Raw genomic sequence first — 55,439 nt, forward strand, 5'->3', positions numbered from 1 at the left:
AAGCAGTCGGTTCGGATTTCGTTTCCGGCCCCCTGTCGGAGCGGGGTTTGTTTCGCGCCTTCCGGCGTGATCACTACTTTAGCGGATTTTCCCCGAGGCTCCTAATCGGAGTCCCGAGTCCGTTCCGTTCCGTATTCCGGCATGCCGAAATACTTCCCGTTCAGGGACCGTGCAGTGGTGATTGCCGCCGGTGCGGCTCGAAGTGCTGTCCCGGCGTCCTCTCGGACCCCGCGGCAACTCGGAGAACTCTACACGAGGTTCAGGGGTGCTTGCGCCGCCGCTTCGAGGCACGGGCCGCCGGGTTTCCGGTGCGTGCCGTGCGACGGCGCTCGTGGCGGGTGCGGGCCTCCTCGTACTCGGCCCGGTGGAGCTTCTCGCCCGGTGCCTCGACGAGGGTGCGGCAGAAGTAGGCGAGCAGTGTGCCGATGAAGCCGATCATCAGGAGGCTGCGCATCGAGCGCTCGGCCGCCGCATCCGTGGCTGCCGCGGCAGGGCGGCGCACAAAGCCGTCCCAGGCGCGGCGGAACGCGATCGCACTGCATACGGCGAAGGCCACGACGACCATGGCGTTGACCAGGCCACCGACCTTCGCGATGGCCAGGCCCTCGTAGCCGAGACGCAGGACGAGCGCTCCCGCCGCGGCCGCGGCCAGCGAGCCTGCGGCGACGCCGGCCCGCCGCAGGGCATAGCCGCCGCCGTGGTCGACCCACGTGGTGCCGAAGAACCGGATGGGCTCCGGCCGAGGGGCGGTCGCCGCCTGGTGCTCATCGCTCATGCGTCGATTATCGCCACCTGGCGCGGCTCATCCCGGGAGGTGGTCCTACGGCCTCGACCGAGGCTCACGCCTCACGTCATCGGACGTCAGCCGGAACAGCGCGTCGCCACGAAGTCGCTGCTGCCCGTCTTCACATACGCGTCGGAGACGTACTGGCCCGGCGCGATGCAGTCCCAGATGTCGGTGGTGCCGCACGGGCCGGAGACCGTCTCACCCCGGCTCTGGCAGCGGATCGACACGCTGGAGCCCTGCGGGAGGACCTTGATGAGCTCGCTGTCGCTGCTCGGGCCCCGGCGGACGTTGACCTGGTGGCCGGGAGCAATCGGGTAGTACGTCATGGTGTTTCCCCCCGTGAAGTGAATGACATGCGCAGGCTAGCAACGCCCGGCACGCCTACCTGGTCCCGCCTGCCCCATCGATTAGGCTCCGCAGGCGCCGGAAGCGGCCGACTGACACAGCCGATTGACACGGGTGACACGGGGGTGGGGAGCATGCCGCCGCTGCGCAGTGCCGGGACGGGACCGGAAGCGGACGATCCGGAGTATGCGGGTCAGTACCGGCTGGAGGAGCGTCTCGGTTCCGGCGGCATGGGCGTGGTGCACCTGGCGCGCTCCGCTTCGGGGCTGCGGCTCGCGGTGAAGGTGGTGCATGCCGAGTACGCGGCGGACCCCGAGTTCAGGGCGCGTTTCCGGCAGGAGGTCGCGGCGGCGCGGCGGGTGAGCGGTGCGTTCACGGCGTCGGTGGTCGACGCCGACCCGGACAGCGGGCGGCCCTGGATGGCCACCCTCTACATTCCCGGGCCGACGCTCTCGGAGCGGGTGAAGCGGAATGGGCCGCTGGGCCCGGACGAACTGCGGCGGCTGGCTGCGGGGCTGGCGGAGGCGCTGCGGGACATTCACCGGGCCGGGGTGGTGCACCGGGATCTGAAGCCGAGCAATGTGCTGCTCGCCGAGGACGGTCCGAAGGTCATCGACTTCGGCATTTCCCGGCCGTACGACAGTGAGCTGCGCACCGAGACCGGGAAATTGATCGGCACGCCGCCGTTCATGGCACCGGAGCAGTTCCAGCGGCCGCGTGAGGTGGGGCCTGCGGCGGATGTGTTCGCGCTGGCCTCGTTGCTGGTGCACGCGGCGACGGGGCGGGGGCCGTTCGAGTCGGAGAGTCCGTACATCGTCGCGTACCAGGTCGTGCACGACGAGCCGGATCTGACGGGCGTCCCGGAGGACCTCGTACCGCTGGTCCGCGCCTGCCTGGCGAAGGAGCCCGCGGACCGGCCGACCCCTGACGTGATCATGGGCATGGTGCCGTTCTCCCTGCCGTCCGGACCTCTGGGGAAGGACAAGTCGCGGCCGGCCTCACCCTCGCCCTCGCCCCTGCGCGAGGCCGGCCGCGCACGCCACGCCCCTCTCGTACCCTCCGGTGATCCCACCCCCGGCTCCTCCCCCGCATCCCCGCGCCGCCTCCGGCTTCCCCGTGCCCGTTGGCTCGCCGTGGCCGCCGCGGTCGTCGTGGCTCTGGGGGCGGGCGGCACGTGGGCGGTGGACCAGGTCGACGGGCTGGGCCGGCAGCCCCTGCAGACGCGGCCCAATCCCGCCGTGTCCTCCTGGCAGCCGTGGGAGACGTCCGTACCGGCGGACGCGGCGGGGGACGGCGAGGTGCGGGCCGGCTTCTGCACCTACTCGTCGGGTGCCCTGTACTGCTCCGCGCGCGGTGTGCACGCGGCGCGTATAGATGGCGTCAGCGGCAAGGTGGTGTGGCGGCGGACGGCCACCGCCCAGCGGCCCGGCGGCGGAGCCCCGAGCGCGCCCTTCGTCTCCGGCGGGCTGATTCACGCGCTCTCACCGGACAAACGGGAACTGTCGGCGCTCGACCGCGCCACCGGCAGGCCGCGCTGGACGCGCGATGTGTCCGGGTTCGGTGGGCGGATCTATCACGCGGGCGACACCGTGCTGCTGGTCGCCGCGGACGGCACGGTCACCGCTGTCGACGGCGCTACGAACCAGGAGCGGTGGCGGCACGCACTGCCCGGTGGCATCAAGCCTGTCTTCTCCTTCTACGGCAGCGGGCCCGTGTACGCCCTCGCGCCCTCCGCCGACGGTCGGCGGACCACTGTTGTCGCCATCGACGCCGTACAGGGCACGACGCTGTGGCAGTGGACGGCGGAGGGAAATCTGGCCACTGTCGGCAACGGTCCGCAGGACACCCTCTATCTCACGGAGAGCGACTCCCGTACGCGCGTCTCGGCGGTCGTCCGGTATGCCCCGGGCATCGGGCGGGAGCGCCGGGTGCCGCTCTCCACGCCCCTTGAGGCGACGAGCGTCGTGGCCAACGGCGACTCGGTCTATCTGCTGTCCTCCGACGGCGGGCTCACCGCGCTGAACACCGCCAGGTCCGTGGCCGACTGGCGGCTGGACACGTCCGTGGCCAACGCCTCGGCCCTCGTCGCCAGTGAGAACCGGCTGTACTTCTCGGCCGCCGACGGCCGGCTGCTGGCCGTGGACGCGGCGCGGGGCGCGCTGCTCGGGCAGACGTCGCCCCGCCTGGCGCGGGCCGGGCGGGGCTTGCTGGAGCTGCTTCCGGCACCGCTGGTGGCGGACGGGAAGGTGTTCGGGGCGGCGCCGGACGGGACGGTGTTCGCGGTGAACGGACTCAACCCGGCCGGTTGGCGGTAGGGCGCCGGCTCAGCCGAGCCTGCTGACGTCGCGGACCGCACCCTTGTCCGCGCTGGTGGCCATGGCCGCGTAGGCCCGCAGCGCCGCCGAGACCTTGCGCTCGCGGTTCTTCGGGGCGTACGTACCGCCGAGCGCCTCCCGCCGGGCCGTCAGTTCCTCCTCGGGCACCAGCAGTTCGATCGACCGGTTCGGGATGTCGATGCGGATGCGGTCGCCGTCCTCGACGAGTGCGATCGTGCCGCCGGAGGCCGCCTCGGGCGAGGCGTGGCCGATGGACAGGCCCGACGTGCCGCCGGAGAAGCGGCCGTCGGTGACGAGGGCGCAGGCCTTGCCCAGGCCGCGGCCCTTGAGGAAGGACGTCGGGTAGAGCATCTCCTGCATGCCGGGGCCGCCGCGCGGGCCCTCGTAGCGGATGACGACGACGTCGCCCTCCTTGACGCCCTTGGAGAGGATCTTCTCGACGGCCTCGTCCTGCGACTCGCAGACGACGGCCGGGCCCTCGAAGGTCCAGACCGACTCGTCGACACCGGCGGTCTTCACGACACAGCCGTCGACCGCGAGGTTGCCCTTGAGGACGGCCAGTCCGCCGTCCTTGGAGTAGGCGTGCTCGACGGAGCGGATGCAGCCGCCGGCGGCGTCCACGTCGAGGGACTCCCAGCGCTCGGACTGCGAGAAGGCGGTCGCGGACCGGACGCAGCCGGGCGCCGCGTGCCAGAGCTCGACGGCCTCGGCGGACGGCGAGCCGCCGCGCACGTCCCAGGTCTTGAGCCACTCGGCGATCGAGGAGGAGTGGACGGTGTGGACGTCCTCGTTGAGGAGCCCGCCGCGGTGGAGCGCACCCAGGATGGCGGGGATGCCGCCGGCGCGGTGCACGTCCTCCATGTAGTACGTGCCGCCGGGGGCGACGTTGGGGGCGACCTTGGCGAGGCAGGGGACGCGGCGCGAGACGGCGTCGATGTCCTTCAGGTCGTAGTCGAGCCCGGCCTCCTGGGCGGCGGCGAGCAGATGCAGGATGGTGTTGGTGGAGCCGCCCATGGCGATGTCGAGGGCCATGGCGTTGTCGAAGGCGGCGCGGGTGGCGATGTTGCGCGGCAGGACGGACTCGTCGTCCTGCTCGTAGTAACGCTTGGTGATCTCCACGACCGTGCGGCCGGCGTTCTCGTACAGGGCCTTGCGGGCGGTGTGGGTGGCGAGCACCGAGCCGTTGCCGGGCAGGGACAGGCCGATCGCCTCGGTGAGGCAGTTCATCGAGTTGGCGGTGAACATGCCGGAACACGACCCGCAGGTCGGGCAGGCGTTCTCCTCGATGCGCAGGACGTCCTCGTCGGAGACGTTCTCGTCGACGGCGTCGACGATGGCGTTGATCAGGTCCAGCTTGCGGACGGTGCCGTCCACGAGCGTGGCCTGGCCGGCCTCCATCGGGCCGCCGGAGACGAAGACGACCGGGATGTTCAGGCGCAGGGCGGCCATGAGCATGCCCGGCGTGATCTTGTCGCAGTTGGAGATGCAGATCAGCGCGTCGGCGCAGTGCGCCTCGACCATGTACTCGACGGAGTCGGCGATCAGGTCGCGGGAGGGCAGCGAGTAGAGCATGCCGGCGTGGCCCATCGCGATGCCGTCGTCGACGGCGATGGTGTTGAACTCGCGCGGGATGCCGCCCGCCGCCTTGATCGCGTCGGAGACGATGCGGCCGACCGGCTGGAGGTGGGTGTGGCCGGGCACGAATTCGGTGAAGCTGTTGGCCACCGCGATGATCGGCTTGCCGAAGTCCTCGCGCTCTACGCCCGCGGCCCGCAGAAGGGCTCGGGCGCCCGCCATGTTGCGGCCGTGGGTGACAGTGCGGGACCTCAGCTCGGGCATCCTGCTCGACTCCTCGAATCATGGATTCTGGACTTTCGAGCGTACGCCGGTAATCCAAGATCTGGACAGGGTCTCCGCGATGTGAGACGCGTCCCAGGGGTGAGCGGGGGCTGCAGGGCTTGACTCAGGGCCGGGGCCCTGCCGGCCTGCCGGCCTGCCGGGGGCCGGGGGCCGGGGGCAGGCCCCGGGCCAGGGCCAGGCCCGGGGCCTGAGTTCAGGGCCAGGGCCCGGTCAGGTGGCGCTGCACCGCCGGTGCCACCATCGCGATGACCTGTTCGAGGTCGGCCGACGCCAGCGGCTCGATCTTGATGACGTGCCGCATCATGGCCGTGCCCACCAGCTGCGCCGCGGCCAGCTCCGAGCGCAACCGGGGGTCCGGCCCGCTCAGCCGGGCGGCTATGCGGGCCATCAGGCGGGTGCTGATCAGGTCGCGGAAGACCTTGGCGGCGGTCTCGTTGGCCACGGCCGAGCGGAGGATCGCGAGCAGCGGTTCGCGCGTGACGGGGTCCTCCCACACGCCGAGGACGAAGCGCGCCAGCCGCTCCCCCGCCCCTTCCGGGCTGCCGCCGGTGACGGCCTCCGAGGCGCTGAGGGCGGGCGTGAAGGCCACTTCGACGGCGGTGGCGAAGATCTGTTCCTTCGGGCCGAAGTAGTGGTGGACCAGAGCGGGGTCGACGCCCGCGCCCTTGGCTATGCCGCGGATGGACGCCTTGTCGTAGCCGTGCTCGGCGAATTCGGCGCGGGCGGCGGTGAGAATGCGCTCCCGGGCGCCGGGGCCGGCGCCCGCGTCCGTACGGGCGGGGCGGCCGCGCTTCTTCGCGGCCGGCGGGCGGCCGGAGGCGTCGGTCATGATCTCGGCACGCCCGTCGGGGAGGCGAGGTGCAGACGGGTGTAGGCCAGCGCCTCGGCCAGGTCGGCCTCCCGCTCGGCGGCCGACATGGCGCGGCGGGTGTTGACCTCGATCACGATGTGGCCGTCGAAGCCGTTGACGGCGAGGCGTTCCAGCAGCTCGGCGCAGGGCTGCTTGCCCCGGCCGGGGACGAGGTGCTCGTCCTTGGCGGAGCCGTTGCCGTCGGCGAGGTGGATGTGGGCGAGCCGGTCGCCCATCCGGTCGATCATCTGGAGGGCGTCCGTCCGGGCGGTCGCCGTGTGGGAGAGGTCGACGGTGAAGTGGCGGTAGTCCTCTTTGGTGACGTCCCAGTCGGGCGCGTAGGCGAGCATCTCGCGGTCGCGGTAGCGCCAGGGGTACATGTTCTCGACGGCGAACCGGACGTCGGTCTCGTCCGCCATGCGCCAGATCCCGCGGACGAAGTCCCGCGCGTACGACCGCTGCCACCGGAACGGCGGGTGCACCACGACCGTCGTGGCGCCCAGCTTCTCGGCGGCCGCGCGGGCGCGCTGGAGCTTGACCCAGGGGTCCGTCGACCAGACGCGCTGGGTGATCAGCAGACAAGGGGCGTGCACGGCCAGAATGGGCACCTGGTGGTAGTCGGACAGGCGGCGCAGCGCGTCGATGTCCTGGCTGACCGGGTCGGTCCACACCATGACCTCGACACCGTCGTAACCCAGGCGCGCGGCGATCTCGAAGGCCGTCGCCGTCGACTCGGGGTAGACCGATGCCGTTGACAGGGCGACCTTCGCATCCGGAATGCGCACCACTGGCTCTGTCACGAGGGACAGCGTATGCCCGCCCCTGCGGCAGCGGGCAGGTGGTCCCGCAAGCCGGGCGTACGCAGCCGGTCCGGCGGCGGGCCGGTCATGCGGCGCCGGGCAGGTGGTCCGCGGCGGGCCGTCACGCGATGCCGGGCGGACGGTCCGGCGACCGGGTACGCAGGGCTCGGCAGGTGATCCCGGCGGCGGGCCGTCACACCGCGCCGGGCACGTGATCCGCGGCGGGCCGTCACGCGATGCCGGGCACGTGGTCCCACGGCGGGGGCCGTCACGCCATGCCGGGCGGACGGTCCGGCGACCGGGTACGCAGGGCTCGGCAGGTGATCCCGGCGGCGGGCCGTCACACCGCGCCGGGTACGCGATCCGCGGCGGGCGGTCACGCGATGCCGGGCACGTGGTCGGCGACCGGGTACGCAGGGCTCGGCACGTGGTCCCCCGGCGGGCCGTCACACCGAGCCGAGCACGCGATCCGCGGCAGCCCGTCACACGGTGCCGGGCAGACGGTCCGGCGACCGGGTACGCACGGCTCAGCAGGTAGTCCCGCGGCGGGCGTCACACCTCCCCGGGCACGTAATCCCGTGGCAGCCCGTCACGCGATGCCCGGCGGATGGCCCGGCGACCGGTCACGCAGGACTCGGCAGGTGGTCCAGGCGTCGCAGGATGATGCCCTCGCGCAGTGCCCAGGGGCAGATCTCCACCTCGTCCAGGCCGAGCAGGTCCAGGGACGCCTCCGCGACGAGCGCGCCCGCGAGCAGCTGGCGGGCCCGGCCCTCCGAGACGCCGGGGAGCCCGGCGCGTTGTCCGGTGCTCATGCCGGCGAGCCGGGGCACCCACTCCTCGAGGGACTTGCGGTTCAGGGTGCGCTGGACGTAGAGGCCGTCGGCGGAGCGGGCGGCACCGGCGATCCTGGCGAGCTGCCGGAAGGTCTTGGAGGTGGCGACGGTGTGGTCGGGGGTGCCGAGGCGGGCGAACGGGCCGACGTTGCGGGCGATCTCCGCGCGGACGTGGCGGCGCAGCGCCCGTATGTCCGTGGGCTCGGGCGGATCGCCGGGGAGCCAGGCGGCGGTGAGGCGCCCGGCGCCGAGGGGGAGGGAGACGGCGGCGTCGGGCTCCTCGTCGAGGCCGTAGGCCATTTCCAGGGAGCCGCCGCCGATGTCGAGGACAAGGAGTTTTCCGGCCGACCAGCCGAACCAGCGGCGGGCGGCGAGGAAGGTGAGCCGGGCCTCCTCGGAGCCGGAGAGCACGGACAGGGTGACGCCGGTCTCCGCCCGGACCCGGGCGAGGACGGCGTCCGCGTTGGCGGCCTCGCGGACGGCGGAGGTGGCGAAGGGCAGGACCTCTTCGACGCCCTTGTCCTCGGCGGCCTGCAGCGCCTCGTGGACCACGGCGATCAGCCGCTCTATGCCGGCGTCGCTGATGGCGCCGTCCTCGTCGATCAGTTCGGCCAGGCGCAGCTCGGCCTTGTGGGAGTGAGCGGGCAGCGGGCGGGCACCGGGGTGCGCGTCCACCACCAGCAGGTGGACCGTGTTCGAACCCACGTCGAGGACACCGAGTCTCATGGCCTGAACGCTACTGCTGCCGCTCGGGGCACTTAGGCTTGAGGGGTGGCGAAGACGAAGAAGGCCAAACCGGACAAAGCGCGGAGCGCGGGCTCGACGGCCTCGAAGAACCAGACGAAGAGCTCCGGCAAGGCCGACAAGCTCGCCTCCAAGGTGGTCAAGGCCCCGAAGGCCGGCTCCCCGGGCACGGGCGCCGTTCCGGACGAGGTCGGGCTGGACTTCGCCCGCGCCTGGGTCGAGTTCCCGGACCCGGCGGACGAGGAGCAGGTCTTCCGCTGTGACCTGACCTGGCTGACCTCCCGCTGGACGTGTGTTTTCGGCAGCGGCTGCCAGGGCATCCAGGCGGGCCGCGCGGATGACGGCTGCTGCACGCTGGGGGCGCACTTCTCCGACGAGGACGACGAGAAGCGCGTCGCCGGGCACGTCGCCCGCCTGACGCCGGACATCTGGCAGTTCCACGACGTGGGCACGGAGTCCGGCTGGACGCAGCTCGACGAGGACGACGGCGAGCGGCAGACCCGCCGCTGGCAGGGCTCGTGCATCTTCCAGAACCGGCCCGGCTTCGCGGGCGGCGCCGGGTGCTCGCTGCACATCCTCGCCCTGCGGGAGGGCCGGGAGCCGCTGGAGACCAAGCCCGACGTGTGCTGGCAGCTGCCGGTGCGGCGTACGTACGACTGGATCGACCGGCCGGACGACACGCAGGTGCTGCAGGTCACGATCGGCGAGTACGACCGGCGCGGCTGGGGCGCGGGCGGTCACGACCTGCACTGGTGGTGCACGTCGGCGCGGTCCGCACACGGTGCCGGCGAGCCGGTGTACGTGTCGTACCGGGCGGAGCTGATCGAGCTGATGGGCAAGAAGGGGTACGCGCGGCTGGTGGAGCTGTGCGAGGAGCGCATGGCCTCGCTCCTGCCGATGGCTCCGCACCCGGCCGACGCCCGCTGATCCGGCCGTTCGGCCTGACGTTCAACCTGCGGTTCGGCCTGACTGATTCGGCCCGCGCGCCGGTCAGCCCGTGCAGGTCAGCCCATGCAGGTCAGCTCGTGCGGGTCGGTGCCGGGGCCGGCACCGGGGTGCTCGGGGGCGGGGTGCTCGGGTGGGCCGGGGGCGGTGAGGGCTGGGGGGCCGCGCCACATCCCTCGATCGTCACCACGCTGCCGCCGGGCGCGATGGCCACGCGCGCGCTCCAGCGCCCGGCAGGCTCCCGGGCATGGTCCACGTCGACCGTGACGGTCACGGACCGGCCCGGGTTCAGCACACCTCCCGGCTGGCTCAGCCGCAGCCAGGGCGCGTCCGCCGACATGGACCAGCTGACCGGCCCGTCGCCGCCTGCGGTGAGCGTGATGAGCGTGGCGGTTCCGCTGGGCTGTGCCTCGACCGTCAGGCGCCCGGGCCCCACGACCCGTCCGGGCGCGGCGGGCAGCGGGGCGGGTCCGGCCCCCGCCGCGGGCGTCGGCATCACGACGCGCGCCGCCGGCACGGGCCTGCCGTCCGGGCCGAGCACGGCGACGGACACCTCGGAGAACCGGTGGCCCACCGTCGCGGGCGTGCCGGTGCCGGTGCCGGTGCCGGTGGAGCTGCTGGTGCGGCCCGAGGGGCCGTACGGGGCCGCGTACGGGTCGTCGTACGCCCCCTGGCGCGAGCTGCCGCCGAGGCTGTCGGTCTCCGTGGCGGACACGGAGGCGGCGCCCTGTCCCTCGCCGAGCGGCCCGCCGCGGTAGGCGGCCCACAGGGCGAGCAGGGGCGCGGCCACGACGGTGGCGAGGACGGTGGTCGTCACGGCCCGGCTGCGCAGGCGGCTGCGGCGGGCGGCGCGGTCCCTGGGCGTCAGGGGGAAGCCACCGCGGTCGAAGCGGGGGGTGGGGCGGGCGGCGGCCGGGCGCCGGCGCTGGGGCCGTGGGCCCAGGGCGTGCTGCAGGGCGGCGTGCGCAGCCGCGCGGGGCGCTTCCAGTACGGGCAGGGCGGCCGAGGACGCGGCCGTGCCGGGCCAGGGCTCTCCGGCGTTGGCCCGCTCGGCGGTACGGCGGCAGTCGGCGCACTCGTCCACGTGTCGCACGAGCTCGCGCCGGAGCGCGGCGCCCAGCAGTACCTGCGTGTCCCCCACGAACCGGGAGACGACCGGGCAGCGGCCGGACTCCACGACGGCGAGCGCGGTGCGGGTGCGCTCGACCTCGCAGGCGGCGCTGGAGAGCAGGGTCCGCGCGGCGCCGTAGTCCAGGCGCAGCACGGCGGCGACCTCGTTCGGGGCGAGGCCGTGGCGGACGGCCAGTTCCAGTGCCTCGCGCTGCTCGGCCGTGGTGCCGGCGGCCTCGGGCCAGGCGAGGAGGGCCAGTTCCGCACGCGCCCGGGAGTCGGTGCCGGCGCCGGCTCCGGTGCCGCCGGGCCGGGTGCCCGTGCCCCGCTCGGCGAGCCTGCGCAGGCACTCCCAGCGGGCCAGGGCGTACAGCCAGGCACGGTGCGCCTCCTCTGCGGCGGGGGCGCGGTCGGTGCGGCGCTCGGCGAGGGCGATGGTCTCCCCGAGGGCGTCGACGGCGGCGTCGTGGTCGCACAGAACGGACAGGCAGTAGGTGAACAGGCCGTCCAGATGGGACTCGTAGCGCGCGGGCGGGCAGGGGCCGGTGGCCGGCCGCCCGTCGGCAGGGTTCTCTTCGACGGCGGAGTTCTCTTCGACGGCGGTCTTCTCTGCCGCGCTCTCTTCGGCGGCGGTCCCGGCACCGGGGTGCACGGGGTTCACGGAGTTCAGGGGGTGAACAGGGTTCTCGACGACCGGGGGCTGGGCCGCGCGCGGCGCACGGCGGGATGCGCGGTGCGCGCCGGTGGCATGCGTGGGGGGCTCGGGCCTGCTCGTCATCATCCCGGCGACGGTAGGCGGATGGTGCGCCCACGTCCGCCCCGCTCCCGCAGGTTTAACCCATACGGGTGACTCTCTCCCTCAAAAGGGGACAGGAGTCGCACATTCCGCACGCAAGGTGGTGGATGGCACGTACTGGCGAACGAGGACGGCCCGGCATCGTGCGCGGCACCGTGCCCGGCACCGGCCCGGCATCGTGCGCGGCACCGGCCCCGCACTGTGCCCGGCACCGTGCCCGGCGTTGTCAGTGGCCACCGCTACGGTGTTCCGCATGGCTGCCCGAACCTCCCGCTCGTCCGCCAAGGACCGGCCCTCCTATCGCTGCACCGAGTGCGGCTGGACCACTGCGAAGTGGCTCGGCCGCTGCCCGGAGTGCCAGGCGTGGGGCACGGTCGAGGAGTTCGGCGCACCCGCCGTCCGTACGACCGCGCCCGGCAGGGTGACGTCCGCCGCGGTGCCCATCGCGCAGGTGGACGGCCGCCAGGCCACCGCGCGCGGCACGGGCGTGCCCGAGCTGGACCGCGTCCTGGGCGGCGGGCTCGTGCCCGGCGCGGTGGTGCTGCTCGCGGGCGAGCCCGGCGTCGGGAAGTCGACCCTGCTGCTGGACGTGGCGGCCCGGGCCTCCTCGGAGGAGCACCGCACCCTCTACGTCACGGGTGAGGAGTCGGCGAGCCAGGTCCGCCTGCGCGCCGACCGGATCGGCGCGCTCTCCGACCACCTCTACCTGGCCGCCGAGACCGACCTGTCCGCCGTCCTGGGGCACCTGGACTCGGTGAAGCCGTCCCTGCTGGTCATGGACTCCGTCCAGACCGTGGCCTCCCCCGAGATCGACGGCGCGCCCGGCGGCATGGCCCAGGTGCGCGAGGTCGCCGGCGCCCTCATCCGGGCCTCCAAGGAGCGCGGCATGTCCACGCTGCTGGTCGGTCACGTCACCAAGGACGGCGCGATCGCGGGCCCCCGCCTGCTGGAGCACCTGGTCGACGTCGTCCTGAGCTTCGAGGGCGACCGGCACGCCCGCCTGCGCCTGGTGCGCGGGGTGAAGAACCGCTACGGGGCCACCGACGAGGTCGGCTGCTTCGAGCTGCACGACGAGGGCATCACCGGCCTGACCGACCCCAGCGGCCTCTTCCTCACCCGCCGCGCCGAGCCCGTGCCCGGCACGTGCCTGACGGTCACCCTGGAGGGCCGCCGCCCGCTGGTGGCCGAGGTCCAGGCGCTGACGGTCGACTCCCAGATCCCCTCGCCGCGCCGCACCACCTCCGGCCTGGAGACCTCCCGGGTGTCGATGATGCTCGCCGTGCTGGAACAGCGCGGCCGGATCAGCGCCCTCGGCAAGCGGGACATCTACAGCGCCACCGTGGGCGGGGTGAAGCTCTCCGAGCCCGCCGCCGACCTCGCCATCGCGCTCGCCCTGGCCAGCGCCGCCAGCGACACCCCGCTGCCGAAGAACCTGGTGGCCATCGGCGAGGTGGGCCTGGCGGGCGAGGTCAGAAGGGTCACCGGCGTGCAGCGGCGGCTGGCCGAGGCCGCCCGCCTCGGCTTCACCCACGCCCTCGTGCCGAACGACCCCGGCAAGATCCCCGACGGCATGCGGGTCCTGGAGGTCGCGGACATAGGCGACGCCCTCCGCGTGCTGCCCGGGCGCCCCCAGCGGGAGAAGCGGCAGAAGCGGGAGGAGGGCGGGCGGGCCGCGGTGGCCGGAGCCCGACCGGAGGAGAGCTGAGGACAGCCCCCTAATAGGCTGGGCGCCAGTAGACTTTGCCCTGGTCCCGCCCGTACGTACACACCGTCGTACGCGATGCACACGGCGTGCACGACGGCGTGCACGGCAGCAGGGCGGCCCGCGGCACCGTTGACCTTGCGACCGGAGGAGTGCAGTGGCAGCCAACGACCGGGCATCGGGCCCCGGCAAGGCCGGAGGCGGCTCCGGTGGCTCCGGCGTCGAGGGGCTGATGCGCGCTTCGCTGAGCGCCGTCGCGCCCGGCACGCCCCTGCGCGACGGCCTGGAGCGTGTCCTTCGCGGAAACACGGGCGGGCTCATCGTCCTCGGCATGGACAAGACCGTCGAGCAGATGTGCACCGGTGGATTCGTCCTGGACGTCGAGTTCACCGCCACCCGCCTGCGCGAGCTGTGCAAGCTGGACGGCGCGCTGATCATCGACAAGGACATCTCCAAGATCGTGCGGGCGGGTGTCCAGCTCTACCCGGACGCCTCCATCCCCACCGAGGAGACCGGCACCCGCCACCGCACCGCGCAGCGAGCCTCCATCCAGTCCGGCTTCCCCGTCGTCTCGGTCAGCCAGTCGATGCGGCTGATCGCGCTGTACGTGGGCGGGGAGCGCCGCGTCCTGGAGGAGTCGGGGGCGATCCTCTCCCGCGCCAACCAGGCGCTGGCCACCCTGGAGCGCTACAAGCTCCGCCTGGACGAGGTCGCCGGCACGCTCTCCGCGCTGGAGATCGAGGACCTGGTCACCGTCCGGGACGTCACGGCCGTCTCGCAGCGGCTGGAGATGGTGCGCCGCATCGCCACGGAGATCGCGGAGTACGTGGTCGAGCTGGGCACCGACGGCCGGCTGCTCTCGCTCCAGCTGGACGAGTTGATCGCCGGCGTGGAGCCCGAGCGCGAGCTGGTCGTGCGGGACTACGTCCCCGAGCCGACCGCCAAGCGCACGCGCACGGTCGCCGAGGCCCTCTCCGAGCTGGACTCCCTCACCCACGCCGAGCTGCTCGAACTGCCCATCGTGGCAAGGGCGCTGGGATACAGCGGCTCCCCGGAGACGCTGGACTCGGCGGTCTCGCCGCGCGGCTACCGCCTGCTGGCGAAGGTGCCCCGGCTGCCCGGCGCCATCATCGAGCGGCTCGTGGACCACTTCGGGGGGCTGCAGAAGCTCCTCGCTGCGAGCGTGGACGACCTGCAGACGGTCGACGGCGTCGGCGAGGCCCGCGCCCGTTCGGTCCGCGAGGGTCTCTCGCGGCTGGCGGAGTCCTCGATCCTCGAGCGGTACGTGTAGAAGCCGCGGATCAACCGCTGATAAGCCGCGGATACGAGTGAGGGCCCCGCATCGGCGGGGCCCTCACTCGTTCACGTCTTCACGCCCTCACGCCCACATGCCTTCACGCCTCGGGCGGCCGGGCGGTCTCAGGCAACCGAGCGGTCTCAGGCAGCCGAGCGCCTCAGGCGTTCTCCAGGACGAACTCCGTGCGCTCGGTGACGCCCGCCACCTTCACCTCGACCTTGTACGTCCCCGGCGCCGCGGCGGCGGCGGACGGCGTCGCACAGCGCGGGGCGCTGCGCTTGCGGTCCCACTCCAGCGTGCGCTTGGTCTCGCCCGAGCCCGGCACTTCGAAGAGCACGGGGCCCGTGCCGCGGGGGCAGTCGTCGGACGCCCACACGTGCTCTTCGCCCTTGCTGTCCGTGATCTTCAGCAGGGCGGCGGCGGTGCCGAAGTTGACCTTGCAGGCGCTGCCACCGGAGTTCTGCACGACGAGCTCGAACTTCGGCTTCTCGTCGGGCCGGTAGGAGGCCTTGACGCTGCGTACCGAAATCTTCACCGACCCTGACGTGCAGTCGGGCAGGCTCGATCCGGCCGGGACCGCCTTGCCGTCGCCGGTCACCGCCAGACCGGCGCCGCCGCCGAAGCCGCCCACGCTGCCCGCACCGCCGGAGCCGCCGCCCGTACCGGCGCCTCCACCGGAACCACCGCTCGTACCGCCGCCGGCGGCTCCACCGCTGCCGGCGCCGCCGCCGTTGCCGGAATCGTCACGTCCGCCGGGCCGTTGACTGTTGTGCGGCCCGGAAGGGGTCGGCCCGGGCGTGATCGTGGTGTCCGACGAACCCTTGCCGTCGGAGGCCTCGCTCTGGGAACCCTCGGAACCGTCACCACCCCCCAGCGCGAACAGCCACACCATCACCAGTACGAGAAGGCCGAGCAGGCCAAGCGCAACTGCCCTCCGCCGCCAGTAGATGGAGGAGGGAAGCGGCCCGATCGGATTGCGCAGAGATCCCACGCGAAGACTCTACGAGAGATCGGCCAGGGCACCAGCCAGTACCCGCCGTAGGAGTGCCTACTTTTCTCATGATCTGCCCGCTACCGGACCTCTTGGAGGGCATCGGCGCCGGTCGCGGGCAGCGTCAACAAGCGGTACGTGTACGGCGGTTTCAGGCCGAAAACGGGTGCGGCCACTCGGTCTTGTGCCCGAAGCCGCGGCCATTGTCGACGACGCGCAGCCAGTCCGGGCGCAGCTCCCACAATTCGGAACGCTCCATGGCCTGTCGGAGCCGGTCGGTGCCTTCCACGTACGGAAAGCGCGCGCTGTAGGCGTGCCAGGCCGTGGCACGGTCGGCGCCTTCCAGCAGGCGGCAGGTGCCGCGGCCCTGAATCCCGGTCAGGGCGGTCCAGTCCTGGCCGTCGCACTGCGCGGTGAAGGCGACGCGCGCATCGCCGGAGAGAAGGGCGCGGCCGTGCCGGGTGCCGGGGGATGCGACGAAGACCAGGCAGGGGCCTTGACCGCTGTCCGGTTGCCGGTCGGCGACGGCGTAGAACACGGCGCACGCCTGCGGGCCGCCCTCGTCCACGTACGCCAGGGTCAAGGTCGTGTGCGCGTCGAGGGCCGCCCTGATGGTGGGCGGGAACGTCTCCGTAGGAGTCATGTGTTCAGCGTAGGCAGAATCCGCCGCGCCCCGTCCGCGCCCCTCAGTTCCGGTGGCAGGCGAAGGTGCGGGCTCCGCCGGGGCCGCTCTCCACGATGGAGCTGGAGCACCCCTCCGGGCAGACCGGCGCGGCGGCCGCGGCGTTGCGGCAGCGCTCGGGCGGGTGGCGGCAGGCGGAGCAGTACCAGCCGGGTGCGAGTGCGGGCATGGGTGTCACGTCCCACCACAGGGGGTTCGCGCACGCGCGGCAACGGACGAGGGGCGGTACTTCGCGGCCGGTCTCCATTCCGGCCAGGGTCACGGAGGCCGCCGGTCGTGCGGGCCGGTTGGCGCGTCCGGTCACCCGAACGGGGCGGACCGGGGCCGGCATGGCCGACGCGGGCCCGGCGCGTTTCCCCGGCCCGGCGCGGGCATGCCAGGATCGGGGTGCCATGACTGCGATGCCTGCCACCACGCCCCAGACGTCCACCCTTCTGCACGCCCCGGTGATCGACTGGTTCGGCGTGCACGCCCGCGACCTGCCCTGGCGCCGCCCGGAGGCCGGGCCGTGGGGGGTGATGGTCAGCGAGTTCATGCTGCAGCAGACCCCGGTGAGCCGGGTACTGCCCGTGTACGAGCAGTGGCTGGCCCGCTGGCCGCGCCCCGCGGACCTCGCGGCCGAGCCGCCGGGCGAGGCGGTCCGCGCCTGGGGACGGCTGGGCTACCCCCGCCGCGCGCTGCGGCTGCACGCCGCCGCCTCGGCGATCACCGAGCGGCACGGCGGCGAGGTGCCGGACGACCACGCCAAGCTGCTGGCGCTGCCGGGCGTCGGCGAGTACACGGCTGCGGCCGTGGCGTCGTTCGCCTACGGGCAGCGGCACGCGGTCCTCGACACCAACGTCCGCCGCGTCTTCGCCCGCGCGCTGACCGGCGCCCAGTACCCCCCGAACGCCACGACGGCCGCCGAGCGCAGGCTCGCCCGGGCGCTGCTGCCCGAGGACGAGACGGCCGCCGCCCGCTGGGCCGCCGCCACGATGGAACTGGGCGCGCTGGTCTGCACGGCCCGTACGCCCGGCTGCGGCCGCTGCCCGATCGCCGCCGAGTGCGCCTGGCTGGCCGCCGGGTCGCCCGAGCACGACGGGCCGCCGCGCCGCGGCCAGACCTACGCGGGTACGGACCGCCAGGTGCGCGGCAAGCTGCTGGCGGTGCTGCGGGAGGCGGTCACGCCGGTGCCGCAGGCGGCGCTCGACGCGGTGTGGCACGAGCCGGTGCAGCGGGCCAGGGCGCTGGACGGGCTGGTGGCCGACGGCCTGGTCGAGCCGCTGGCGGGCGGCCTGTACCGGCTGCCGCTCACGTAGGCGTCCGGCACGCAGCCGTCACACAGCTCCGGCACAGCCACCGCACGGCCCGCGGACAGCCGTCGCGCAGCCCGGCGACAGCGACGGCACAGCCCGGGAACAGCCACCGCGCAGCCCGTTCAAAGGTTCGTCACACAAACCGTCGTTCGACGCTGCCCCGTGGTGCTGCGAAACGGACAGAGCCGCTCTTTCCCCGATCTATCCGCCGGGCTGTTACACAACCTATGGACAGCTGTGCACCTGCCGAAGGGCTGCTGCACATCACGTTGCAACAGCTCCTCCGTAGCGTCCTTTCCGTGCTGGAGGACCACCAGCGTGACGCGGGGACGCAAGTGGAATGGAGGCTGCGAGTATGGCCAGCAGCGGCAAGGTTCTGGACTTCGAAGAGTACGTGCGCAACCGTCAGGACGCCCTCCTGCGCAGCGCCCGGCGGCTCGTTCCGGACCCGATCGACGCGCAGGACCTCCTCCAGACCGCCCTCGTCCGCACGTACGGCCGCTGGGAAGGCATAGCGGACAAGTCGCTGGCCGACGCCTACCTGCGCCGCGTCATGATCAACACTCGTACGGAGTGGTGGCGCGCCCGCAAGCTCGACGAGGTGCCCACCGAGCAGCTCCCCGACGCCAGCGTCGAGGACGGCACCGAGCAGCACGCCGACCGCGCCCTGCTGATGGACATCCTCGGCGTTCTGGCGCCCAAGCAGCGCAGTGTGGTCGTGCTGCGACACTGGGAGCAGATGAGCACGGAGGAGACCGCGGAGGCGCTCGGCATGTCGACCGGCACGGTCAAGAGCACGCTGCACCGGGCCCTGGCCCGGCTCCGTCAGGAGCTGGAGAGCCGGGACCTGGACTTCCACGCCCTTGAGCGCGTCGATCGGGGGCGGGAACGGTGCGCGGCCTGAGCAGGGCACCTGGCATCAAGCCGGCGCTGATCACCGGTGGCGCGGTCTCCGCACTGGCCGCGACCGCCGGTTTTCTGCTTGCCGGTTGCGGTGCGAGCAGTGAGGGCGTGCGCCAGGAAGGGCCCGCCCAGACCCAGTCCGCGGCGAAGGCCGCGACCCGGATGCCCTCGGCGACCGCCTCCGCGGCGCAGGGGAAGGTCGACGCGGTCAAGCTGATCAAGGCCGACCCCAAGGTCAGCGATCAGATCAAGAAGAACCTCAAGCCGTGCGTGAAGGACCACTACCCGGTCGACGTCATCTACGGCCAGCTCACCGGGGCGTCCCGCGCCGACATCGTGGTGAACCTCCTGACCTGCGGGGACTCCATAGGCATCGGCTCGTATGTGTACCGTCCCAAGGGTGACTCGTACGAGAATGTGTTCGCGGCCGAGCAGTCCCCCGTCTACGCCGACATCGACCGGCGCGACCTTGTGATCACCAAGCAGGTCTACGCTCCGGGTGACGCCGTGTGCTGCGCCTCGGGGGAAGATGTCCTGACGTACCACTGGTCGGACGGCTCCTTCCAGGAGTCCGGCCGTACGCACACCGACTACGGCAAGGTCGGGAACAAGGGAACGGAGGGCTGAGGGCAGCGTGGCCGATACGCATGTGCTCTTCGTCGAGGACGACGACGTCATCCGGGAGGCGACCCAGCTCGCGCTGGAGCGCGACGGCTTCCTGGTGACCGCGGTGCCGGACGGGTTGCTGGGGCTGGAGAGCTTCCGGGCCCGGCAGCCGGACATCGCGCTGCTGGACGTCATGGTTCCGGGACTGGACGGGGTCAGCCTGTGCCGCCGGATCCGCGACGAGTCGACCGTCCCTGTGATCATGCTGTCGGCGCGTGCGGACTCCATCGACGTCGTCCTCGGGCTGGAGGCCGGCGCCGACGACTACGTGACCAAGCCCTTCGACGGTGCCGTGCTCGTCGCCCGGATACGGGCCGTGCTGCGCCGCTTCGGGCACGCCAGCGGCGCGGCCGGCGGAGCGGCGGAGGCGTCCGAGGCGGTCGAGGGCGGGGTGCTGCGCTTCGGCGACCTGGAGGTCGACACGGAGGGCATGGAGGTCCGCAAGGCCGGTGCGCCCGTCTCCCTCACCCCCACCGAGATGCGGCTGCTGCTGGAGTTCTCCGCGGCGCCCGGCACGGTGCTCTCCCGCGACCGGCTGCTGGAGCGGGTCTGGGACTACGGCTGGGGCGGCGACACGCGCGTCGTCGACGTGCACGTGCAGCGGCTGCGCGGCAAGATCGGCCAGGACCGCATCGAGACGGTCCGCGGCTTCGGCTACAAGCTCCGAGGCTGACCGTAGGTGTCCGTGAAACCCATGGTCGTGACGTGGTGAAGCTCGCGCTCCGCAGTGGTCTGCGCTGGAAGGTCAGCCTGGCCATCGCGGGTGTCGGCGCGCTCGTGGCCGTCGCACTCAGCCTCGTGGTCCACAACGCTGCCCGCGTCTCCATGCTCAACAGCAGCCGCGACCAGATGGACGACCGCGTCCAGATCGCCCAGCGCTACTACGAGTCCACGGGCGGCAAGCTGATGCTCCGCGCGAAGGTGGACGACCCGGACCTGCCCAAGCCGCTGCGCGACGCCGCCGACCTGGGACTGCGCGCCACCTACCTGCAGGACAGCGGCAACGCCGCGCCCGAGGTGTGGGCCTCGACGCCGCTGCGCAACGGCAGAATTCTCTCGATCCACACGCGCTTCAAGGACCGCTACGACATCCTCAACGACCTCGACCGGGCCCTGATCATCGGCTCGGTCTCGGTCGTACTCGGCGGCTGCGCCCTGGGCATCCTCGTCGGCGGCCAGCTCTCCCGGCGGCTGCGCAAGGCGGCCACGGCGGCCCGCAGGCTCGCCGACGGCGACCCCGACGTCCGCGTCCGCGACGCCATCGGCGGCCGGGTGCGCGACGAGGCGGACGACCTGGCGCGCGCCGTCGACGGCATGGCCGAGGCGCTGCGCGACCGGCTGGAGGCCGAGCGGCGCGTCACCGCCGACATCGCGCACGAGCTGCGCACCCCCGTCACCGGCCTGCTGACCGCGGCGGAACTGCTGCCCCCGGGCCGGCCGACCGAGCTCGTACGGGACCGGGCGCAGGCCATGCGCACACTGGTCGAGGACGTCCTGGAGGTCGCCCGGCTGGACAGCTTCGCCGAGCGCGCCGAGCTGCAGGACATCGAGCTCGGCGAGTTCGTGCTGCGCCGCGTGCGGTCGGTCGCACCGGAGGCCCAGGTCACGGTCGCCCGCAGCGCCTACGTCTCCACCGACCCGCGCCGGCTGGAGCGCATCCTGGGCAACCTGCTGGCCAACGCCGCCAAGCACGGCAAGGGCCCCGTCGAGGTCACGGTCGAGGGCCGGGTACTGCGCGTGCGCGACCACGGGCCCGGCTTTCCCGAGGAACTGCTGCAGGAGGGCCCGAGCCGGTTCCGCACGGGCAGCAAGGACCGCGCAGGCAAGGGCCACGGCCTGGGCCTGACCATCGCCGCCGGCCAGGCCCGCGTCCTGGGCGCCCGCCTGACCTTCCGCAACGCCGACCCCGACGTGGAGGGCTCGGGCGGCGCGATCGCCGTGCTCTGGCTGCCGGAGTCGTCCCCGACGAGCACGGGCAGCTTCCCGATCATCCAGGTACCGGACTGACGACGGGCCTGATTCTCAGCCCGTCAGTCAGCCCATCGGTCAGCCCGTCACTCAGCCCGTCCGGCGATGGAGGACCGGGTGCGGGGCGGAGCCCCGGTCGCTGACGCGCGGAGTGTCAGTGGCATGGGTCACAGTGGGTGAGGGGCGCAGAAGGGCGCGCCGCCGCACAGCCCGCAGCCGCGGAACCGAGGGGGCATCCCATGAGTTACGCGATCCAGGCGGAAGGCCTGGCCAAACGGTTCAAGGAGACGCAGGCCCTGGCCGGCGTGGACCTCGCCGCCCGCACCGGCACGGTCCTCGGCATGCTCGGCCCGAACGGCGCCGGCAAGACCACCGCCGTCCGGATCTTCGCGACGCTGCTCACCCCCGACGGCGGCCGCGCCGAGGCCGGCGGCCATGACGTCGTGCGGGAGGCCGGCCTGGTCCGCGCCATGATCGGACTGACCGGGCAGTACGCCGCGGTCGACGAGAACCTCACCGGCACCGAGAACCTGCTGATGATCGGCCGGTTGCTGGGCATGACCAGAGCCGACGCCCGGGCCCGGGCGCGGGAACTGCTGGACCGCTTTCACCTCGGCGACGCGGCGGGCCGGGCCACCAAGACGTACTCGGGCGGCATGCGGCAGCGGCTCGACCTGGCGGCGAGCCTCGTCGGCAGGCCGGCCATCCTCTTCCTCGACGAGCCCACCACCGGGCTCGACCCGCAGAGCCGGGGCGAGCTCTGGGACATGCTGCGCGGCCTGATCGCCGACGGGATGACGGCGCTGCTGACGACGCAGTATCTGAACGAGGCCGACCGGCTCGCCGACGACATCGTGGTCATCGACAAGGGCCGGGTGATCGCCGAAGGCACGCCCGACCAGCTGAAGTCGCAGGTCGGCGGGCAGGTCCTGCAGCTCAGGCCCGTGCACAGCGCCGACCTCGCCACCGCCCACGCGCTGATCGTGGAGGCGGCCGGCCCACAGGCCCGGATCGAGGGCGACGGGATCACCGCGCCCGTGAACGATCCGGCGCTGATGCCCGCGGTCGTGCGCAAGCTCGACCAGGCGGCGATCGCGGTGGGCGAGCTGGCGCTGCGCCGCTCCTCGCTGGACGAGGTCTTCCTGGCGCTGACCGGCCACCGGACCGCAGGGCCCGCGCGGCCCGGGGAGCCGGCGGCCGGGGAGCCGCGCAGCGGCGGGCGAAGGCCCGGCGACGGCGGCGCCGACGCGTACGAGACGGCCGGGAGCCCGTCATGACCGCCGCCACCGCCGCCGCGCCCCTGGGCCGCGGCGGCCGGGTGGGACCGCTGGCCGCGCTGCGGCAGACCGCCACGATGGCCTGGCGGAGCCTGGTGTCGGTCAAGCACAATCCGCTGGAGCTGGTCGACTACAGCATCACGCCGATCATGTTCGTGTTCCTGTTCACCTTCGTGTTCGGCGGGCAGATGGCCGGCTCGCCCAAGGCGTATCTGCAGTACGCACTGGCGGGCGTCATCGTGCAGAACACGCTGTTCATGACCACGTACACGGCGATGTCGCTGAACACCGACCTGACCAAGGGCGTCTTCGACCGGCTGCGGAGCCTGCCGATAGCGAGATCCGCCCCGCTGTTCGGGCGGATCGCCGCCGATCTCGTCAAGCAGCTGTGGGCGATGCTGCTGATGATCGGGCTCGGCGTGATCTTGGGGTTCCGCATCACGGGCGGCCCGGCCGGCTTCCTCGGCGCCACGCTGATGCTGCTGATCTTCGCCGCGGCCGTGTCCTGGACGGCGGTCCTGATCGGCATGCTGGCGGGCGACGCCGAGAAGGTGCAGGTCTTCGCCTTCGTGCTGATCTTCCCGATCACGTTCACCAGCAGTGCCTTCGTCCGGACCGAGACCATGCCGGGCTGGCTGCAGGCATGGGTGCACATCAACCCGGTGACCCACCTGTCGGACGCCTTCCGCGGGCTGCTGCTCGGCGGGGACACGGGCGGGCCGGTCCTGTGGACCCTGGTGTGGGCGGCCGGGATCTCGGCGGTCTTCATACCGGTGGCGATGCGGGCCTACCGCGCCCGCGCGTAGGCCCGCGGGATCACACCCGTCCTCACATGGGGTCCACGCACTCCCCCCAGCCCTTGCTGGTGTCCAGCTGCTCAAGCGGCTGGGTCAGCGAGAACCAGTTGCCGGAGTCGTCACGGAGGATCGCCTCGGTGCCGTACGGGCGCTCCTGGGGTTCCTGGAGGAACTCCACGCCCTTGGACCTGAGCGCCTCGTAATCCCGATGGACGTCGTCGGTCCTGAGCACCCCCGCGCCCAGCGTGCCCTTGGCGACGAGCCTCTTCATGGCCTCGGCCGACTCGGGGTCCAGGCCGGGCGGGCCGGGGACCATCAGGGTCAGCTCGACGTCCGGCTGGTCCTCGGCGCCGACGGTGAGCCAGCGCATGCCGTTGTCGCCGCCGATGGTCATGTCGTTACGGACCTCGAAGCCGAGCTTCTCGGTGTAGAACTCCTTGGCCCGGTCCTGGTCGAGGACCCAGACGGTGGTGATGGCGATGCCCTTGATCATGATGTGCTCCGTACGTGCCGCTACGGATGATGCGTGGCTGCACTGACCACGGTAGGCACAGGCGGTACCGGTCGGCTTCCCGGAGCAGTGGCGGGCTCATCGGGCACTGCGCACGACGAAGCCGGCGCACCGCGAATGCGGTGCGCCGGCTCGTGATCCTGTCGTCGCATGGACGTCAGAGGGTCTCGCCGTGGGCCTTCAGGAAGCCGACCGGCTCGACGGCGGTGCCGTAGTTGGGGGTGGTGCGGATCTCGAAGTGCAGGTGGGGACCGGACGAGTTGCCGGTGGAGCCGGACAGGCCGATCTGCTGGCCGGTGGTCACGGTCTGGCCGACGGAGACCTTCACCTGCGACAGGTGCGCGTACTGCGAATACGTGTTGTCACTGTGCTTGATCACAATGGCGTTGCCGTACGCCGGACCGTCGCCACCGCCATTGGGGCCGGCCTTGACGACCGTACCGCCGTGCACGGCCATGACGGACGTACCGGTACCGACGACGAGGTCCTGGCCACTGTGCTTGTGGGCCCACATGGAGCCGGCCTTACCGAACGGCTGGCCGATCTGGTAGCCGGCGACGGGGGCGACCCAGCCGTCGGCGCGCTTGCGCGAGGCCTCGGCCTGCTTGCGGATGTCCTCCGCACGCTTCGCGGCATCCCGCTTGGCCTGCTCGGCGTCCTGCTTCGCCTTCTCGGCAGCCTGCTTCTCCTTCTCCGCCACCTTCAGCTGCGTCGCGGCCTGCGCGTTCAGCGCGTCACCCAGCGCCGTGACGGACGCGAACGCGGGGAACTGACCGGCCACGGAAGCCGTGGTGTCGGCAGCGAGCGCGACCCCGGAACCGAGCCCGACCGAGGCTCCCAGGCCGACGACCACCATGGCGGCGGTGCGGGCACGGAAAGCGGTCTTGCTCGAGTTACGGAAAGCGGTGCGCTTCGACATACGGATAAACCTCCAGGCATGAATGGGTCCCGGCTGCGGACCGGGATCGCCATACCTTGGTAACCAGCGCTTCCGGGGGTTGCCAAGTAGCCCTTCTACGAACAAACGCCGTATGGAGGCAGGGACTTTCTGCCCCTTACCCGGAGCCCGGCCCCGGAAAATGCGCCTTTCCGTCGGCGGAATTTCCGCTAAAGCGCGTAGTAGGCCCTCTGGGCGCTGTGCCCCATGTCACCGCGCGGGGCCTGCGGGACCCCTCCGTTCCTGGTCCGCAGGGCCCGCTCCGGCGGGTACGCTCCGGTTCGGCACACGCACCGACCGTGCGGACCGGAGAGCCGGGGGGCACCACGATGAGCGAAGGTTTCGAGGGCATCGAGCTGGCGGACGCGGTCCGGGCGGTCCGCGAGGGCCTGACCGAAGCGGCGGCCGAGGGGGCCGGGGAGGCCCTGTCGTTCGACGTCGGCGAGATCGCCCTGGAGTTCACGGTCGAGATCCGCAAGGACGCCAAGGCGGGCGGCAAGGTCAAGGCCTGGGTCGTCGACGCAGGTGCGGACACCTCACACGGCTCGACCCGTACCCACAAGCTCGCCTTCACCCTGACGCCGAGGGACCGGGGCACGGGCCACGGCTGGAAGGTCGGCAACGACCGGCCGGCGGGTCTCTCGGGATTCGGCCCGGCCGCCGGCCGGTGACGGGGGCGCCGACGCCGCCCCTGCAGCCCGGCGCGCTCGCGGACGGCACGGGCCGTATCGTCCACGGGCATATCCCCGGCTCGCAGGCCGGGCAACAACGAAATCGGCCCCGGAACCGTGAACCACGGTCCCGGGGCCGACCCGGTTGGTCACCGAGCGCGAGCGCGCTCCGCGCGCTTACGCGTCCTTCGACAGGTTCGGGCCCGCGCCACCGGCGGCGGACTCGACCGGCGGGGTGTCCGGCAGGGCCGTCTTCTCCTCGCCGCGGAAGGTGAACTTCTTCTCCTCGCCCTCGCCCTCCGTGCCGACGACCACGATGTGGCCCGGACGGAGCTCGCCGAAGAGGATCTTCTCGGAGAGGATGTCCTCGATCTCGCGCTGGATCGTGCGGCGCAGCGGGCGGGCGCCCAGGATGGGGTCGTAGCCCTTCTTCGCCAGGAGCGACTTGGCCTCGGAGCTGAGCTCGATGCCCATGTCGCGGTCCTTGAGCCGCTCGTCCACCTTGGCGACCATGAGGTCGACGATCTGGATGATGTCTTCCTCGGTCAGCTGGTGGAAGACCACCGTGTCATCGACACGGTTGAGGAACTCGGGCCGGAAGTGCTGCTTGAGCTCTTCGTTGACCTTCGCCTTCATCCGCTCGTACCCGGTCTTGACGTCGCCCTGGGCGGCGAAGCCCAGGTTGAAGCCCTTGGAGATGTCCCGGGTGCCGAGGTTGGTCGTCATGATGATGACGGTGTTCTTGAAATCGACCACGCGGCCCTGGGAATCGGTCAGGCGACCGTCCTCCAGGATCTGCAGCAGCGAGTTGAAGATATCGGGGTGGGCCTTCTCGACCTCGTCGAAGAGAACCACGGAGAACGGCTTGCGGCGCACCTTCTCGGTGAGCTGGCCGCCCTCTTCGTAACCGACGTATCCGGGCGGGGAGCCGAAGAGACGCGAGACGGTGTGCTTCTCGCTGAACTCCGACATGTCGAGGGAGATCAGTGCGTCCTCGTCGCCGAAGAGGAATTCGGCGAGCGTCTTGGACAGCTCGGTCTTACCGACCCCGGAGGGGCCGGCGAAGATGAACGATCCGCCGGGACGCTTCGGGTCCTTCAGGCCCGCACGGGTGCGCCGGATGGCCTGGGAGAGCGCCTTGATGGCGTCCTTCTGGCCGATGACGCGCTTGTGCAGCTCGTCCTCCATGCGCAGCAGGCGGGAGGACTCCTCCTCCGTCAGCTTGAAGACCGGGATGCCGGTGGCCGTGGCCAGGACCTCGGCGATCAGCTCGCCGTCGACCTCGGCGACGACGTCCATGTCGCCGGCCTTCCATTCCTTCTCCCGCTTGGCCTTCGCGGCCAGCAGCTGCTTCTCCTTGTCGCGGAGAGAGGCGGCCTTCTCGAAGTCCTGCGAGTCGATCGCGGACTCCTTCTCCCGGCGCACGTCGGCGATCTTCTCGTCGAACTCGCGGAGGTCCGGCGGCGCGGTCATCCGGCGGATGCGCATCCGGGAGCCGGCCTCGTCGATCAGGTCGATCGCCTTGTCCGGCAGGAAGCGGTCGGAGATGTAGCGGTCGGCCAGCTGGGCGGCCTGGACCAGGGCCTCGTCCGTGATGGAGACGCGGTGGTGCGCCTCGTAGCGGTCGCGCAGGCCCTTGAGGATCTCGATCGTGTGCGGCAGCGACGGCTCGGCGACCTGGATGGGCTGGAAGCGGCGCTCGAGGGCGGCGTCCTTCTCCAGGTGCTTGCGGTACTCGTCGAGCGTGGTGGCACCGATGGTCTGCAGCTCGCCGCGGGCCAGCATCGGCTTGAGGATGCTGGCGGCGTCGATCGCGCCCTCGGCGGCGCCCGCACCCACCAGGGTGTGGAGCTCGTCGATGAACAGGATGATGTCGCCGCGGGTGCGGATCTCCTTGAGGACCTTCTTCAGGCGCTCCTCGAAGTCACCGCGGTAGCGGGAGCCGGCGACCAGGGCACCGAGGTCCAGGGTGTAGAGGTGCTTGTCCTTGAGGGTCTCGGGCACCTCGCCCTTGACGATGGCCTGGGCCAGGCCCTCGACGACGGCGGTCTTGCCGACGCCGGGCTCGCCGATGAGGACAGGGTTGTTCTTGGTACGGCGGGACAGCACCTGCATGACCCGCTCGATCTCCTTCTCGCGCCCGATGACCGGGTCGAGCTTGGACTCGCGAGCGGCCTGCGTGAGGTTGCGGCCGAACTGGTCCAGGACGAGCGAGGTCGAGGGGGTGCCCTCGGCCGGACCGCCTGCGGTGGCGGCTTCCTTGCCCTGGTAGCCGGAGAGCAGCTGGATGACCTGCTGCCGCACCCGGTTGAGGTCGGCACCCAGCTTGACCAGGACCTGCGCGGCGACGCCCTCGCCCTCGCGGATCAGGCCGAGCAGGATGTGCTCCGTACCGATGTAGTTGTGGCCGAGCTGAAGGGCCTCGCGGAGCGACAGCTCCAGGACCTTCTTGGCACGGGGAGTGAAGGGGATGTGGCCGGACGGGGCCTGCTGCCCCTGCCCGATGATCTCCTCCACCTGCTGGCGGACCGCCTCGAGCGAAATCCCGAGGCTCTCCAGGGCCTTAGCGGCGACACCCTCACCCTCGTGGATCAGGCCCAGGAGGATGTGCTCGGTGCCGATGTAGTTGTGGTTGAGCATCCGGGCTTCTTCCTGAGCCAGGACGACAACCCGCCGCGCGCGGTCGGTGAACCTCTCGAACATCGTTAATCGCTCCTCAGAGCGGTCAGGCAGTTAGGGGTCGGTCCCCTCCCTGTCCTTCCGCATGCTAGTCCCGCGGGACGGGACAGCTCATTCCAACTGCCGACATCCGTCCGGATCACCCCGCGTCGGCGGGGAAACCTACTGCCGAACAGCCGACATCTCCTCCAACCCGATGGTGGGAGACGATGTTCCCGCAGGCCAGGCATATACGCCCACCACCACTACGCCCACGGCGAACGCCCGCTTGCCCCGACACGCCCGCCCGCAACCGCGTCACCACCCGTGGTAACGCGCTACAGGGCCCGCTATATCGCCTCTCCCCACGGGGAAAGTCCTACCCGCAAGCACTGACACTCCATGCGGCGCGGGTCCCTTGACTCCGCTACGGGCGAACATCGCCGCGCTGTCCGGAGCCCCTGTGCGCCCCTTACGTTCTATACGGAGCGTGCCCAACTCTCCACCCTGCGTAACCTCTTGGGTCTTCCACAGTTGCACCGTTCATGACGGTAGCCCTCCCGTGCCCGTGCCGCCCCTCGGGCGGCCCCCCGCCGCCCGGAGCCCCGCACACCTGGCGCCGCCGGCGCCAGTGGTACGAGTGCGTGCTCGGCTGGCCCACCGGGCCGACCGTGGACGGGCGGCCCGTGGAGCTGCTCACGGGGGTGCGGTTCGACGCGCTGGGAATGCCCGCGGAGGCCGGCTTCGCCGTGCTCGAGCGGGTGCCCGCGACCGGACCGGTCGCGCTGGACGGCCGGGCCCGGAAGATGTGGTTCCTGACCGCCGTGGGCAGCGCCGACGAGCTACCGGGGCTGCTCGGCTGGCTGGAGTGGGGCGGAATCGCCCTGGAGCTGACCGCGCTGGGCCCGGGCGGCCGGATCGTCGCTCCGGAGCCGGTGGACCGGTGGTCCGGCCCGCAGGGGCCGTACGGCCGGCGGGAGGCCGTGAAGGCGGTGGAAGCCGTCTGGGTGCGTCCTCCCGAGCCGGGCCGCCCGGTGGAGCCCACGCTTCCGGCGACCGGCCTCGGGGGCGGCGACGCCCCCGATCTCGTACGGCTGGTGGGCGCTGCGGCCACCGAGTGCCACCGGGCCCGACTGCTGCGCGCCGTCGGCGAGGCGCGCAGGGATCAGCCGCCGGGAGATCGGCCGGAACGGCCGGGGGATCAGGCGAGGGATCCGGCTGGGGATCAGGCGTTGGCCTTCTCGTACGCCTCACGGATCTCGGCCGGGACGCGGCCGCGGTCGTTGACGTTGTAGCCGTTCTCCTTGGCCCAGGCGCGGATCTTCGCGGTGTCCGGGCTGCCGGCAGCAGCGGCTCCGGCGCGGGCCTTGCCACGGCCGGCGGCGGCGCGGCCACCGGTGCGGCGGGCCGACTTCACATAGTCCGCGAGCGCCTCGCGCAGCTTGTCCGCGTTGGCCGTGGTGAGGTCGATCTCATAGGACTTGCCATCAAGGGCGAACGTCACCGTCTCGTCGGCCTCGCCGCCGTCGAGGTCATCGACAAGAAGGACCTGAACCTTCTGCGCCACGGGGGATTCCTTTCATCAGCGGAAAAGGGATTACGGAGGAATAGCAAACCGCCTTTCCCGGAAAAACACAAACCCCCCGGGAAGGTTCAGTCCGCCTTGAGCATGGGAACGATGGCTTCCGGGCCCGCACGATAGGGGCGCGATTCGGACATAGGGACCGCGATCACAGATGCAGAAGCATCCGGCTGTTGCCAAGGGTGTTCGGCTTCACTCGTTCGAGACCCAGGAACTCGGCAACGCCCTCGTCATAGGAACGCAGCAGCTCGCTGTAGACATCGCCGTCGACCGGGGCCTCTCCGATCTCCACGAACCCGTGCTTCGCGAAGAAGTCCACTTCGAAGGTGAGGCAGAAAATGCGCCGGACACCGAGCCAGCGCGCCGTCTGCAGCAGCTTGTCCAGTACCAGGTGGCCGACTCCACCGCCCCTGACATCGGGGTCCACGGCGAGAGTGCGTACCTCCGCGAGGTCTTCCCACATCACATGGAGCGCACCGCATCCGATGACGGTACCGTCCTCGTCGCGCTCGGCGACCCAGAACTCCTGGATGTCCTCGTAAAGCGTCACCGTGGCTTTGTCGAGCAGGATGCGGTCGCGTACGTAGGCGTTGATGAGCCGGCGCACGGCGGGCACATCGCTGGTGCGGGCCCTGCGGACAGTGACGACTTTTGATAGAGCGGACATGTCCGGACGCTATCGCCCCGGGGCTCCCGGGGTCTCCTCGGGCCCGTCGAGTTGCGCGACCCGGATGGCGTCGCGGAGCGCTTCCCGTTGTTCGGCCGACATCATGCCGAAGAAGGCAACGAGAGCCGCCGCGGGGTTGTCGCTGAGGGACCATGCTTCGTTCATCAGTGCGGCCGAGTAGGCGGCGCGGTTGGAGACCGCCTCATATCGATAGGCGCGGCCTTCGGCTTCCCGCCGCACCCAGCCCTTCTGATACAGGTTGTCCATTACGGTCATCACCGTGGTGTAGGCGATGGACCGTTCCTGCTGAAGGTCTTCCAGGACTTCCCGAACGGTGACCGGTCGGTTCCACTCCCACACGCGCGTCATCACGGCGTCTTCCAGTTCACCCAGGCGTCGGACCACACGCGAATAATAGTGGGAGATGTCTTGAATGCCGGTTTATCGGCGCGGCAATCCCGGCAGCAAAAAGGGCGCACAGTCCGGGGAAATAGCCCCGGACCGCACGCCCCGCGCGGGACCGTCGGCGTTTCCCGGGTCCCGGCGTGGTCGTTTTGTCAGGCCTCGGTGGGCTTTGCCGCCTGCTTGGCGGCCTCGGCGCGGGCCAGCGCGGCATCGACGACGGCGTCTTCCTTGGCCTTGTTCGCGCCACCCTGGCTCTTGACGATCGTCACGACCAGAGCGATGAAAGCGGCCGCCATCACCACGGGCGGGACCAGCGCGGCGACATAGTCCATGGCCGTCGGCTCCTTCTGGATCGGGGGTTCTGCGCTTGAGCGACCCGTTCAGATTACGCGCCCGCCCCGGCCCCCGGGCCGACCGGGTCGGGCGGGAGCCGGGCGGGTCTCAGGCGGGCCGGGCGGCGGCCAGGGCACGGGCCCCGGGCGGCGGCGTGGGCTTGCGACGCGGCGGGAACACCTCACCGGGGGTCGGAATGGGCCGCTCCGGGCGCGGCGCCGACGGGGGCTTGGGCTGCGGGGCCTCCGGCGGCGGCCCGGGGGCCGGCTTGTTCGGCGGCGCAGGGCTCTCCCCCGGCTTCGGGCCGGGCCGCGGGTCCGGCTCCACCGCGCGCGGCGCCCGGCCGCCCGGCAGGGCCAGCAGGTGCGTACGCCCCGGTTGCGGCTGGGCCGGCGGTACGGAGACGGGCGCGTGTGCCGCGGGCCGGGTCCGTACCGCCTGCTCGGCGACGTGCTCACAGCGCGCGAGCAACGCGTGCCGACGGGTCGCCTCGGCCTCGCCCGTCGGGGCCGCGCACAGCTTGCGCAGCGCCGTGAGGTCCTCGGGGCCGGGCCGGTAACCGTCCGTGAGGGCGTCCCGCAGCCGCTGCACGTAACCCGGCGCGGCGCCGGGCAGGGCACGGCGGTAGCGAACGAGGTCGGCGAGGAGGAAGGCGCGCAGCCGGGCGCCTTCGCGGGCGGCCTCGTCCAGGGCCTCGGCGAGCCGGAGGCAGTCCCTCGCCTCCGCGTCCGGCGTGGGTCCGGGGCGGGTGGGCGCGGAGTGGGGACGGAGTGCGATGTCGAGGGCACGGCGCAGCACGCGCAGCTCGTCCGCGCTGAACGCCATGCCGCCGCGGGATCCATAGGGCGTGGGCATGGGCTGACTTTAAGTGCTAAGCGGACAAAATTGGCTTAGCACACCATCTCGGGCGTGGCACAGAGCGTCACCCCTGCCGCCACGGGGCCGTCGGCGCCGGCGGAGAGCGCGGTTCCGGAGGCGGCGGCGATGAGCAGGGCGTGCGAGGCGCTCCGGGTGCACATCCGCTGTGCCGGAGTTGTCGTTCCCCGATCCCGCCCTTTCACCTCCCCCAGCTACCGCTGGGAGGTGCCCCCATGTCCTCAATCGCCGGACGGGCTCAAATTGAGCCCGTCCGGCGATTGAGGAACGGGGCGGTCCGGGGGGAGGCCCCGGGGTCAGGTGCGGGTGACGTTGCGTTCGTAGACCAGGCGCAGGCCGATCAGTGTCAGCCACGGCTCGTGTTCGTCGATGACCGAGGCCTCGCCCAGAACGAGCGGTGCCAGCCCGCCCGTGGCGATGACCGTGACGTCGTCCGGGTCCTCGGCCAGCTCGCGGGCCATCCGGTTGACGACGCCGTCGACCTGGCCGGCGAAGCCGTAAAGGATGCCGGACTGCATGGCCTCGACGGTGTTCTTGCCGATGACACTGCGCGGCCGGGCGATCTCGATCTTGCGCAGCTGGGCGCCCTTGACGCCCAGCGCCTCGGTGGAGATCTCGATGCCGGGGGCGATCACGCCGCCCACGTACTCCCCGCGCACGCTGACCGCGTCGAAGGTGGTGGCCGTGCCGAAGTCGACGACGACGCACGGTCCGCCGTACAGCTCGACGGCCGCGACCGCGTTGATGATGCGGTCCGCGCCGACCTCCTTGGGGTTGTCCATGAGGATCGGCACGCCGGTCTTGACGCCCGGTTCCACGAGGATGGCGGGCACGTCGCCGTAGTAGCGGCGGGTGACCTCGCGCATCTCGTGGAGCACGGAGGGCACGGTCGAGCAGATGCAGATGCCTTCGATGCCGTCTCCCAGCTCGTCGCCGAGCAGCGGGTGGCGCCCCATCAGACCCTGCAGCAGGACGGCGAGTTCGTCGGCGGTGCGGCGGGGGTCGGTGGAGATGCGCCAGTGCTCGACGATGTCCTCGCCGTCGAACAGGCCGAGGACGGTCTGGGTGTTGCCGACGTCGATGGTGAGCAGCATCAGACGCTCTCTTCCCGCAGGTCCAGCCCGATGTCGAGGATCGGTGACGAGTGGGTCAGCGCGCCGACGGCCAGGTAGTCGACGCCGGTCTCGGCGTAGGCGCGGGCGTTGGCGAGGGTGAGGCGGCCGGAGGACTCCAGCGCCGCGCGGCCCGCGACGAGCGCGACGGCCTCGCGGGTCTGCTCGGGGGTGAAGTTGTCGAGCATGACGAGGTCGGCGCCCGCGTCGAGGACCGGCTGGATCTGGTCGATGCGGTCCACCTCGACCTCGATGGGCAGGCCCGGGAACTCCTGCCGTACGGCCGTGAACGCCTCGGCGACGCCACCGGCGGCGATGACGTGGTTGTCCTTGACCAGCGCCGCGTCCGACAGCGACATGCGGTGGTTGACGCCGCCGCCGCAGCGCACCGCGTACTTCTGCAGGGCGCGCAGTCCGACCGTGGTCTTGCGGGTGTCGCGCACGGCGGCGCCGGTGCCCTCCAGCGCGTCGGCCCAGGCGCGGGTCGTGGTGGCGATGCCGGACAGGTGGCACAGGATGTTGAGCATGCTGCGCTCGCCCGTGAGCAGGTCGCGGGTGAGGGTGCGGACGGTCAGCAGCTTCTGGCCCGCCTCCACCCGGTCGCCGTCCTCGACGTGCCGCTCGACCTCGAACTCGTCCGTGCACACCACGGAGAGGATGGCCTCGGCGACGCGCAGCCCGGCGACCGTGCCGGCTTCACGGGCGGTGAAGTCACCGGTGGCAACGGCGTCTTCGGGGACCGTGGCGAAGGTCGTGACGTCCTTGCCGCCGTCGAGGTCCTCCTCGATGGCCAGGTGCGCGAGGTCCTCGATCTGCAGCGGGTCCAGCCCGGCCTCGGCGATCAGCCGCGCGAGCTCGGGGTCGAGCCCGCACTCGAACGCGTCCGCGCCGTACTCCTCGCCGGCGCCGCAGCCGCAGGCGTCACCGCAGCCACCGGCCGCCGCGGCGGTCTCCTGGCCGGGACGGCCGATGTCGTGCAGGGGACGGTCGTCGTGCGTGCTCACGCTGTTCTCCTTGGGGGCGGCGGGAGATGGGGAGGGCGGGAAGGCGGCCGTTTCGGTGGTGGAGACGGCAAGGGTACGGTCCGGGCGCAGCGCCACGAGAAGGTGGCGGCGCCATTGCTCGTCCACGCGGTCGGGGTGGTCCTCGCGCCAGTGGCAGCCACGGGTCTCCTCGCGGCGGAGGGCGGCTGCGACAAGTACTTGCGCGACGAGGAGGAGGTTGGTGGTCTCCCAGGCCTCGGTTCCCGGCTCGGCCGCCTTGTCCGCGCTGTCCGCCGTCTCCGCTTCGTCGCGGATGCGGGCCAGTTCCGCCGCGGCGCGTTCCAGGCTCTGCCGGGAACGGAGCACTCCGGCGCCCTGAGTCATGACGCGCTGGATCGCGGTGCGGGCCTCGGGGGCGATCAGGCAGGTGGCCGGCTCACCCGTTGCGGGAGAGGTGCCCGGCCGGGGGGCCGGGGTGATGTCCGCGGCGATGCGTTCGGCGAAGACGAGCCCTTCCAGGAGCGAGTTCGACGCGAGCCGGTTCGCCCCGTGCACGCCCGTGCAGGCGACCTCGCCGCAGGCGTACAGGCCCGGGACCGTGGTGCGGCCGCGCAGGTCCGTGCGCACGCCGCCGGAGGCGTAGTGCGCCGCGGGCGAGACGGGGATGAGCTCCGTCACCGGGTCGATGCCGTGGGCCCGGCACGCCGCGAGGATCGTGGGGAAGCGGTGTTCCCACTTCTGCGGGCCGAAGTGCCGGGCGTCCAGGTACATGTGCTCGGCGCCGCGTTCGTGCATGCGCCGCATGATGCCCTTGGCGACGATGTCGCGCGGCGCGAGCTCGGCCAGTTCGTGGGCGCCGACCATGAAGCGGTGGCCGTCCGCGTCGACGAGGTACGCGCCCTCGCCGCGCACCGCCTCCGACACCAGGGGCTGCTGTCCCTCGGCGTCGGGGCCGAGCCACAGCACGGTGGGGTGGAACTGGACGAACTCCAGGTCGGAGACCTCGGCCCCGGCGCGCAGGGCGAGTGCGACGCCGTCGCCGGTGGAGACGGCGGGGTTGGTGGTCGCGGAGAACACCTGGCCCATGCCGCCGGTGGCCAGGACGACGGCCCCGGCCCGTACGGCGCCGACGCCGTCGCGCCGGCCCTCGCCCATGACGTGCAGCGAGACGCCCGCGGCCCGGCCTTCGGCGTCCTTGAGCAGGTCGAGGACGAGCGCGTGCTCGATCGTCTCGATGCCGGCGGCGCGCACGGCGTCGACCAGTGCGCGGGAGATCTCGGCGCCGGTGGCGTCGCCGCCCGCGTGGGCGATGCGGCTGCGGTGGTGACCGCCCTCGCGGGTCAGCAGGATCTCGCCGGAGCCGGCGTCGGTGTCGAAGCGGGCGCCGGTGGCGATCAGGCGGCGCACCGCGTCGGGGCCCTCGGTGACCAGGGTGCGCACCGCCTCCTCCGAGCAGAGGCCGGCGCCGGCGACGAGGGTGTCGTCCAGGTGCTGCTCGGGGGTGTCGCCGTCGCCGAGGGCCGCCGCGATGCCGCCCTGGGCCCAGCGCGTGGAGCCGTCGTCCAGGCGGGCCTTGGTGACGACGGTGACGTTCCGGCCGGAGGCCGCACAGCGCAGGGCGACGGTGAGTCCGGCGACGCCGGAGCCGATGACGACGACGTCGGCGTCGACCGCCCAGCCGGGGCGGGGCGCGTGCAGTCGTATGCCGGTCATCGCGGCTCTCCGAGAGTCAGGGGGATGTTGTCGATCAGGCGGGTGGTGCCGACCCTGGCGGCCACGGCGAGGATGGCCTCGCCGGTGTGGTCGTCGGGGACCTCGGTGAAGTCGGCGGGGTCGACGAGGGCGAGGTAGTCCAGGAGCAGCGGGGGTTCCATCCCGGCCGCGTTGCCGAGGATCGCCCGGGCGGAGCGCCGCACGGGCCCCGCGCCGAGCCCGGCGGCGGCCTGGGCGGTCAGCAGGGCGCGCGAGATCTCCAGCGCCGTGGCCCGGTCGGCCTCGGAGAGGTAGCGGTTGCGGCTCGACAGCGCGAGGTTGTCCCCCTCGCGGACCGTCGGGACGCCCACGATCCCGACGGGGAAGTTGAGGTCGCGCGCCATGCGGCGGATCAGGGCCAGCTGCTGGGCGTCCTTCTGCCCGAAGAGCGCGAGGTCCGGCGCGGTCAGGTGCAGCAGCTTGGCGACGACGGTGAGCATGCCGTCGAAGTGCCCCGGGCGCGAGGCGCCTTCGAGGCGCTCGCCCATGGGACCTGCGGTGATGCGGACCTGCGGCTCGCCGCCGGGGTAGACCTCGTCGACGGCCGGGGCGAGGACGACGTCGGCACCGGCCTTCTCGGCGAGCAGGATGTCGGCGTCCAGGGTGCGCGGGTAGCGGTCGAGGTCCTCGCCGGGGCCGAACTGCAGGGGATTGACGAAGACGGTGACGACGACCTGTCCGTCGGGCCCTGCCAGGCGGCGTGCCTCGCGGATGAGGGTGGCGTGGCCCTCGTGCAGGGCACCCATGGTCATCACGACGGCGCGGCGGCCGTCGCGCGGCAGGGCGTGCAGCTCCTCGGCGGTGCGGGCGAGCTGGGTGGTCACTGGTTGCCTCCGTCCGCGAGGACGCCGAGCAGGTCCTCCGCCAGTTCGGGCTTCAGCAGGCCGTGCGCGAGGGCGCGGTCCGCGGTGGTACGGGCCATCGCCAGGTAGCCGGCGACGGCCTGGGGGGCGTGCGCGCGCAGTTCGGCGACGTGCGCGGCGACCGTGCCGGCGTCGCCGCGCGCCACCGGGCCGGTGAGAGCCGCGTCGCCGCTGCGCAGGGCGTTGTCGAGGGCGGCGCCCAGGAGGGGGCCGAGCATGCGGGCGGGGTGCTCGACGCCGGCCGTGCGCAGCAGGTCCATGCTCTGGGCGACGAGCGTGACCAGGTGGTTCGCGCCGATGGCCAGGGCGGCGTGGTAGAGCGGGCGGGCGCTCTCCTCGATCCACTCCGGCTCGCCGCCCATCTCGATGACCAGCGCCTGCGCGGCCAGGCGCAGCGCCTCGGGGGCGGTGACGCCGAAGGAGCAGCCGGCCAGGCGCTGGACGTCGACGGGGGTGCCGGTGAACGTCATCGCCGGGTGCAGGGCCAGCGGCAGGGCGCCGGCGCGGGTGGCCGGGTCGAGGACCGCGGTGCCGTGGCGGCCCGAGGTGTGCACCAGGAGCTGCCCCGGGCGGACGGCACCGGTCTCCGCGAGGCCCGCGACCAGCCCGGGCAGGGCGTCGTCGGGCACGGTCAGCAGGACCAGTTCGGCATGGGCGAGCACGTCGGCGGGCGCCATGACCGGCACGTCCGGCAGCATGGTGGCCGCCCGCCGCAAGGAGGCGTCGGAGACACCGGAGACGGCGACCGGGCGGTGCCCGGCGAGCTGCAGCGACGCGGCCAGCGCGGGGCCGACGCGACCGGCGCCGACGACGCCGACGGTGAGCCGGGCGGGGCGGTCCTGGGGGCTCGCATGCTCGGGCGAGAGGTGTGCGTTCACGCGGCGGGATGCCTTCCGTTCCAGTCCGCGGGGGTACCGGACGATTCCCTTGTCATGCTACGCGAGGCGGCCGCACACCTCCCTGGCCGTCCCCAGGCCTGTGGACAACGGCCGGCGCCCGGCGCCGCTCAGGCCCGGCACCGGGGGTCGGCCTGCTGTCCGACGGGCTGTCCGGCGGGCCGTCCGTCCGGCAGGGACACGGCGGCGGGAGCGGGAGCGGCAGTGGCGGAGGCGGAGGCGGAGGCCGTTCCGGCCGCACGGGCCGGGCCGGCCGTCCGGCCCGGCATCGGCCGCGGGCGGCGGAACAGCGCCGTCCACCGGCCCCGGCGGACGACCGTACGCTCGTCGACGACGGCCTGGAACTCCCGCCATGTGCGGAACTCGCGGACGGCCCCGAGGTCGCCGGTGCCCGGCGCCGGCGGTGCGGGCTCACCGAGCTTTGCGGAACGGTAAAGGTCGAGCATGTGCTGCTGGTTGGCGTTCATGTGCTCCACGGTGCGCCGCCCGGCGGACGGTCTGCGCATGGATTGACGAGGACCGTCAATCGACGGCCCGACCTGCACAAAGAGAGGCACTATGAGCACATGAGCGTGATGATCGACATCGCGGGCCTGCCGCCCGAGCGCCTGGTGTTCCGCCCCGCGCCCCTGGCCGAGCTCTGCACCGCGCTGCACACCCTGGCCGAGCCGGGGCACCACCCGGGCCTGCACGGCTGGACGACGGCGACCAGCTCCGCCCTCAAGCCGGACCTCGCGGACCGGCTGTGCGAGGCGGACTTCCTGTGGACGTCGACGTTCTCGGACATCAACATGCCGTTCGCCGCGCTGCCGGACACCCACGGCCAGCCGGGAGCCACGCTCGCCGAGGACCTGGACCAGCTCGACCGGCTGAACGACGACCTCTTCGTCGACGCCGCCCTGGAGATCTCCTGCTCGCGGCACTACAGCCAGGAGGGCCCGTCGCCGCTGGTGAACGCCAGGGCCCGCGAGCTGGCCCTCGAGCGCGCCACCGCGCGCGGCCCCCGGCAGCTGGACTTCGCCAAGCGGCTGCTGGACGACCCGCCTGCCGTACGGGCCTGGCTGCGCCGCCTCTTCGAGGACTGCGCGGACGCGTTCTTCAACGACCTGTGGCAGCGGGTACGCGTCCAACTGGCCGCCGACGCCCGGCACAAGACGGAGGTGCTGCGCCACAAGGGGCTCGGCGAGGCGCTGGCCCAGGTGTCGCCCGCCGTGACGCTGACGGAGGACGGCACCCGGATCGTCGTCGACAAGCTCGGCAGCGGCCGGGCGAGCGCGCTCGACCCGGCGGTCGGCGCGGGCGTCACCTTCGTCCCGTCCGCCATGGGCTGGCCCCACGTATGGGTGGGCCACGCCCCCGGCTGGCGCCCGGTGATCCACTATCCCGTGGCCGCGCCCGAGCTGCCCGGCCCCGCCTCCCTGGACCTGCTCAAGCTGCGCCTGGAGGCCCTGTCCCACCACATGCGGATGCGGATGTGCCGCTACCTCGCGCGGTCCGCCTTCAGCACGGGCGAGCTGGCGACCGCGCTGGACATCAGCGCGCCGGAGGTCTCCCGGCACATCGCGGTGCTGAAGAAGGCCGACCTGATCACCACCCGCCGCCGCGGCCGGTACGTCCTGCACCAGCTCGACCTGACCGTGGTGGCCCGGCTCGGCAGCGACTTCGTCGAGGGCGTCCTGCGCTGAGCGCGCGGCGCCGGCAGCGAGCGGCCCTAGTGCGCCGCCGGGCCGCCGCCCCCGGCCCGTACGAGACCGCTCTCGTACGCCATGACCACCACCTGCACCCGGTCCCGCAGCCCCAGCTTGGTCAGGATCCGGCCCACGTGGGTCTTCACCGTCGCCTCCGACAGCACCAGCCGCCCCGCGATCTCGCCGTTGGACAGCCCCTGGGCCACCAGCAGCATCACCTCGCGCTCACGGTCGGTGAGCCGGCCCAGCTCCGCGCTGGTCGGCTCGTTGCCGGCGCTCGGCAGCATCGGGGTGAAACGATCCAGCAGCCGGCGGGTGGTACTGGGCGCGACCACCGCGTCACCGCTGTGCACGGCCCGGATGGCGCCCAGCAGCTCGGCGGGCGGCACGTCCTTGAGCATGAAGCCGCTGGCGCCGACCTTGAGCGCGGAGAACGCGTACTCGTCGAGGTCGAAGGTGGTCAGGATCAGCACCTTGGGCGGGTCGTCCTGGGCGCAGATGCGGCGGGTCGCCTCCACCCCGTCCAACCGCGGCATGCGGACGTCCATCAGCACGACGTCCACCTCGCTGCGCGCCAGCACCTCCAGCGCCTCCGCGCCGTCCCCGGCCTCGGCGACGACCTCCATGTCGGGCTGGGCGTCCAGCACCATGCGGAAGCCGGTGCGCAGCAGCACCTGGTCGTCGACGAGCATCACGCGGATCGACATGCGGAGGTCCCTCTCAATAGGCGGAAGTGCGGTGTTCAGTTGTGCGCGGACGCATACGCGTCCGCAAAGATGATCAGCGGCCGGACTTGATCGGCAGCAGCACGCTGATCCGGAAGCCGCCGCCGGGCCGCGGCCCCGCGTCCAGGGTGCCCCCGACCATGCCGACACGCTCGCGCATGCCGATCAGACCATGCCCCATGCCGTCCGTGCCGCCCGCCTCGTACAGCTCGTGCTGCGCGCCGCGGCCGTCGTCCTCGACCAGCAGGCCCAGCCCGTCGTCGAAAAAGGTGAGCCGGACGCTGGCCCCGACGTCCGGGCCGCCGTGCTTGCGCGTGTTGGTCAGCGCCTCCTGCACGATGCGGTACGCCGTCAGCTCCACGCCGCTCGGGAGCGGCCGCGGCGCGCCCTCGACCCGGAAGTCCACCGGCAGGCCCGCGCCCCGCACCTGCTCGACCAGGTCGCCGATCTGCTCCACGTCGGGCTGCGGCACGTACTCGCCGCCCGAGCCGCTGTCGTCGGTGCGCAGCACGCCCAGCAGGCGGCGCATCTCGGCGAGGGCCTGGCGGCCGGTGCCGGAGATCGTCTCCAGGGCCTGCTTGGCCTGCTCGGGCGAGGCGTCCAGGACGTACGCGGCGCCGTCCGCCTGCACGACCATCACCGAGACGTTGTGCGCCACGACGTCGTGCAGCTCGCGGGCGATGCGGGCCCGCTCGGCGGTGACCGCGATCTGCGCCTGCTGCTCGCGCTCCTTCTCCAGGCGGGTGGCCCGCTCCTCCAGCTGCGCCCAGTACGCGCGGCGGGTGCGCACCGAGTCACCCAGGACCCAGGCCAGCACGAAGGGGACGGTCAGGAAGACGATCGCCATGATGTTCTTGCCGAGCGAGGAGAACTCGGGGGGTTCCGGCCAGCGGAGCGTGGCGAGCACGGGTGCGAGCAACCCGCCGATCAGCGCGTAGCGCGAGGCCCAGCGGGTGTTGCCGGACGCCACGGTGTAGATGATCACCAGCATGGCGAAGTCCCAGATGTTCGGGCCCACGCCGAATGCCAGCTGCGCCAGCCCGGCCGCGGTCGCCAGGAGCAGCATCCGCTCGGGGGCCCGGCGCCGCAGGGCGATCACCAGACACAGCGCGAGCGCCGTACAGACCGTCGCGGCCGTCGACCCGCCGCCGCTCTCGGCGGTGGCCAGGGCGCTGAACCCCAGCAGCAGGAGAGCCCAGAAGCTGTCCACACCGGTGGGGTGCCTGCGAAGAAAGTCGTAGAGGCGCTGCACGTCACCCAGCGTAGGCACGCCGAGCCGGTGCCGGGGTCAGCCCGGCGATCGATCCGGCGCCTTGCGTCTACTCCCCAAGGTGGAGGGCCCGGCGCGCACCGGACCTGCGGGGACACGCATACCGTGTGCATATGGCAAGCGGAACGAGAACCTGGCGGGCGGCGACAGAGGCCGCTCTTTACGGTCCCGGCGGCTTCTACCGCCGCCCGGAAGGCCCCGCGGGCCACTTCCGCACCTCCGTACATGCATCCGCGCTGTATGCCGGGGCCGTCGTGGAGCTGCTGCGCCGCGTCGACGCCGCCCTCGGTCACCCCGCGGAGCTGGTGTTCACCGATATGGGGGCGGGGCGCGGCGAACTCGTGACCGGGGTCCTCGCCCGGTGCCCCGCGGAACTGGCCGGGCGGCTGCGCCCGTACGCCGTGGAGCTCGCGGCCCGCCCCGAGGGCCTCGATCCGCGCGTGCTGTGGACGGACACTCCCCCGGACGGCGCCCGGGGCCTGCTGTTCGCCAACGAGTGGCTCGACAACGTGCCGCTCGACGTCGCCGAGGCCGACGGCGCGGGCACGGCACGCCAGGTGCTGGTCCGGGCGGACGGGGAGGAGCTGCTCGGCGACCCGGTGGCCGGCGAGGACGCCGGCTGGCTGGCCCGCTGGTGGCCGCTCGAGGGCGCGCCGCCCGGGTCCCGCGCGGAGATCGGCCACCCACGCGACGCCGCGTGGTCCCGGGCGGTCGGCAGCCTGCGGGCCGGCCTGGCCGTGGCGGTGGACTACGCCCACGAGCGCGCCACCCGGCCGCCCTTCGGCACCCTGACCGGCTTCCGCGACGGCCGCGAGGTGCGGCCCGTGCCGGACGGTACCTGCGACATCACCGCGCACGTGGCGCTGGACGCGTGCGCGGGGCCGGGCGCCTCGCTGGTCAGCCAACGCCAGGCACTGCGCGCCCTCGGCGTGGACGGCAGCCGTCCGCCGCTCTCCCTCGCCTCGTCGGACCCGGCCGCCTACGTGCGGGCGCTGAGCGCGGCGGGCGAGGCGGCGGAGCTGACGGCTCCGGCCGGGCTGGGCGCGTTCGGCTGGCTGGTCCAGCCGGTGGCGCTGGACGAGGGGGTTGTCCTCCCCTGATCCGCCCTTCACCGACAAAAGGGGGCCCGGGGCGCGCCCCGGTTTCGGGAAGGGGCGGGGCTGGGGTGAGACTAGCCCCATGACGGAGACGACAGTCGGCATCGGCGGCGCGGCGGAGAGCACCGACATGGTGCTCAACATCGGGCCTCAGCACCCGTCCACCCACGGCGTGCTGCGGCTGCGCCTCGTCCTGGACGGCGAGCGGATCCAGCAGGCCGAACCGGTCATCGGCTACATGCACCGGGGCGCGGAGAAGCTGTTCGAGGCGCGTGACTACCGGCAGATCATCATGCTCGCCAACCGCCACGACTGGCTGTCGGCGTTCTCCAACGAACTCGGTGTCGTCATCGCCGTGGAGCGGATGCTCGGCATGGAGGTCCCCGAGCGCGCCGTGTGGACGCGCACGCTGCTGGCCGAGCTGAACCGGGTCCTCAACCACCTGATGTTCCTCGGCTCCTACCCGCTGGAGCTCGGCGGCATCACGCCGGTCTTCCACGCCTTCCACGAGCGCGAGGAACTGCAGGCGGTGATGGAGGAGGTCTCCGGCGGCCGCATGCACTACATGTTCAACCGTGTCGGCGGCCTGAAGGAGGACCTGCCCGCGGGCTGGCTCGGCCGGGCCCGGCACGCGGTGGCCGAGGTGCGCTCCCGGATGGACGTCTACGACCGGCTGGTGCTGGGCAACGAGATCTTCCGGGGCCGTACGCGCGGCGTCGGCGTCCTCTCACGGGAGACCGTGCACGCCTACGGCGTGAGCGGGCCGATCGCCCGCGCCTCCGGCGTCGACTTCGACCTGCGGCGCGACGAGCCGTACCTGGCCTACGGCGAGCTGGCGGACACCCTGAAGGTCGTTACCCGTGAGGACGGCGACTGCCTGGCCCGCTTCGAGTGCCTGCTGGAGCAGACCCACAACTCCCTGGAGCTGGCGGAGGCCTGCCTGGACCGGATCGCGGATCTGGCGCCCGGCCCGATCAACCAGCGGCTGCCCAAGGTCCTCAAGGCCCCCGAGGGCTCGACCTACGTCTGGACCGAGAACCCGCTGGGGCTCAACGGTTACTACCTGGTGTCCAAGGGCGAAAAGACGCCCTACCGGCTGAAACTGCGCTCGGCCTCGTTCAACAACATCCAGGCGCTGACCGAGCTGCTGCCGGGAACGCTCGTCGCCGACATGGTCGCGATCCTGGGCTCGCTGTTCTTCGTCGTCGGCGACATCGACAAGTAGTCGGCACGCGGTCGGCATGCGGTCGGCGCGCAGTTGAGACGCAGTCGACAAGTGGCCAGGTGTCGACAAGTGGCCAGGTAATCGACTGGTCGCCGGGGCGGACCGCGCCTGCGGCCGTCCCGGCGACCGGTCGGTCACGAGATCGCGCTGCGCAGCTCCACGACGTCGATCTGCTCCGTCTCGTCGTGCGCGGTCAGGTCGATGACGTCGCCGTCCGCTTCCGCGTCGGCAAGGGCTTCCTCGCCGACGACGTCCGCGAGGTCCTGGTCCTCGACGGAGGCGGCGGGCCGGGACTGCTTCTTGCCGTCCTTGCCCTTGTCGCTGCCGCCGCCGTTGCCATTGCCGAAGAAGTCGAAGCCGCCCTGTGCGCGGGACGCGGGCCTACGGGCGACGGGGACGTCGGACGGCAGGGCTGCCGCGGGGGCGATGACCTTCGGGGTCTTGCCCGCGTCGGAGGCCGGCTCGTTCTTCGCGGACACGGCCGCCTTCGGAGCCTTCGCGGCCTGCTTCTTCCCGCCCTGCTTCTTCGCGGCGCCGTCGGCCGGCGCCGGAATCCTCGCCACCGGCTCCGCGGCGGGCTCGGCGGCCTGCTGCGTCCCGCTCTCGGCCGCGGCGCGCTGGCCGGCGGCGTTGCTCTGCAGATCGCGCAGGGCGTCGGCGGCCTTGCGGTAGGCGAAGGCGTCGACTCCGGGCCTGCCGTCCCTGCGGGCCTGCGCGGAGGCCTCCAGCGCCCTGGCGGCACCGGGCGTGCCGCCCTTCTCCAGCAGGCGGCGGCCTTCGAGGGCACTGGCCCGCCCGGTCTCGGCCGTGGCGTAACGGCGCAGCAGGTCGGCGTGCTCCGTGCGCAGGCGGGCGAGCTCGCCGCGCTTGGCGCGGAGTTTGCCCTCAAGCCGGGTGCGCAGCAGACGGGTCTCCTCGAGGTCCGTCTCCAGCTCGGCTATGCGCTCCTCGGTCTTCCACTCGTCCCGCGTGCGGGCGGCGGTGAGCTGGGCGACGCGCTTGCCTGCCGCACGGTCCCAGCGGCGCATCAGCACGGAGCCGACCACGGTGGCCGCCGCGGCGGCCACGGCGAGCCCGCGTATGACGGCTGGTTCGCCCACCGCCAGGGCACCGGCGGCGCAGGCGACTGATGTCGCGGCGACCGTCAACGGTGGAAGAAGCCGGTGCAGGGGTGCGGAATGGCGGTGGCGTCCTCGTGGCATGGCCTGAAACTTACCGTGCGTCGCCACGAGACGGTGACTCCACCACCAAATTCGTCCCTTGATCTTACTTCTCCGCTACTCCCTCACTTCGTCAGAAGCTTCTTCTCCTTCAGGTACTGCGCGGCGACATCGGCCGGCTTGAGCCGCTGCGCGTCCACCTTCTTGTTGAGTTCGGTGAGATCTGCCGTGGTCAGCACCCTGCTGAGCTTGCCGAGCGCGTCGGCGATCTTCTGCGAACCCGCCTTCTTCGCATTCACCACCGGCAGGACGTTGTCGGAGTTCTGCAGCTTCTTGTCGTCCTGGAGCAGCACCAGTCCGAACTGTTCGAGGGTGGCGTCCGTGGTGGTGGTCAGCAGCAGCTGGTCCTTGCCGTCCTTGACCGCCTGCTTGGCCTGGGTGCTGCCCACCTCCAGCGGGTCTATGCCGGCGATGTCGATGCCGTACGTCTTCTCCAGCCCGGGCCGGCAGAAGGGCCGCTGGGAGCATTCGTCGCCCGCCGCGAGCTTGACCCGCTCCTTGGACCTCCCCAGCTCGGAAAGCGTCTTGAGCTGGTGTTTCTCCGCGAACTCGGCCGTCACGGCGAAGGCGTTCTGATCGACGGCCCGGCCGGCGTCGAGCACGGTCAGACCACGCGGCTCGGCGAGTTCACGGAGGGCCTTCACCGTGGCCTCGGCATCGGCGGAGGCGACCTGGGGGGCGTCCTTCCCGTTCTGCTTCTTGTTCAGGAATTCGGCGAGCGTCGCCGCATACTCGGGGACCACATCGATCTGCCCCTTCTCCAGGGCCGGCTCATACAGCTCACGCGCGTCGACGGTCTTGATCGACGTCGAATATCCGGCGTCCTTGAGCAGGCCCGCGTATATCTCCGCCAGTACCTTCGATTCGGTGAAGGATGCCGAGCCGATCACCAGCGATTGCTGACCGGCCTTGGTGGAGCTCTCGCCTCCGCCGGATTTCTCCAGGCTGTCGCCGCCGCATCCGGCGAGTCCCGCCGTCAGCGCGGTGACGCCGGCCACCGTCAGCAGGGCGCGGGTGGTCCGCGCGCGACGCGGTGTCCTGGTCATACGGAACTCCATCCAGTCGGGCTCGAGCTGTCAGGCTTGAACGCTCGTCATATGTCCACGCATCGGGTCCAGCAACCGCTGCAGCAGCACGAAGGCGCCCTCGACCAGCAGCGCGAGCACCGCCACCAGCAGCGCCCCGGCCACCACCTGCGCGGTGTCGGTGAGCCGGAATCCGGCCGTGATGATCCGGCCCAGGCCGCCGCCACCGGGAAGCGCGGCCAGCGTGGTCGTGGCCACGACCTGCACCGCGGCCGACCGCACTCCGGTGACCATCAGCGGGAAGGCCAGCGGCAGTTCGACCCGGGCCACCACCTGAATGCCCGTCATGCCCATGCCGCGCGCGGCCTCGACCATGTCCCGGTCCACCCCGCGCATCCCTACATAGGCGTTGGTCAGTACCGGGGGTATCGCGAAGAGGACCAGCGCGATGACGGTCGGCCACGAGCCGTGCGTACCCAGCGGGCTGAGCAGCAACAGCACCAGCACCGCGAACGTCGGCACCGCCCGGCCCACGTTGGAGAGGTTCACCGCCAGCGCGCCGCCCTTGCCCACGTGGCCCAGCAGCACGGCGACGGGCAGCGCGATCGCGCACGAGATCAGCAGGCAGACGGTGGTCAGGAAGAGGTGCTCGCCGAGCCGGTGCCACACGCCGTCCGTGCCGGACCAGTGGGCGGCGTCGGCCAGCCAGTCCCAGGTGCGCTCGACAACTCCCATCAGGCCACCGCCTTCTCCGCGAACCTGCGGGCCTTCGTACGGCGCTTCGGCCTCGCCCAGGGCGTCAGCAGCCACTGGACGAGCAGCAGCCCCAGGTCCGCCGCGATCGCCAGCACCACGCACAGCACGGACGCGGTGAGCACCTGCGCCTTGAAGTAACTGCGCATGCCCTCGTAGATGAGGTTGCCCAGCCCGCCGTAGCCGATGATCGCCCCCACGGTTGTCAGCGAGACCGTGGAGACCGTGGCGATTCTCAGACCCGCCATCACAGCCGGTACCGCCAGGGGGAGTTCGACCGCGAACAGCAGGCGCAGCGGCCCGTACCCCATGCCGCGCGCCGCCTCGCGCGCCTCCTCGGGCACGGAGGCCAGGCCGGTGAGGATGTTCCGCACGAGGATCGTCAGTGAGTACAGCACCAGGCCCGTCACCACGACGGCCACCGACAGCCCGAACACCGGCACCAGCAGCGAGAACATCGCCAGCGACGGCACGGTGTAGAGAATCGTGGTCGCTCCGAGCACCGGCCCCGCCACGCCACGCCACCTGCGGGCGAGCAGCGCGAGCGGAAAGGCCACCAGCAGGCCGATGACGACCGACGCCAGCGTGATGCCGACGTGCTGGAGCGTGGCGTCCGTCAGTTCCTGACCGCGCGTTCGCACGTATTCGCCGCAGATCCAGTCGTTGGCGATCAAGCAGTTCTGATCAGCCATCCGCGCCCTTCACCTCCCCCTCGGCCTTCACGGTCGGTCACTGGCGACCCTAACCCGGCCCACTGACATTCGCCTCCGACGGTCATGCGGCTGCAACATTGTCCGAGCAGAAGTACGGCAACAATGGGGAACCATGATCCGTTTCGAGCACGTCACCAAGCGCTACGCCGACGGCACGACCGCCGTGGACGACCTGTCCTTCGAGGTGGCGGAAGGCGAGCTGGTCACGCTCGTCGGACCGTCCGGCTGCGGCAAGACGACCACGATGAAGATGGTCAACCGGCTGATCGAGCCCACGAGCGGCCGCATCGAGGTCAACGGTGCGGACATCTCCACGGTCGACCCCGTCGAGCTGCGCCGCCGCATCGGCTACGTCATCCAGCAGGTGGGGCTCTTCCCGCACAAGACGGTGCTCGACAACACGGCGACCGTGCCGCACCTGCTGGGCTGGCAGCGCAAGCGCGCCCGCGCCCGGGCGGCGGAGCTGCTCGATCTCGTCGGGCTCGACCCGTCCGTCTACGGCGACCGCTACCCCGATCAGCTCTCGGGCGGGCAGCGCCAGCGGGTCGGGGTCGCGCGGGCGCTCGCCGCCGACCCGCCCGTACTCCTGATGGACGAACCCTTCGGCGCGGTCGACCCGGTCGTGCGGGAACGGCTGCAGAGCGAGTTCCTGCGCCTGCAGTCGCAGGTCCGCAAGACGGTGCTGTTCGTGACGCACGACATCGAGGAGGCCGTCCGGCTGGGTGACCGGATCGCGGTGTACGGCAGCGGCCGCATCGAACAGTTCGATGCCCCGGCGGCCGTGCTCGGCGCGCCCGCCACGCCGTACGTCGCCGACTTCGTCGGGGCCGACCGGGGGCTGAAGCGGTTGTCCGTGACCCCGATCGAGGCCGGCGACCTGGAGCAACCGCCCGTCGTACACCTCGACGACCCGCTGTCCTCCGCCAGTGCCCGGCTCGCCCGGGAGGACGCGCGCTGGGCCGTCGTCCTGGACGACTCCGACCGGCTGCACGGCTGGATCTCCGCGGACGCGGTCGCCTCCGGCAGCGGCACGGTACGGGACCGGGCCCGGCGCATGGACGCGTGGCTTCCGCTGGGGGCGTCGCTCAAGCGGGCGTTCAGCACGATGCTGCAGCACGACGCGGGGTGGATCGCCGTCCTCGACGGCGACAACGCCGATCACTTCCTCGGGGTGCTCACGCCTGCCCGTCTGCACGAGGCGCTGCGGCGGTCGATCGAGGCGGATGCGCGGGGTGGGGAGCGGACGGAGGTGGACGTGGAGACGGTTGCGGGGGCGTAGGCACAGCCGGCCCGTCCGGCGATTGAGGACCGGGTCCGGGGCGGAGCCCCGGGAGTGCCCCAGCACTACGCGCGCGCAGCCCCCGTATCGCTGCCGCCGTTTTCGTCGTCGTCCTCCGGGAGCTTGCAGACGCGCTCCATGAAGAACGCCGCAGCTATCACGCACGCTCCCGCCAGGACCGACGCTCCGGCGTAGATCGCCTGGTCGCGCCGGGCTGGGGCGTCGAGACCCTCGATGAGCAGGAAGACGCCGACGCCGCCGTACATGCCCGCGACCAGCGCCGCGACCAGGGCGCTGGCCTGGCCGAAGACCACGGCCCGGGCCGCCAGCAGCGGGTCGACGCCCTTCGCGCCGGGACGGCGCTCACGCTGGGCCCGCAGCCGGGCCCGCAGCGAGAGTGCCGTCGCGGCGAGGACCACCGCGATGACCGCCAGCACGATCGGCGCCGCCACCGGCACGCTCGGCAGCGTGCCGACCGAGTCCCACAGCCGGGCGGCGCCCCACGACAGCACTCCGGCCGCGGCGAACAGGCCGACCAGCACCCCGATCCGAAGTTGCTTCACCGAGCCGTCGCCCCTCATCCTCATTCGTCCTCAGCGCACACAAAACCACATGAGCCCTTCACTGGGCCCAACGCCTACTCGGGCAGCCGCAGTTCCAGGTCGGCGCGCGGCGCGACACTCTCACGGCTCATCCCGGCCAGCAGCTCGGCCACCGCACCGCGCCCCGGGACCACCGCCTCCGGTTCCACGTCGTACCACGGCACGAGCACAAAGGCGCGCTCATGCGCGCGCGGGTGCGGCAGCGTCAGCACCGGGTCGTCGGAGACGACGTCCTGATAGGTGACGATGTCGACATCGAGCGTGCGCGCCCCCCAGCGCTCTTCCCTTACCCGCTCGAAGGCCTCCTCGATCGCATGGCCGCGCTCCAGGAGCGAGTCCGGCGGAAGCGTGGTCCTCACCAGCACGACGGCGTTGAAGTACGACGGCTGGGTGCCGGGCTCGACGCCCCAGGGCGCGGTCTCGTAGACCGGGGAGACGGCCTTGACCCGCAGGCCGGGCGTGTCCTCCAGGGCGTCGATCGCGCCCTGGAGGATCTCCAGGCGGTTGCCCAGGTTGCTGCCGATGGAGATCACGGCTCGTTTGGGGTTGCTCAGCGTCACATCGGCGGCGTCCACCCGTTCCACCACGGAGGCGGGCACCGGCTGCACGGTCGGGTCGCTGCTGCTCATACTCGGCTCCGGGTAATAGTGATCGTCACGTCGTCGAAAGGAACGGTGATCGGGGCGTCCGGCTTGTGCACGACGACCTCCACCTCCCGCACCGGGTCGTGCTTGAGGCACTGCTCGGCGATCCGCTCGGCGAGCGTCTCGATGAGGTCGACCGGCTCGCCCTGGACGATGCCGACGACCTCCTCCGCCACGATGCCGTAGTGCACGGTCTTGGTGAGGTCGTCATCGGCCGCGGCAGGCCGGGTGTCCAGGCTCAGCACCAGGTCCACGACGAAGGTCTGCCCCTCCTCGCGCTCCCGGGGGAACACCCCGTGGTGCCCGCGAGCCTTCAAGCCGCGCAGCGCGACACGATCCACCCGAATCACTCCTGCTGGTTGTCGGTATGGGCCGGTATGGGAGCACGCCGGTCATCACCGGCCCGGCTCCCGTCCCTGCCTTCGGCCGGGTTGCCCACCTTCGAATCTACCTGCGGGCACCGACAGTGCCCGTCCGTGGGTGCTATGGACAAGGAGCGCAAACGGTGCTATCCCGCACCCGCCGCGCCTACCCAACGGACCCGCGATCCACCCCTACCCGCCCGGTGAGCAGCTCGAACGAGTGGTCACATACCCCTCACACTGACGTGTCGTACGCCACGTCACCCCGTCGGCTCAGCCGGCCCCGCCCCGGCGCCCGGATCCGCCTCGTCCTCGTCCTCCTCGTCCCGGCCCGCGAGGACCGGTGAGCCATGGTGCGACCACACCTTCCACTCGTCGCCGGCGCGCCGGAAGACGTTGGTGGCCACGACCAGCTGGCCCACCAGCGGCCCGAGCTCGCCCTCGTTCTCCGCCGGGGCGCCGCTGAGGATGTTCTCCGTGCAGGTCACCATCGCGGTGTCGCCCGCGACGGACACCTCGACGTCGGTCAGGAAGAACTGGATGTAGTCGGTGCTCGCCATGATCAGGGCGTACGAGCGCAGGACCTCGTTCCGCCCGCGCAGCACCGGCCAGCCGGGGTGCACGCAGGAGACCTCGGTGCCGGGCGCGTTCAGCCAGAGCCGGTCCATGGCGGCCGTGTCGCCGCGCTCCACCGCCTCGTACAGGGCGGTGTTGGCCAGCTCGACCCGCTCGCTGTCCGTGCGGGCGGCGCTCACACCGCCTCCCCGGCGCCGGCCGCGCCCGCGACGGCCCGTACGACCCGGACCGCGTCCGCGCTCGCACGTACCTCGTGCACCCGCACCGCCCACGCTCCCTCTCGTGCCGCCAGTGCCGACACGGCGGCCGTCGCGGCGTCCCGTTCACGGGCCGGTGGCGGGTCACCGCCGGGCCCGGCCAGCACCCGGCCCAGGAACCGCTTGCGGGAGGCGGCCACCAGCAGCGGCAGCCCGGCCTCCCGGTGGAACCGGGCCAGCCCGGCCACCAGGGCCAGGTCGTGCTCGGCGTTCTTGGCGAAGCCCAGGCCCGGGTCCACCACGAGGCGCTCCGGTTCGATGCCGCCGTCGATGACGGCGTCCACCCGCTGCCGCAGCTCCCCGATCACCTCTCCGGTGACATCGGGCCCGTACACGGCGCGGTTGTTCATGTCGGCGCTGAAGCCGCGCCAGTGCATCACCACGAACGGCACCCGGGCCGCGGCCACCACGGGCACCATCGCCGGGTCCGCGAGGCCGCCGCTCACGTCGTTGACCAGCGCCGCGCCCGCCTCGACCGCGGCCTCGGCGACCGAGGCGCGCATGGTGTCCACCGACACCACCACTCCCTCGCCCGCCAGCTCGCGGACCACCGGTACCACCCGGCGCAGCTCCTCGTCCTCGTCGACCCGGCTCGCGCCCGGACGGGTGGACTCCCCGCCCACGTCGACCAGGTCGGCGCCGGCGGCGACGAGTTCCAGGCCGCGCTTGACCGCCAGGGCGGTGTCGAACCAGTGCCCGCCGTCCGAGAACGAATCGGGCGTGACGTTGACCACGCCCATCACCGCACAGCGGTCCCACTCGGGCAGTCCGACCGGCCCCACACGGCCTCGCAGCGTACTCATACCGTCCAGCCTAGGGCGTACGGCCGACCCGGCACCGCACCGCACGGGGGCGGGCGACCGGCGAAAGGCGGAAGCCCTCCCCCGGACCGTGTCCGGGAGAGGGCTTCCGAGGGACTCGCCGCGCGCGTCAGGCCGCGCGGGTGACCTCGCTCTGCGCCGGGGCGTCGTCCTCGTCGTGGGCGCACGGCTTCGGCGGGGCCGGCCGGCGGCGCAGCAGGCGCGGCAGCTCCAGGAAGCCTTCCGCCTGCATCATCGCGAAGCCGATGCGGGGCAGGTCGCGGCTGCTGGGGAAGACGATGAAGCGCGGCTCCCAGCGCGGCCGGAACTTCTCGTTGAACTTGTACAGCGACTCGATCTGGAACCAGCGCGAGAGGAAGAGCAGCAGCCCGCGCCAGCCGCGCAGCACCGGGCCGGCGCCCAGGCGCTCGCCGCGCTCCAGGGCCGAGCGGAACATCGCGAAGTTCAGCGAGACGTGCTTGATCTTCAGCTCGGGCGCGGCCTGCAGCGAGGCGACGATGAGCAGCTCGTTCATGCCCGGGTCGGCGCTGCGGTCACGGCGCATCAGCTCCAGCGACATGCCGTCCGTGCCCCACGGCACGAAGTGCTGCATGGCCTTGAGGTCGCCGAAGGGGCCGGGCTCCTCGCCCTCCTCCGGGGACTTGTGGGCGGTGGCGATGACGGCGTCGAGGTCCTTGGGGTCGCCGATACGGCCCAGGGCCATGGAGAAGCCGCGCTCGGTCTCGGTGTCGCGCCAGGCGTTGGCCGCCTGCTGGACGACCGCGAGCTCCTCGGCGCTCAGATCGCCGACCCGGCGGACCTGGGTGGTGTAGCCGTTGCGCTCGATGCGCTTGACCATCTGCCGGACGTTGCGCATGGAGCGGCCGGTCAGCGTGAAGTCGGCCACGTCGACGATGGCCTCGTCGCCCATCTCCAGCGCGTCGAGACCGGTCTCGCGGGTCCACACCTCGCCGCCGGTCTCACTGCAGCCGTTGACGGCCGGGGTCCAGGAGTGACGCTTGGCGAGCTCCATGAACTTCTCGATGGCGCCCGGCCAGGCCTCGACGTCGCCGATCGGGTCACCACTGGCCAGCATGACGCCGGAGACGACGCGGTAGGTGACCGCCGCCTTGCCGGAGGGCGAGAAGACGACGCTCTTGTCGCGGCGCAGCGCGAAGTGGCCCAGGGAGTCACGGGCGCCGTGCTTGGCGAGCAGCTCGCGCAGCCGGTCCTCGTCGTCCTCGGTGAGGACGGCGGCCGGGTGCTCCGGGCGGAAGGCCAGGTAGGCGGTGGTGGCGACGGTCAGCAGGCCGAGGGCGCCGAGGGAGTAGCCGACGGTGTAGTCGACGCCGCCGGTGTAGCGGACCGACCCTTCGAAGCCGAACAGACCCCAGACGACGTGCTCGATCTGCTCCAGCACCGGCGGGTCGCCGATCATCTGGTCGGGGTGCGAGCCGACGATCACCCAGCCGAGGGCGAAGCCGGCCCCGCCCATGAGCACGAAGTTGGCCAGGGCCTTCCAGCGGCTGCGGGGGTCCGGCAGGGCGGCGAAGGCGCCCTTGTGCCGGAGGAGGTAGGCGAAGAGCAGCAGGGAGAAGACCGTACCGACGATGGAGTGCCGGTAGATCAGCTGCGCGGCCGCGCCGATCGGCAGGACGACCACCGCGGCGAGCCAGGCGCGCTTCTTGGCCCGCTTGAGGCCGTGGGCGAGCAGGAGCAGCAGGATGCCGACGACGATCGAGCCGGCGGCGGCCAGCTGGGAGACCGTTCCGGGCAGCACCTCGGCGAGGGTGTGGACCTTGCTGAAGCGGAACCTGGGGACGACTCCGGCCACGATGTCCGCCAGGCCGATGAGGGCGCCGACCGTGCCTACGACGGCAGGCACGCGCTCGGGTTTGGGTCCCTTCGCGAGACGCGCAAGCACCGACAGCCACTTCGGCCCCTGGGGAACCTCGTCGGACTTTTTGCCATCTACCCTGACAGACATCTCTTCCCGTCGTCCTGTCGAGTGGGCCTACGCCATTTGGCGGCAGCACCCCTGCAATGTGCGCCCTGTAGGACGACGGTTTCGGGGTTGAGGTTCCGTGGGGGGCCGAGCCCGGAAAGAAGTAACCATTCCGCGACTCGGCGCCGGGTCGCTCGGCAGAAAGCACCTCATGGGTCTCACCAGCATGCCAGTACTCCTGTTTGCCATTGCGGCGGCGGTAGTGCTCTTCGCAGTGACCATTTGGCTCTGGCCTCGTCTGGGCAAGAAGGGCGTCGGCTCCGTCTTCGCCCGGGTCGGCATGATGCTCGCCACGCAGCTGTCGCTGTTCGCCGCCATCGGCCTGTGGGCGAACCAGTCCTTCGGCTTCTACGGCTCCTGGGCCGACCTCTTCGGTCAGGTCAAGAACGAGGGCGTCGTCGTCGACCACAGCGCGGGCGCCAAGCGGGTGCAGGTCATGAGCTCCCAGGCGGTCAAGGTGCCGCGGGGTGACGTACCGCGGGTCGGCGGCAAGATAGAAAAGATCAACGTCGTCGGCACCGAGTCCAAGATCTCCAGCCCGGCCTATGTCTACCTCCCGCCGGAGTACTTCCAGCCGCAGTACGCGGGCAAGACCTTTCCGGCCTCCGTCGCCCTGACCGGCTACCCGGGCACCGCCGAGGCCCTGGTCAAGGGCCTGGACTACCCGGTGCGTGCGCACAAGCTGGCCAAGGAAAAGAAGATGCAGCCCACCATCCTCGTGATGATGCGGCCCACCGTCGCCCCGCCGCGGGACACCGAATGCATCGACATACCCAACGGCCCCCAGACCGAGACCTTCTTCACCAAGGACCTGCGCAAGGCCATCTCGGAGCAGTACCGCGTCGGCACCAAGGCCGCGAACTGGGGCATCATCGGCGACTCCACCGGCGGCTACTGCGCCCTGAAGTTCGCCATGCGCCACCCGGACTCGTACGGTGCGGCCGCCTCCCTGTCCGGCTACTACAAGGCCCCGCAGGACGCGACCACCGGTTCCCTCTTCGGTGGCAGCAAGCAGCTGGAGCAGGAGAACGACCTGCTGTGGCGGCTGAAGAACAAGCAGCTGCCGCCCGTCTCGCTGCTGGTGACCTCCAGCAAGAAGGGCGAGCACAACTACAAGGACACGCTGAAGTTCATCGACATGGCGTCGAAGTCCCCCACCCGGGTCTCGTCGATCATCCTCGACAGCGGCGGCCACAACTTCAACACCTGGCGCCGCGAGCTGAACCCCACCCTGAAGTGGATGGGCAGCCGCCTCAGCGCGTAAGCACGCGGCAAGACCGAGGGCCCGCCGTGAGCGGGCCCTTTTTCATGCGTCCGTACGGCTCCCGCCGTCCTGTGGCCGCCCGCTCAGCGGGCCATGATCAGGCTCATCGCCTCGGCGCGGGTGGCGGGGTCGCGCAGCTGGCCGCGGACCGCGGAGGTGAGCGTCTTGGCGCCGGGCTTGCGGATGCCCCGCATGGACATGCACATGTGCTCGCACTCGATCACCACGACGACACCGCGCGGCTCCAGGATCTCCATGAGGGAGTCCGCTATCTGCGTCGTGAGCCGCTCCTGCACCTGCGGGCGGCGGGCGTAGACGTCCACCAGCCGGGCCAGCTTCGACAGGCCGGTGATCTTGCCGCTCGTCGCCGGGATGTATCCGACGTGCGCCACACCGTGGAAGGGCACCAGGTGGTGCTCACACGTGCTGTAGACCTCGATGTCCCGGACCAGCACCATCTCGTCGTGCCCGAGGTCGAACGTCGTGGTCAGCACGTCGCCCGCCTCCTGCCAGAGGCCGGCGAAGATCTCCTTGTACGCCCGCGCCACACGCGCCGGGGTCTCCCGCAGTCCCTCCCGGTCCGGGTCCTCGCCGACTGCGATCAGCAGTTCCCGGACGGCGTTCTCGGCCCGCTTCTCGTCGAACTCGCCGATGGAACCCTCGGCGTCCAGCGTCACCGGGTCGGTCATGGGCTTGCCTCGTTC

55 protein-coding genes and 1 pseudogene are annotated in these 55,439 nt (G+C 72.0%); 18 read left to right on the forward strand and 38 right to left on the reverse strand.

What is annotated here, in order from left to right; translation table 11 throughout:
* Positions 1–259: 259 nt before the first annotated feature.
* Entirely contained in the window at positions 260–775 is a 516-nt protein-coding gene (locus AB0F13_RS18950) for a hypothetical protein (protein ID WP_362083146.1), read from the reverse strand.
* A gap of 86 nt (positions 776–861) precedes the next feature.
* Entirely contained in the window at positions 862–1,113 is a 252-nt protein-coding gene (locus tag AB0F13_RS18955) for a peptidase (RefSeq protein WP_362083149.1), read from the reverse strand.
* Between the two features lie 153 nt (positions 1,114–1,266).
* On the opposite strand from AB0F13_RS18955, the gene AB0F13_RS18960 reads away from it, so the two are divergent.
* Positions 1,267–3,447, forward strand: coding sequence for a serine/threonine-protein kinase (locus AB0F13_RS18960; protein WP_362083152.1), 2,181 nt, complete (start codon positions 1,267–1,269; stop codon positions 3,445–3,447).
* Positions 3,448–3,456: 9 nt separating this feature from the next.
* Here AB0F13_RS18960 and ilvD read toward each other — a convergent pair whose 3' ends face one another.
* The 4 genes from ilvD to AB0F13_RS18980 all read right to left on the reverse strand — a co-directional run bounded on the left by ilvD (position 3,457) and on the right by AB0F13_RS18980 (position 8,537).
* Positions 3,457–5,307 (reverse strand): dihydroxy-acid dehydratase, encoded by a 1,851-nt coding sequence (gene ilvD, locus AB0F13_RS18965; RefSeq protein ID WP_362083155.1) that lies wholly within the window; start codon positions 5,305–5,307, stop codon positions 3,457–3,459.
* Positions 5,308–5,521: 214 nt separating this feature from the next.
* Positions 5,522–6,157, reverse strand: a complete 636-nt coding sequence (locus AB0F13_RS18970) for a TetR family transcriptional regulator (protein WP_362083158.1) — start codon at positions 6,155–6,157, stop codon at positions 5,522–5,524.
* Positions 6,154–6,978, reverse strand: coding sequence for a sugar phosphate isomerase/epimerase (locus tag AB0F13_RS18975; RefSeq protein ID WP_362083161.1), 825 nt, complete (start codon positions 6,976–6,978; stop codon positions 6,154–6,156). Before AB0F13_RS18975 ends, AB0F13_RS18970 begins: the two co-directional genes overlap by 4 nt.
* Before the next feature lie 623 nt (positions 6,979–7,601).
* A complete protein-coding gene (locus AB0F13_RS18980) occupies positions 7,602–8,537 on the reverse strand; it encodes a Ppx/GppA phosphatase family protein (protein ID WP_362083164.1) in 936 nt (311 codons plus the stop codon).
* Between the two features lie 153 nt (positions 8,538–8,690).
* Between AB0F13_RS18980 and AB0F13_RS18985 the strand changes: the two genes are divergently transcribed.
* A complete protein-coding gene (locus AB0F13_RS18985) occupies positions 8,691–9,482 on the forward strand; it encodes a hypothetical protein (RefSeq protein WP_362083562.1) in 792 nt (263 codons plus the stop codon).
* 91 nt (positions 9,483–9,573) lie between these two features.
* On the opposite strand, the gene AB0F13_RS18990 is transcribed toward AB0F13_RS18985, so the two are convergent.
* Positions 9,574–11,388: a sigma-70 family RNA polymerase sigma factor gene (locus AB0F13_RS18990; protein ID WP_362083565.1), complete on the reverse strand. Its 1,815-nt coding sequence runs from the start codon at positions 11,386–11,388 to the stop codon at positions 9,574–9,576.
* 271 nt (positions 11,389–11,659) lie between these two features.
* Here AB0F13_RS18990 and radA point away from each other — a divergent pair, with 271 nt between their 5' ends.
* Both radA and disA read left to right on the forward strand, forming a co-directional pair.
* Positions 11,660–13,111: a DNA repair protein RadA gene (gene radA / locus AB0F13_RS18995; RefSeq protein ID WP_362083167.1), complete on the forward strand. Its 1,452-nt coding sequence runs from the start codon at positions 11,660–11,662 to the stop codon at positions 13,109–13,111.
* Between the two features lie 154 nt (positions 13,112–13,265).
* On the forward strand, positions 13,266–14,399 hold the full coding sequence (gene disA / locus AB0F13_RS19000) for a DNA integrity scanning diadenylate cyclase DisA (RefSeq protein WP_362083170.1): 1,134 nt from the start codon (positions 13,266–13,268) through the stop codon (positions 14,397–14,399).
* Positions 14,400–14,562: 163 nt separating this feature from the next.
* Here the strand turns inward: disA and AB0F13_RS19005 are convergent, their stop codons facing one another.
* The 3 genes from AB0F13_RS19005 to AB0F13_RS19015 form a co-directional block, all read right to left on the reverse strand.
* Positions 14,563–15,396, reverse strand: coding sequence for a hypothetical protein (locus tag AB0F13_RS19005; RefSeq protein ID WP_362083173.1), 834 nt, complete (start codon positions 15,394–15,396; stop codon positions 14,563–14,565).
* Between the two features lie 151 nt (positions 15,397–15,547).
* Positions 15,548–16,039 (reverse strand): pyridoxamine 5'-phosphate oxidase, encoded by a 492-nt coding sequence (locus AB0F13_RS19010; protein WP_362083176.1) that lies wholly within the window; start codon positions 16,037–16,039, stop codon positions 15,548–15,550.
* A gap of 43 nt (positions 16,040–16,082) precedes the next feature.
* Entirely contained in the window at positions 16,083–16,247 is a 165-nt protein-coding gene (locus tag AB0F13_RS19015) for a hypothetical protein (protein WP_362083179.1), read from the reverse strand.
* 223 nt (positions 16,248–16,470) lie between these two features.
* On the opposite strand from AB0F13_RS19015, the gene AB0F13_RS19020 reads away from it, so the two are divergent.
* The 7 genes from AB0F13_RS19020 (at position 16,471) to AB0F13_RS19050 (ending at position 22,993) form a co-directional block, all read left to right on the forward strand.
* Positions 16,471–17,376: an A/G-specific adenine glycosylase gene (locus AB0F13_RS19020; RefSeq protein ID WP_362083182.1), complete on the forward strand. Its 906-nt coding sequence runs from the start codon at positions 16,471–16,473 to the stop codon at positions 17,374–17,376.
* Positions 17,377–17,728: 352 nt separating this feature from the next.
* Entirely contained in the window at positions 17,729–18,277 is a 549-nt protein-coding gene (locus AB0F13_RS19025) for a SigE family RNA polymerase sigma factor (RefSeq protein ID WP_362083184.1), read from the forward strand.
* Positions 18,265–18,903: a hypothetical protein gene (locus AB0F13_RS19030; RefSeq protein ID WP_362083187.1), complete on the forward strand. Its 639-nt coding sequence runs from the start codon at positions 18,265–18,267 to the stop codon at positions 18,901–18,903. The genes AB0F13_RS19025 and AB0F13_RS19030 overlap by 13 nt, the downstream gene beginning before the upstream one ends.
* Before the next feature lie 7 nt (positions 18,904–18,910).
* The gene (cseB, locus tag AB0F13_RS19035; RefSeq protein ID WP_362083190.1) at positions 18,911–19,615 is read left to right on the forward strand and encodes a two-component system response regulator CseB; all 705 of its coding nucleotides are present in this window, start codon (positions 18,911–18,913) and stop codon (positions 19,613–19,615) included.
* A 32-nt stretch (positions 19,616–19,647) separates the two neighbouring features.
* A complete protein-coding gene (gene cseC, locus AB0F13_RS19040; RefSeq protein WP_362083193.1) occupies positions 19,648–20,949 on the forward strand; it encodes a two-component system sensor histidine kinase CseC in 1,302 nt (433 codons plus the stop codon).
* Between the two features lie 200 nt (positions 20,950–21,149).
* Positions 21,150–22,187, forward strand: coding sequence for an ATP-binding cassette domain-containing protein (locus AB0F13_RS19045; protein ID WP_362083195.1), 1,038 nt, complete (start codon positions 21,150–21,152; stop codon positions 22,185–22,187).
* Complete coding sequence (locus AB0F13_RS19050) at positions 22,184–22,993, forward strand: ABC transporter permease (RefSeq protein ID WP_362083198.1); 810 nt, start codon at positions 22,184–22,186, stop codon at positions 22,991–22,993. Before AB0F13_RS19045 ends, AB0F13_RS19050 begins: the two co-directional genes overlap by 4 nt.
* Positions 22,994–23,015: 22 nt before the next feature.
* On the opposite strand, the gene AB0F13_RS19055 is transcribed toward AB0F13_RS19050, so the two are convergent.
* Both AB0F13_RS19055 and AB0F13_RS19060 read right to left on the reverse strand, forming a co-directional pair.
* Positions 23,016–23,477: a VOC family protein gene (locus tag AB0F13_RS19055; RefSeq protein WP_362083201.1), complete on the reverse strand. Its 462-nt coding sequence runs from the start codon at positions 23,475–23,477 to the stop codon at positions 23,016–23,018.
* A gap of 175 nt (positions 23,478–23,652) precedes the next feature.
* On the reverse strand, positions 23,653–24,414 hold the full coding sequence (locus AB0F13_RS19060; RefSeq protein WP_362083204.1) for a peptidoglycan DD-metalloendopeptidase family protein: 762 nt from the start codon (positions 24,412–24,414) through the stop codon (positions 23,653–23,655).
* A 347-nt stretch (positions 24,415–24,761) separates the two neighbouring features.
* Here AB0F13_RS19060 and AB0F13_RS19065 point away from each other — a divergent pair, with 347 nt between their 5' ends.
* Positions 24,762–25,103, forward strand: coding sequence for a trypco2 family protein (locus AB0F13_RS19065; RefSeq protein ID WP_362083207.1), 342 nt, complete (start codon positions 24,762–24,764; stop codon positions 25,101–25,103).
* Positions 25,104–25,280: 177 nt separating this feature from the next.
* On the opposite strand, the gene AB0F13_RS19070 is transcribed toward AB0F13_RS19065, so the two are convergent.
* Positions 25,281–27,806, reverse strand: coding sequence for an ATP-dependent Clp protease ATP-binding subunit (locus AB0F13_RS19070; RefSeq protein WP_362083210.1), 2,526 nt, complete (start codon positions 27,804–27,806; stop codon positions 25,281–25,283).
* A 500-nt stretch (positions 27,807–28,306) separates the two neighbouring features.
* On the opposite strand from AB0F13_RS19070, the gene AB0F13_RS19075 reads away from it, so the two are divergent.
* Positions 28,307–29,056, forward strand: a complete 750-nt coding sequence (locus tag AB0F13_RS19075; RefSeq protein WP_362083213.1) for an SCO3374 family protein — start codon at positions 28,307–28,309, stop codon at positions 29,054–29,056.
* Here the strand turns inward: AB0F13_RS19075 and AB0F13_RS19080 are convergent.
* From AB0F13_RS19080 to AB0F13_RS19135, 12 genes and pseudogenes are all read right to left on the reverse strand, one after another.
* Positions 28,987–29,328 (reverse strand): Lsr2 family protein, encoded by a 342-nt coding sequence (locus AB0F13_RS19080; RefSeq protein WP_362083216.1) that lies wholly within the window; start codon positions 29,326–29,328, stop codon positions 28,987–28,989. The genes AB0F13_RS19075 and AB0F13_RS19080 overlap by 70 nt on opposite strands.
* 163 nt (positions 29,329–29,491) lie before the next feature.
* Positions 29,492–30,010, reverse strand: coding sequence for an amino-acid N-acetyltransferase (locus AB0F13_RS19085; RefSeq protein WP_362083219.1), 519 nt, complete (start codon positions 30,008–30,010; stop codon positions 29,492–29,494).
* A 9-nt stretch (positions 30,011–30,019) separates the two neighbouring features.
* Positions 30,020–30,415, reverse strand: coding sequence for a BlaI/MecI/CopY family transcriptional regulator (locus AB0F13_RS19090; protein ID WP_362083222.1), 396 nt, complete (start codon positions 30,413–30,415; stop codon positions 30,020–30,022).
* 152 nt (positions 30,416–30,567) lie between these two features.
* Positions 30,568–30,747 carry a hypothetical protein gene (locus AB0F13_RS19095; RefSeq protein WP_362083225.1) on the reverse strand — a complete coding sequence of 60 codons (180 nt, stop codon included), beginning with the start codon at positions 30,745–30,747 and terminating at the stop codon, positions 30,568–30,570.
* Between the two features lie 109 nt (positions 30,748–30,856).
* Positions 30,857–31,603 carry a hypothetical protein gene (locus AB0F13_RS19100; protein ID WP_362083228.1) on the reverse strand — a complete coding sequence of 249 codons (747 nt, stop codon included), beginning with the start codon at positions 31,601–31,603 and terminating at the stop codon, positions 30,857–30,859.
* 35 nt (positions 31,604–31,638) lie between these two features.
* Positions 31,639–31,767 (reverse strand): hypothetical protein, encoded by a 129-nt coding sequence (locus tag AB0F13_RS19105; RefSeq protein ID WP_362083231.1) that lies wholly within the window; start codon positions 31,765–31,767, stop codon positions 31,639–31,641.
* 153 nt (positions 31,768–31,920) lie between these two features.
* Positions 31,921–32,718, reverse strand: coding sequence for a type III pantothenate kinase (locus AB0F13_RS19110; RefSeq protein WP_362083234.1), 798 nt, complete (start codon positions 32,716–32,718; stop codon positions 31,921–31,923).
* On the reverse strand, positions 32,718–33,740 hold the full coding sequence (nadC, locus tag AB0F13_RS19115; RefSeq protein WP_362083568.1) for a carboxylating nicotinate-nucleotide diphosphorylase: 1,023 nt from the start codon (positions 33,738–33,740) through the stop codon (positions 32,718–32,720). The genes AB0F13_RS19110 and nadC overlap by 1 nt, the downstream gene beginning before the upstream one ends.
* Positions 33,741–33,755: 15 nt before the next feature.
* Positions 33,756–35,432: pseudogene (locus tag AB0F13_RS19120) on the reverse strand (L-aspartate oxidase); the annotation flags it as partial.
* Positions 35,429–36,295, reverse strand: a complete 867-nt coding sequence (gene panC / locus AB0F13_RS19125) for a pantoate--beta-alanine ligase (protein ID WP_362083237.1) — start codon at positions 36,293–36,295, stop codon at positions 35,429–35,431. The gene panC and the pseudogene AB0F13_RS19120, both read right to left, overlap by 4 nt.
* Entirely contained in the window at positions 36,292–37,212 is a 921-nt protein-coding gene (locus tag AB0F13_RS19130; RefSeq protein WP_362083240.1) for a DUF2520 domain-containing protein, read from the reverse strand. Before AB0F13_RS19130 ends, panC begins: the two co-directional genes overlap by 4 nt.
* 128 nt (positions 37,213–37,340) lie before the next feature.
* Positions 37,341–37,736, reverse strand: a complete 396-nt coding sequence (locus AB0F13_RS19135) for a hypothetical protein (protein WP_362083243.1) — start codon at positions 37,734–37,736, stop codon at positions 37,341–37,343.
* A 60-nt stretch (positions 37,737–37,796) separates the two neighbouring features.
* On the opposite strand from AB0F13_RS19135, the gene AB0F13_RS19140 reads away from it, so the two are divergent.
* Positions 37,797–38,915: a DUF5937 family protein gene (locus tag AB0F13_RS19140; RefSeq protein ID WP_362083246.1), complete on the forward strand. Its 1,119-nt coding sequence runs from the start codon at positions 37,797–37,799 to the stop codon at positions 38,913–38,915.
* Between the two features lie 26 nt (positions 38,916–38,941).
* Here AB0F13_RS19140 and AB0F13_RS19145 read toward each other — a convergent pair whose 3' ends face one another.
* Together AB0F13_RS19145 and AB0F13_RS19150 are read right to left on the reverse strand one after the other, a co-directional pair.
* Entirely contained in the window at positions 38,942–39,625 is a 684-nt protein-coding gene (locus AB0F13_RS19145) for a response regulator transcription factor (RefSeq protein ID WP_362083249.1), read from the reverse strand.
* Positions 39,626–39,698: 73 nt separating this feature from the next.
* Positions 39,699–40,895, reverse strand: coding sequence for a sensor histidine kinase (locus AB0F13_RS19150; RefSeq protein ID WP_362083252.1), 1,197 nt, complete (start codon positions 40,893–40,895; stop codon positions 39,699–39,701).
* A 131-nt stretch (positions 40,896–41,026) separates the two neighbouring features.
* Here AB0F13_RS19150 and AB0F13_RS19155 point away from each other — a divergent pair, with 131 nt between their 5' ends.
* The gene (locus tag AB0F13_RS19155) at positions 41,027–42,013 is read left to right on the forward strand and encodes an SAM-dependent methyltransferase (protein WP_362083255.1); all 987 of its coding nucleotides are present in this window, start codon (positions 41,027–41,029) and stop codon (positions 42,011–42,013) included.
* A gap of 79 nt (positions 42,014–42,092) precedes the next feature.
* Positions 42,093–43,235 carry an NADH-quinone oxidoreductase subunit D gene (locus tag AB0F13_RS19160; RefSeq protein WP_362083258.1) on the forward strand — a complete coding sequence of 381 codons (1,143 nt, stop codon included), beginning with the start codon at positions 42,093–42,095 and terminating at the stop codon, positions 43,233–43,235.
* A 134-nt stretch (positions 43,236–43,369) separates the two neighbouring features.
* Here the strand turns inward: AB0F13_RS19160 and AB0F13_RS19165 are convergent, their stop codons facing one another.
* The 4 genes from AB0F13_RS19165 to AB0F13_RS19180 all read right to left on the reverse strand — a co-directional run bounded on the left by AB0F13_RS19165 (position 43,370) and on the right by AB0F13_RS19180 (position 46,925).
* Complete coding sequence (locus tag AB0F13_RS19165; RefSeq protein WP_362083261.1) at positions 43,370–44,335, reverse strand: hypothetical protein; 966 nt, start codon at positions 44,333–44,335, stop codon at positions 43,370–43,372.
* 185 nt (positions 44,336–44,520) lie between these two features.
* Positions 44,521–45,501: an ABC transporter substrate-binding protein gene (locus tag AB0F13_RS19170; RefSeq protein WP_362083264.1), complete on the reverse strand. Its 981-nt coding sequence runs from the start codon at positions 45,499–45,501 to the stop codon at positions 44,521–44,523.
* A 30-nt stretch (positions 45,502–45,531) separates the two neighbouring features.
* On the reverse strand, positions 45,532–46,215 hold the full coding sequence (locus AB0F13_RS19175; protein ID WP_362083267.1) for an ABC transporter permease: 684 nt from the start codon (positions 46,213–46,215) through the stop codon (positions 45,532–45,534).
* Positions 46,215–46,925, reverse strand: a complete 711-nt coding sequence (locus tag AB0F13_RS19180) for an ABC transporter permease (protein ID WP_362083270.1) — start codon at positions 46,923–46,925, stop codon at positions 46,215–46,217. Before AB0F13_RS19180 ends, AB0F13_RS19175 begins: the two co-directional genes overlap by 1 nt.
* Before the next feature lie 133 nt (positions 46,926–47,058).
* Between AB0F13_RS19180 and AB0F13_RS19185 the strand changes: the two genes are divergently transcribed.
* Positions 47,059–48,225: a betaine/proline/choline family ABC transporter ATP-binding protein gene (locus AB0F13_RS19185; RefSeq protein WP_362083273.1), complete on the forward strand. Its 1,167-nt coding sequence runs from the start codon at positions 47,059–47,061 to the stop codon at positions 48,223–48,225.
* Positions 48,226–48,290: 65 nt separating this feature from the next.
* On the opposite strand, the gene AB0F13_RS19190 is transcribed toward AB0F13_RS19185, so the two are convergent.
* The 6 genes from AB0F13_RS19190 to AB0F13_RS19215 form a co-directional block, all read right to left on the reverse strand.
* Positions 48,291–48,788: a DUF3180 domain-containing protein gene (locus AB0F13_RS19190; protein WP_362083276.1), complete on the reverse strand. Its 498-nt coding sequence runs from the start codon at positions 48,786–48,788 to the stop codon at positions 48,291–48,293.
* Between the two features lie 74 nt (positions 48,789–48,862).
* Entirely contained in the window at positions 48,863–49,456 is a 594-nt protein-coding gene (folK, locus tag AB0F13_RS19195) for a 2-amino-4-hydroxy-6-hydroxymethyldihydropteridine diphosphokinase (RefSeq protein WP_362083279.1), read from the reverse strand.
* Complete coding sequence (gene folB / locus AB0F13_RS19200) at positions 49,453–49,812, reverse strand: dihydroneopterin aldolase (RefSeq protein ID WP_362083282.1); 360 nt, start codon at positions 49,810–49,812, stop codon at positions 49,453–49,455. Before folB ends, folK begins: the two co-directional genes overlap by 4 nt.
* Before the next feature lie 281 nt (positions 49,813–50,093).
* Positions 50,094–50,588 (reverse strand): nuclear transport factor 2 family protein, encoded by a 495-nt coding sequence (locus tag AB0F13_RS19205; protein ID WP_362083285.1) that lies wholly within the window; start codon positions 50,586–50,588, stop codon positions 50,094–50,096.
* Positions 50,585–51,469: a dihydropteroate synthase gene (folP, locus tag AB0F13_RS19210; protein WP_362083288.1), complete on the reverse strand. Its 885-nt coding sequence runs from the start codon at positions 51,467–51,469 to the stop codon at positions 50,585–50,587. Before folP ends, AB0F13_RS19205 begins: the two co-directional genes overlap by 4 nt.
* A gap of 127 nt (positions 51,470–51,596) precedes the next feature.
* Complete coding sequence (locus AB0F13_RS19215; protein WP_362083291.1) at positions 51,597–53,453, reverse strand: phosphatidylglycerol lysyltransferase domain-containing protein; 1,857 nt, start codon at positions 53,451–53,453, stop codon at positions 51,597–51,599.
* Positions 53,454–53,622: 169 nt separating this feature from the next.
* On the opposite strand from AB0F13_RS19215, the gene AB0F13_RS19220 reads away from it, so the two are divergent.
* A complete protein-coding gene (locus tag AB0F13_RS19220) occupies positions 53,623–54,735 on the forward strand; it encodes an alpha/beta hydrolase-fold protein (RefSeq protein WP_362083294.1) in 1,113 nt (370 codons plus the stop codon).
* An 83-nt stretch (positions 54,736–54,818) separates the two neighbouring features.
* Here the strand turns inward: AB0F13_RS19220 and folE are convergent, their stop codons facing one another.
* Positions 54,819–55,424 (reverse strand): GTP cyclohydrolase I FolE, encoded by a 606-nt coding sequence (gene folE, locus AB0F13_RS19225; RefSeq protein WP_362083297.1) that lies wholly within the window; start codon positions 55,422–55,424, stop codon positions 54,819–54,821.
* Positions 55,425–55,439 lie beyond the last annotated feature (15 nt).

Source organism: Streptomyces sp. NPDC026206 (assembly GCF_040638465.1).
Lineage (GTDB): Bacteria > Actinomycetota > Actinomycetes > Streptomycetales > Streptomycetaceae > Streptomyces.

What these genes read in the sequence shown, in the direction of transcription:
- AB0F13_RS19100 (WP_362083228.1), bottom strand. Translation starts at nt 31,603, where the DNA reads ATGCCCACGCCCTATGGATCCCGCGGCGGCATGGCGTTCAGCGCGGAC.
- AB0F13_RS19025 (WP_362083184.1), top strand. Translation starts at nt 17,729, where the DNA reads ATGGCCAGCAGCGGCAAGGTTCTGGACTTCGAAGAGTACGTGCGCAAC.
- AB0F13_RS19110 (WP_362083234.1), bottom strand. Translation starts at nt 32,718, where the DNA reads ATGCTGCTCACCATCGACGTCGGCAACACCCAGACCGTCCTCGGCCTG.
- AB0F13_RS19180 (WP_362083270.1), bottom strand. Translation starts at nt 46,925, where the DNA reads ATGGCTGATCAGAACTGCTTGATCGCCAACGACTGGATCTGCGGCGAA.
- AB0F13_RS19145 (WP_362083249.1), bottom strand. Translation starts at nt 39,625, where the DNA reads ATGTCGATCCGCGTGATGCTCGTCGACGACCAGGTGCTGCTGCGCACC.
- ilvD (WP_362083155.1), bottom strand. Translation starts at nt 5,307, where the DNA reads ATGCCCGAGCTGAGGTCCCGCACTGTCACCCACGGCCGCAACATGGCG.
- AB0F13_RS19050 (WP_362083198.1), top strand. Translation starts at nt 22,184, where the DNA reads ATGACCGCCGCCACCGCCGCCGCGCCCCTGGGCCGCGGCGGCCGGGTG.
- AB0F13_RS19075 (WP_362083213.1), top strand. Translation starts at nt 28,307, where the DNA reads ATGACGGTAGCCCTCCCGTGCCCGTGCCGCCCCTCGGGCGGCCCCCCG.
- AB0F13_RS19015 (WP_362083179.1), bottom strand. Translation starts at nt 16,247, where the DNA reads ATGCCCGCACTCGCACCCGGCTGGTACTGCTCCGCCTGCCGCCACCCG.
- AB0F13_RS19155 (WP_362083255.1), top strand. Translation starts at nt 41,027, where the DNA reads ATGGCAAGCGGAACGAGAACCTGGCGGGCGGCGACAGAGGCCGCTCTT.
- AB0F13_RS18990 (WP_362083565.1), bottom strand. Translation starts at nt 11,388, where the DNA reads ATGACGAGCAGGCCCGAGCCCCCCACGCATGCCACCGGCGCGCACCGC.
- AB0F13_RS19105 (WP_362083231.1), bottom strand. Translation starts at nt 31,767, where the DNA reads ATGTGCACCCGGAGCGCCTCGCACGCCCTGCTCATCGCCGCCGCCTCC.
- AB0F13_RS19135 (WP_362083243.1), bottom strand. Translation starts at nt 37,736, where the DNA reads ATGCGCAGACCGTCCGCCGGGCGGCGCACCGTGGAGCACATGAACGCC.
- AB0F13_RS19065 (WP_362083207.1), top strand. Translation starts at nt 24,762, where the DNA reads ATGAGCGAAGGTTTCGAGGGCATCGAGCTGGCGGACGCGGTCCGGGCG.
- AB0F13_RS19160 (WP_362083258.1), top strand. Translation starts at nt 42,093, where the DNA reads ATGACGGAGACGACAGTCGGCATCGGCGGCGCGGCGGAGAGCACCGAC.
- folP (WP_362083288.1), bottom strand. Translation starts at nt 51,469, where the DNA reads ATGAGTACGCTGCGAGGCCGTGTGGGGCCGGTCGGACTGCCCGAGTGG.
- AB0F13_RS19185 (WP_362083273.1), top strand. Translation starts at nt 47,059, where the DNA reads ATGATCCGTTTCGAGCACGTCACCAAGCGCTACGCCGACGGCACGACC.
- AB0F13_RS18950 (WP_362083146.1), bottom strand. Translation starts at nt 775, where the DNA reads ATGAGCGATGAGCACCAGGCGGCGACCGCCCCTCGGCCGGAGCCCATC.
- AB0F13_RS18955 (WP_362083149.1), bottom strand. Translation starts at nt 1,113, where the DNA reads ATGACGTACTACCCGATTGCTCCCGGCCACCAGGTCAACGTCCGCCGG.
- AB0F13_RS19220 (WP_362083294.1), top strand. Translation starts at nt 53,623, where the DNA reads ATGGGTCTCACCAGCATGCCAGTACTCCTGTTTGCCATTGCGGCGGCG.
- AB0F13_RS18980 (WP_362083164.1), bottom strand. Translation starts at nt 8,537, where the DNA reads ATGAGACTCGGTGTCCTCGACGTGGGTTCGAACACGGTCCACCTGCTG.
- radA (WP_362083167.1), top strand. Translation starts at nt 11,660, where the DNA reads ATGGCTGCCCGAACCTCCCGCTCGTCCGCCAAGGACCGGCCCTCCTAT.
- AB0F13_RS19170 (WP_362083264.1), bottom strand. Translation starts at nt 45,501, where the DNA reads ATGACCAGGACACCGCGTCGCGCGCGGACCACCCGCGCCCTGCTGACG.
- AB0F13_RS19070 (WP_362083210.1), bottom strand. Translation starts at nt 27,806, where the DNA reads ATGTTCGAGAGGTTCACCGACCGCGCGCGGCGGGTTGTCGTCCTGGCT.
- AB0F13_RS19045 (WP_362083195.1), top strand. Translation starts at nt 21,150, where the DNA reads ATGAGTTACGCGATCCAGGCGGAAGGCCTGGCCAAACGGTTCAAGGAG.
- AB0F13_RS19215 (WP_362083291.1), bottom strand. Translation starts at nt 53,453, where the DNA reads ATGTCTGTCAGGGTAGATGGCAAAAAGTCCGACGAGGTTCCCCAGGGG.
- AB0F13_RS19085 (WP_362083219.1), bottom strand. Translation starts at nt 30,010, where the DNA reads ATGTCCGCTCTATCAAAAGTCGTCACTGTCCGCAGGGCCCGCACCAGC.
- AB0F13_RS19140 (WP_362083246.1), top strand. Translation starts at nt 37,797, where the DNA reads ATGAGCGTGATGATCGACATCGCGGGCCTGCCGCCCGAGCGCCTGGTG.
- AB0F13_RS18960 (WP_362083152.1), top strand. Translation starts at nt 1,267, where the DNA reads ATGCCGCCGCTGCGCAGTGCCGGGACGGGACCGGAAGCGGACGATCCG.
- AB0F13_RS19055 (WP_362083201.1), bottom strand. Translation starts at nt 23,477, where the DNA reads ATGATCAAGGGCATCGCCATCACCACCGTCTGGGTCCTCGACCAGGAC.
- AB0F13_RS19010 (WP_362083176.1), bottom strand. Translation starts at nt 16,039, where the DNA reads ATGACTCCTACGGAGACGTTCCCGCCCACCATCAGGGCGGCCCTCGAC.
- AB0F13_RS18970 (WP_362083158.1), bottom strand. Translation starts at nt 6,157, where the DNA reads ATGACCGACGCCTCCGGCCGCCCGCCGGCCGCGAAGAAGCGCGGCCGC.
- AB0F13_RS19060 (WP_362083204.1), bottom strand. Translation starts at nt 24,414, where the DNA reads ATGTCGAAGCGCACCGCTTTCCGTAACTCGAGCAAGACCGCTTTCCGT.
- AB0F13_RS19095 (WP_362083225.1), bottom strand. Translation starts at nt 30,747, where the DNA reads ATGGACTATGTCGCCGCGCTGGTCCCGCCCGTGGTGATGGCGGCCGCT.
- folK (WP_362083279.1), bottom strand. Translation starts at nt 49,456, where the DNA reads ATGAGCAGCAGCGACCCGACCGTGCAGCCGGTGCCCGCCTCCGTGGTG.
- AB0F13_RS19175 (WP_362083267.1), bottom strand. Translation starts at nt 46,215, where the DNA reads ATGGGAGTTGTCGAGCGCACCTGGGACTGGCTGGCCGACGCCGCCCAC.
- AB0F13_RS19020 (WP_362083182.1), top strand. Translation starts at nt 16,471, where the DNA reads ATGACTGCGATGCCTGCCACCACGCCCCAGACGTCCACCCTTCTGCAC.
- folE (WP_362083297.1), bottom strand. Translation starts at nt 55,424, where the DNA reads ATGACCGACCCGGTGACGCTGGACGCCGAGGGTTCCATCGGCGAGTTC.